Origin of the sequence: Streptomyces sp. NBC_00654 (assembly GCF_026341775.1) — a bacterium.
GTDB lineage: Bacteria > Actinomycetota > Actinomycetes > Streptomycetales > Streptomycetaceae > Streptomyces.
On record NZ_JAPEOB010000001.1, the window covers coordinates 4,135,716 to 4,193,386 of the forward strand.

The following is a 57,671-nucleotide window of genomic DNA, read 5'->3' on the forward strand; positions in this document are numbered from 1 at the left end:
AAGCCCTCGGTGAAGAGGCCCTCGCCGTACTGGCGGTCGAGGCCGACCGAACCCACCGTCACCGTGGCCCTGCCGCTCAGTCTGCGCACCCAGCCGGCCAGGTTGAGGTCACTGCCCTCGAACTCGGGCTGCCAGTAGCGGCGGGTCGAGGCGTGGAACGCGTCCACGCCGGCGTCGACCAACGGGGCCAGCAGCCGCTCCAGTTCGGCCGGGCTCTCCGCGGTGCGGGCGTCGTACCTGTTGACCTTCCACTGGGAGAGCCGGAAGAAGACCGGGAAGCCCGGGGCGACGGCCGCGCGGACGGCCTGCACGATCTCGGCGCCGAAGCGGGCACGGGAGGCCGGATCACCGCCGTACCGGTCGGTCCGGCGGTTGGTGCCGCTCCACAGGAAATCGTCGATCAGATAGCCGTGCGCGCCGTGCAGTTCGATGCCGTCGAACCCGAGCCGCTCGGCGGCCGCGGCGGCCTCCGCGAAGGTTGCCACCGTGTCGTCGATGTCCTGCTGGGTCATCGCCCTTCCGGCCGGTGAGCCGTCCAGCCCGAGCCCGGAAGGGCCCTCGGCGGGCGGCTCGGTCCCCGGACGCACGACCCCGGTGTGCCACAGCTGCGGAATGATCCTGCCCCCGGCCCGGTGCACCTGTCGCACCACGTCCGCCCAGCCCGCGAGGGCCCGCTCGCCGTAGAAGTGGGGCACGTCCTCGTACGCGCCGGCGGCGGCGCGGTCGACGTAGGTTCCCTCGGTGATGATCAGCCCGACCTGGTGGGCCGCCCGGAGGGCGTAGTACTCCGCGACGTCCGGGCCCGGCACACCTCCGGGGGACTTCATTCTGGTCATCGGGGCCATCACGATCCGGTTCGGGACCACGAGATCGCCCACGGTGAACGGCTCGTCCAGGCTGGCCATTGTTCCTCCCGAGTTTTCGCCACTGTTGACACAGATGTTCCGTGCGCGCCTGTTCCGCCACCCTGAAGCGTTTGCGGAACGGCCGGTGGTGCGGCCGCCATATGGTACCCGGGGGTGATCGAAGGATCGCGAGCCCAAGGAGACCTGACACATCGAAGGGTGGCTGTGGGGGGATGCCATTCCAGGCGGTGCGGAAATATTCACGGCCGCACACCGTTGAGCAACAATTATCGATTGTGCTGATCAAGATGTCCAGTCGACCGGGCAGGACTGTTCCGCGCCGCAGCTGTTCCTGGCTTGTATCGCATGAGGCGATTCAGGGCATCGATATAATCAGTTTGACCGTGTCAAAGAGATCGTTGATAGTGGTTCTGGTGATTCCGCGCCACCATGATCGAACGGGATGAATTCCCCATTCTGGACTGCAGATCGGGCGATCTTTTTCTCTCGCCGATCCGTGCCGCGCGGACAGGGCTGTTGAGCCAAGAAGGGGCGGAACCCAGGGTGAGCCAGAGTCGCCTTTCTGCAGAGATACCCCAAGAGCTGGAAGGCAAGCGGGCGGTCGTCACCGGAGGCAGCCGCGGCATCGGCGCGGCGATCGTGCGGAACCTGCTCGACGCCGGCGCCACCGTGGTCACCTCGGCCCGTAGTGCGACCGAACACACCCCGTCCGCGGCCAAGTTCGTGAAGGCCGACCTCAGTACGCCCGACGGTGTGCGCGGGTTCGCCGATGCCGCTCTGGAGAGCCTCGGCGGAGTCGATATCGTCATCAACAACGCGGGTGGATGCCGGACCTTCCAGAGCGCGCTGGACATCGAGCAGGACTGGCAGTACACGATGGACATCAACTTCCTGGCCGCCGTCCGGATCAACTCCGCGCTCGTGCCCGCCATGCGCGAGAGCGGGGGCGGGGTCATTCTGCATGTTTCGTCCATCGCCACCATTTCGTCCTACCCGATGATCCTGCACTACGCGGCCGCCAAGTCCGCGCTGGAGACGTACAGCAAGGGGCTCTCCACCGAACTGGCGCCGCAAGGAATCCGCGTGGTCGCCGTCTCCCTGGGGAACGTGGCGACACCGGGAGCCGACGAAGCGCGCGACAGGATCATCGACTATCTCGGCGGCGACAGCGGTGCGAGCGGCGGCAACGGCGAAAGCGGCGAATCCTCGTCGTGGGCCGACGAGATTCCCCTCGGCCGGATCGGCCGGGCGCAGGACGTCGCCGACGCCGTGAGTTTTCTCGTCTCCCGGCGCGCGGCCTGGATCACCGGCAGCAATCTCGTCATCGACGGCGGGCGCGTCGCCGCCCTGTGATCCGCGGCGGCGAACCGCTGCCGATATCCGCGGGCCGCGGCTCCGGCCCTTCCTCATCCATCGCCCGGCGGACCGGGTTTCCCCCGGACCTCCGTACAACGGCGGACCCGCCGGGCCCTCCCGCGCCATGCATTCAGTAACCCCATATCCGTAGGTAACGGCTTGCCAGGACTGGAAGGACTGACACGATGACCACGACAGGGGAAGAGGTGCGGGCCTATCCCTTCGGCCCGGCCGACCGGCTCAACGTGGACGCGAAGCTGGCCGAGATCTGCGGCGAACAGCCGGTGCTGCGGGTGAACCTGCCCTACGGCGGCGAGGCCTGGCTGGTCACGCGGCACGCGGATGCCAAGGTCGTGCTGGCCGATCCCCGGTTCAGCCGTGCCGCTGCCGTCGGCGAGGACATCCCGCGCACGGTCGCCGCCGGTCTGCCCAGTACCTCCATGATGAGCATGGACCCGCCGGAGCACAGCCGGCTGCGGCGCCGGGTGGCCAACGCGTTCACCGTGCGCCGCGTCGAGGCGCTGCGCCCGCGTGCCCAGCAGATCATGGACGGCCTGCTCGACAACATGATCGCCGCCGGACCGTCCGCCGACCTGACCAAGATGCTGACCTGGCCCCTGCCGATCACGATGATCTGCGAACTGCTCGGCGTGCCCGTCGCCGACCGCGACCGGTTCAACATCTGGGTGGACGGTCTGCTGATGCTGACCGATCCGGCCCAGTCCCTGCAGGCCCGCGAACACCTCAACGACTACCTCGCCGGTCTGATCAGGCTCCGCCGCGCCGACCCCACCGACGACCTCCTCGGCGAACTGGTCACCGACCCCGACGAGGAGGACCGCCTTGAGGAGAAGGAGCTGGTCAGCCTCGGGGTCAGTCTGCTGTCCGCCGGCCAGGAGGCCACCGCCAACCAGCTCGGCAACTTCGTCTACACGCTGCTGACCAACCCCGGCCTCTGGCAGCAGCTCGTCGCCGATCCCGCTCTCGTACCCGACGCGGTCGAGGAGCTCTCCCGGATCATCCCGATCAGCGCTTCCGCCGGCTTCACCCGTATCGCCCTCGCGGACGTGGAACTGAGCGGACAGACCGTCCGCGCCGGGGACGCGGTGGTCGCCGAGCTGGGCATCGCCAACCGGGACCCCCTGGTGTTCGAGCACCCCGGGGAGATCGACTTCCACCGCGGGAACAACCCGCACCTCACCTTCGGACACGGCGTGCATCACTGCCTCGGCGCACAACTGGCCAGGATGGAGCTGCGCGTACTCCTGGACTCCCTGGTCCGCCGCCTGCCCGGACTGCACCTCTCCGTCCCGGTCGACCAGGTGTCCTGGCGGACCGACCGCCTCATCCGCGGGGTGGCCGCGCTGCCCGTCAGCTGGTGAGGTCCGCACCGGCCGGCGCCGCCGCCCGACAGCACCGGCCGCCCATGTGCCCGCGCACGACTCGACGACATTCACCGGGACGCCGGGGGAGGGGCTGACCATGGCCGAAGCAGTGGAGGAGGTCACCGCGGCGGTGCGTGACCCGGGCAAAGGACTTGCCGAGGTCATGGCAGCCGTCCTGGAGGGCTACGGGGACCGGCCGGCCCTCGGTGAACGGGCGAGGGACCCTGCGACGGGGCGGCTGCTCCCGAGGTTCGACACCATCAGCTACCGCGAACTGTGGGCCCGTGTCCGCGCGGTCGCCGGCGCCTGGCACCACGACCCGCGGTCCGTGCCGGGCGCGGGCGACCGGATCTGCATCCTGGGCTTCACCAGCACCGACTACGCGACCATCGACCTCGCCTGCATCCATCTGGGCATCGTGTCCGTGCCCCTGCAGTCCAGTGCGCCGATGTCCCAGCTGAAGCCGATCATCGCGGAGACCGAGCCGCGCGTCCTCGCCGCGAGCATCGAGCGCGTGGACGCCGCCGTCGAAGCCGTCATCGGGGCGGCCTCGGTCGAGCGGGTCATCGTGTTCGGGTACGACCCACGGATCGCGGAGCAGCGCGAGACCTTCGAGTCCGCCCGGTGCCGCCTGGCCGAAGCCCGCGGCACGGTCGCCGTCGAGTCGCTGGACGAGGTGATCGAGCGCGGCAGGGATCTGCCGTCCGCCCCGCTGTTCGTCGCCGAGCCGGGCGACGACCCGCTGGCCCTGCTGATCTACACCTCCGGCAGCACCGGGACCCCCAAGGGGGCCATGTACACACAGCGGCTGGTCGGCACCGCGTGGTACGGCTTCAGCTACGGGGCCGCGGACGGCCCCCCCATCAGCCTCCTCTACATGCCGCAGAGCCATCTCGCCGGCCGCTATTCGCTGATGGGGTCGCTCGTCCGGGGCGGTATCGGCTGCTTCACCGCCAGGAGCGACCTGTCCACCCTGTTCGAGGACATCGCGCTGATCCGCCCCACCGAGCTGACCATGGTCCCGCGGCTGTGCGACATGCTCTTCCACCAGTACCAGAGCGAACTGGTCCGGCGGGCCGGCGAGCCGGGCGACGTCGAGACCGCGGTCAGGACGGACCTGCGCGAGAACTACCTGGGCGGACGCGTCGCCAAGGCCTTCTGCGGGACCGCCCCGCTCTCCGCCGAAGTGGCGGCCTTCGTCGAGTCCTGCCTGAACCTCCACCTGTACACCGGCTACGGATCCACCGAAGCCGGCGGGGTGCTCCTCGACACGGTGGTGCAGCGCCCGCCGGTGATCGACTACAAGCTGGCCGACGTCCCGGAACTGGGCTACTTCCGCACCGATTCGCCCCATCCGCGCGGCGAACTGCTGCTCAAGACGGACTCCATGATCTCCGGGTACTACAAGCGCCCCGAGGTCACCGCCCAGATCTTCGACGAGGACGGTTACTACCGGACCGGCGACGTCATGGCCGAGACGGGTCCCGACCGGCTGGTCTACATCGACCGCACCAAGGACACCCTCAAACTCTCGCAGGGCGAATTCGTGGCCGTCTCCCGCCTGGAGACCGTCTTCGGCGGCAGCCCCCTCGTCCAGCAGATCTTCGTGCACGGCAACAGCGAGCGCGCCTATCTGCTCGCGGTGGTGGTGCCCACGCCGGACGCGCTGGCCAGGGGAGCGGACGAGCCGGGGAAACTCAAGCGACTGCTCAGCGCGTCGCTCCAGGAGATCGCCAAGGGGGCCGAGCTCAACCCGTACGAGATCCCGCGTGACTTCCTGATCGAGACCGAACCCTTCAGCGCCGGGAACGGACTGCTCACCGAGAGCCACAAGATGCTGCGCCCCAGACTCAGGGAGCGCTACGGCGAGGTCCTGGAGCAGTTGTACGCCGACCTCGCGGACGGGCAGGCCGAGCAGTTGCGCGAGCTGCGGCGGGCCGCGCCGGACCGGCCGGTGCTGGACACGGTCAGCCGGGCCGCCCAGGCCCTGCTCGGCTGTCCGGACACCGACCTGGGCGCGGATGTGCACTTCACCGACCTGGGCGGGGATTCGCTGTCCGCGCTGTCCTTCTCCCAGCTCATGACGGAGATCTTCCACGTCGAGGTTCCCGTCGGGGTGGTCATCAGCCCGGCCAACGGTCTGGCCCGACTGGCCGCGTACATCGAGGAGGAACGGGAGTCCGGGGCGAAGCGGCCCACCTTCGCCTCCGTGCACGGCCGGAGCAGCGTTGACGTCCGTGCCGGTGACCTCACCCTGGACAGATTCCTCGACGCGCCGGCGCTCGCCGCCGCCCCGGGGCTGCCCCGCCCCGACGGCGCCGTACGGACCGTGCTGCTGACCGGGGCCAACGGCTACCTCGGCCGGTTCCTGTGCCTGGAATGGCTGGAGCGGCTGGCGGCCTCGGGCGGCAGACTGATCTGCGTCGTGCGCGGCAGCGGCGGGGACGTCGCGGCGAAGCGGCTGGAGGACGCCTTCGGCAGCGGCGAGGCCGAACTCCTCCGCCGGTACCGGGACCTGGCCGCCGGGACCCTGGAAGTGCTCGCGGGTGACATCGGCGATCCGCGCCTGGGCCTCGACGAGGACACCTGGAGCAGGCTGGCCGGCACCGTGGACCTGATCGTCCACCCGGCCGCGCTGGTCAATCATGTGCTGCCCTACTCCCAGCTGTTCGGACCCAACGTCGTCGGCACGGCCGAGGTGATCCGGCTGGCGCTCACCACCCGGATCAAGCCCGTCCACTACGTGTCCACCGTCGCCCTGGGGACCGGAGCCGGGGCCGCGGCACTGGACGAGGACGCCGACATCCGCGCCACCTGCCCGGTCCGGCGGATCGGGCAGGACTACGCGGGCGGATACGCGACCAGCAAGTGGGCGGGCGAGGTCCTGCTCCGGGAGGCGCACGACCTGTGCGGCCTGCCGGTGACCGTCTTCCGCTCGAACATGCTCCTCGCACACAGCAGATACCCGGGCCAGCTGAATGTGCCCGACATGTTCACCCGCCTCCTGTTCAGCCTGGTCGCCACCGGCATCGCCCCGCGCTCGTTCTACCGGGCCGGCGCCCGCGCCCACTACGACGGTCTGCCGGTCGACTTCACCGCCGAGGCCATCACCGCGCTGGGCGAGCGCGCCACCGAGGGCTACCGGACCTTCAACGTGCTGAACCCGCACGACGACGGCATCTCGCTGGACACCTTCGTCGACTGGCTCACCGAGGCCGGACACCCCGTGCGGCGCATCGAGGACTACGACGACTGGCTCATCCGCGTCTCGGCGGCGCTCCGCGCCCTGCCGGAGAAACAGCGTCAGCACTCGCTGCTGCCCCTGCTGCACGCCTTCGCGCAACCCGATGACGGCGTTCCCGGTGCGGCGATCGCCGCCGGGCGGTTCCACGCCGCGGTGCGGGCCGCCAAGATCGGCCCCGACAGGGACATCCCGCACCTGTCGGCCGCCCTCATCCGCAAGTACGTCACCGACCTGCGCCGGCTCGGCCTGCTCCACGCCCGCGGCTGAGGGCACACGTACCGGCACCCGGCATTCGACACCCGACACCCACAGCCGGCGGCAGCGCCACGGCTGTGGGTGTCGGCCGTCGCCCCGGCACGTCGCCGCTCCGCCGCCGCGGCCGATCGGCCCGCCCGCGGGGCGATGTGACAAAGGGTCATGGAGCGCGGAGTCGCGTTCGTCATCGGCGTCAGCGTCATGGTCAGCCCGCTTTCACATCATCGACTCCCATGGATTAGGTTAGCCTTGCCTTGCCTGGGTGTTGATGGGAGAGGGGGACCCATGCCTGCCGGCCGAACGACGCTTCGGCGGACACTCCGCCGCGGTGTGTCCGCCGAGCGGCCGGCCACCCCAGCGCTGTGGCGTCGTATCCACCACCGCCGACGCGCCGACCGCGCCGCCGGCGTCCATTCCGCAGGAGTCATCCGATGAGTCAGACCCTGTCGCCCGAACGTGTCCGCGCCGATGTCGCGGAGCTGCTCGACTGCGACCCCGCCGACATCGCCCCCGAGGAGAATCTGGTCGACCTCGGCCTGGACTCGGTGCGGATCATGATCCTGGTCGAACGCTGGCGTACCGCGGGGGCGACCGCTCTGGAGTTTCCCGACCTGGCCGAGCAGCCCGAACTCGGGCACTGGACGGCGCTGCTGACGGGGGGGACCGCATGAGCCGCGTCGACCACAGGCACCGCCATCTGGAGCGGATCGCGGAGGTCAGGGAGGGCCGCCACGCCGAGAAGGTGGGCTATCCGATCGGTATCCGGGAGACCGAGGTCGTACGGGTCGCCATGGTCGGCTCCGGTCTGCTGCGGGTGACCCTCGGCGGTGCGGGCACCGAGGGCTTCGAGGCCCACGCGCCGGACGAGCATGTGAAGCTGATCTTCCCGGATCCGGACGGCACGCTGCGGCTGCCCGAACGGAACGGCCTGATGCTGCGCTGGCCGCGGCCGGCGCTCGTCTCGCGGGAGTACACCGTGCGCCGCTACGACCCGGCCGCGGGCGAAATCGACATCGACATCGCCCCGCACGAGGGCGGGCTCGCCTCGGACTGGGCGCGAGAGGCCCGGCCGGGTGCCGTCATGCACATCGCGGGGCCGCCCGGCGGGATGATCGTCCCGTACGCCTACGACCGCTACCTGCTCGCGGGCGACATCACGGCGCTGCCCGCGATCGCCCGCCGGCTGGAGGAGCTGCCCAGGGCCGCGAAGGGCTGGGCGTTCATCGAGGTGGCCGACGCCGCGCAGGAGATCGAGCTGTCCGCGCCCGAGGGTGTCGAGGTGCGCTGGCTGCACCGCGGCGACCACCCCGCGGGGAGCGGGGACGCGCTGGAGCGGGCGGTGACCGCCGTGGCCGTGCCCGAGGGGGAGCGGGTGTACGTGTGGGCCGCAGGGGAGGCCGGGCAGATCAAGCCGCTGCGCCGCTGGGTCCGCGACGAACTGTGCCTGGACAAGGCCGACTCCGACATCACCGGGTACTGGAAGCGCGGCGTCGCCGACTTCGACGAGGACGATCACTGACAAACCGGCCGGACCGGGACGGGTGTGACACCGGTCCGTGGTTGTCCTGCCGAAAGGCCATCAACTAAGGTGAGCCTTACCTAACTAGCAAGGAGTAATTGCATGTCCATACGCAGATCGTTCGGCCTGGTCGGCGCGGTGTCGCTGGCCCTCGTCCTGGCCGGATGCGGGTCGTCGGAGGACGGGTCGGGTTCCTCGGACAAGGCCAGGACCCGGGTGTTCGCGGCGGACAACGGCAAGATCACGATCCCGGCCCAGCCGAAGCGCGTGGTGGCCACCGGCTACGCCGTGCCCGCCATGCTGGAGGCCCACGCGCCGCTCGTCGGGATCTCGTCGTGGAAGCGCGGCGAGCCGATGATGAGCAAGGAGGACCTGGCCACCTACAAGAAGCTCCCCAAGGTCGCGGGCGAGTCGGCGGCCGAGACCAACTACGAGGCCGTCGCCGAGGCCGAGCCCGACCTGATCATCATCGGTGTGCCCGCCCCGGTGCTCGGTGACATCGACATCAAGCGGCTGGAGTCCATAGCCCCGGTCGTGGCGATCGGCCCGACCGTGCCGTCCGCATGGCGCGAACTGTCGCACAAGCAGGCCGACGCAGCGGGCGCGCTCGAGCAGTTCGACGCCGTGAAGAGCACGTACGAGGCCAGGACCGCCGAGTTGGCCAAGAAGTACAAGGACGTGCTGCCCCAGCTCAAGCTGGGCCATGTCGGCTCGTACGGCGAGGTCGCCAAGGGCACCTTCCAGCGCGAGTTCGGCGGCTCGTGGGGCACCAACATCGCCGAGGACTTCGGCGCGAAGTACTACGGCAAGGTCAAGGAGTCCGGCCCCGGCTCGCGTTCGGTCAGCGAGTACCCGTCCATCGAGGAGCTCCCGGCCGCGTTCGGTGAGGCAGACGTCCTCACGTACTCGGTCAACGCCGACGGCACCGTGCCCGAGCCGGTGAAGTACGTCATGGACTCGAAGCTGTGGAAGAACCTGCCCGCCGTCAAGGCCGGCAAGACCTTCCCGCTCCGCTACACCGAGGCCGCGACCTACGGATCGGCCATGAAGACCCTGGACGCGATCGACGAGTCGCTCGCTCCGCTGCTGAACCGGTGACCGTCGCGGGCCGCGCGTCCGGTGCGGCGGGAACCCGGCGGGCCGTGCCGCGGATCGGCTGGCTGATCGGCGGACTGGTACTGCTCGTGGTGATCGCCGTGATCAGCATGGGCGTCGGGGCCCGCCCGGTCCCGCCCGCCGAGGTCGTACGGGCGCTGTTCGACTATCACGGCACCGACGACCATGTGATCGTGCGTGATGTCCGGGGACCGCGCGCACTGCTGGCCGTCGCGGTGGGTGCCGCGCTCGCGGTGGCGGGCGCGCTGATCCAGACGCTGGCCCGCAACCCGCTGGCGGAGCCCGGCATCCTCGGCGTCACCGCGGGCGCCGGGTTCGCCGTCACCGTGGGCTCGGCGCTCGGACTGGCCGCCGGACAGGCCGGCGAACTGGGCTTCGCCGTCATCGGCTCCGTGCTCGCGGCGCTGCTGGTCGCCGCGGTCGGGCGGCGCTCGCCGCTGCGTCTGGTGCTCACCGGAGTGGCCCTCACCGCGGTGCTGAGCGGTGTCGCCCTCGGGCTGCGGCTGATGCTCCCGGACGTCTTCGACATGTACCGCTTCTGGTCGGTCGGATCGCTGGCGGCCCGCGAACAGGCGCCGCTGGCCCTGCCGCTGACCGCCATCGCGGTGTCGCTGACCGGCGCACTGCTGCTGAGCCGGGCACTCAACGCCCTGACGCTGGGGGAGAGCGTGGCGCACACACTGGGGGCCGGCGTGGGCCGGGTGAGGGGCGCCGCACTGGTGCTCATCACCGTGCTCAGCGGGGCGGCGACAGCGGTCGCCGGGCCGATCCTGTTCGTGGGACTGATCGTGCCGCACCTGGTCCGCAGGCCGGCGTCGGGCTCGGTGCCCTGGCTGATCCTCTACTCGATGGTGCTGGGGCCGATCCTGCTGCTGGTCGCCGACATCGGCTCGCGGATCCTGCTGCCCACCGGCGAGGTACCGGTGGCCATCGTGACCGCCTTCCTCGGCGGGCCCATGCTGATCTGGGCCGTCCGCCGCTACGGGGCGGGGTCACTGTGAACAGGCTCGGACCGAAGGCCGAACGCCGCACCGCCGTGCTCGTCGTGGTGCTGGTGGCGATGATGCTGTGCCTGGGGATGCTCGGGCTCTGCTACGGGGCGTCCTGGTCGACGCCCGGCGAGGTGCTCGCCGCGCTGACCGGGGCGGACCCCTCCGTGGTGATCCTGGACTGGCGGCTGCCGCGGGTCCTGGCCGGGCTCGTCTTCGGCGCCGCGCTCGGCGTGGCGGGGGCGATCTTCCAGAACCTCACCCGCAACCCGATGGGCAGCCCCGACGTGATCGGCCTCGACGCCGGCGCCTACACCGGTGCCCTGGTCGCCATCACCGTGCTGTCGGGCACATCCGCCCAACTGGCCGCCGGCTCGGTGCTCGGCGGACTGCTGGTCGCGGCCGCGATCTACCTGCTCTCGTTCGAACGCGGCTTCTCCGGAATGCGGCTGGTCGTGATCGGCATCGCGGTCAACGCGATGGTGACCGCGATCAACTCATGGATCGTGCTGCGCGCCGAACTGGAGGTGGCGATCGCCGCCGTCGGCTGGAGCGCCGGCTCGCTCAACGGTGTGGGCTGGGGGGACCTGGGGATCCCGTTCACGGTGATCGCCGTACTGCTGGCCGTGATGACCGCGCGGGCCCACGCCATGCACCAGGCTTCGCTCGGCGACGCGATCGCGGTGACCACCGGGGTCGGGCTCGGCCGGCTGCGACTGCTGATGGTGCTGGTCGGTGTCGGCTGCACCGCCACGGTGACCGCGGTGGCCGGACCGATCGCCTTCATCGCCCTGGCCGCCCCGCAGATCGGCCGGAGACTCGCCGGCGCCGCCGGGGTGCCGCTGCTCCCGGCCGCGCTGACCGGGGCGGTTCTGCTCCAAGGCGCCGACCTGCTCGCCCAGATGCTGCTGGCGCCCGTCGCGCTGCCCGTCGGTGTGGTGAGTACCGCGATCGGCGGTTGCTATCTGATCTGGCTGCTGACCAAGGAGGTGAGGCGCGCGTGACCGCACGCCTGACCGCGCGGGACATCACCCTGCGCTACGGAGACCGCGTCGTGTCCACACGGCTGAGCCTCGACATCCCCGACGGCGCGTTCACCGCCATCGTGGGCCCCAACGCCTGCGGGAAGTCGACCCTGCTGCGGGCGCTGGTGCGGCTGCTGCGCCCCGACAGCGGGCAGGTGGAACTCGACGGCCGGGCGGTCGGCGGCTACGCGCCCAAGGCGCTGGCCAAGCAGCTCGGCTTCCTGCCGCAGGACCCGCTGGCCCCCGAGGACATCAAGGTCCGTCAGCTCGTGGCGCGGGGACGGTTCCCGCACCAGTCGCTGCTGGCGCTGTGGTCGCCGGAGGACGAGGAGGCCGTCACCGGGGCGATGGACGCCGCCGGTGTCGCTGACCTGGCGGGCCGGCCGGTGCAGGAGCTGTCCGGCGGCCAGCGGCAGCGGGTGTGGATGGCCATGGTGCTCGCCCAGCGGACGCCCTACCTGCTGCTCGACGAACCGACATCGTTCCTGGACATCACCCACCAGTACCAGTTGCTCGGCCTGCTGGCCAGGCTGCGCAACGAGGGCCGCACGGTGATCGCCGTCCTGCACGACATCAACCAGGCCTGCCGGTTCGCCGACCACCTGGTCGCCATGAAGGACGGCCGGGTGGTCGCCGAGGGCGACCCCGGGGACATCGTGGACGCCGCGCTGATCAAGGACGTGTTCGACCTGCCGAGCGTCATCGTCCCCGACCCGGTGACCGACACGCCCATGGTCGTTCCCACACTTCAAGGAGAGTAAGTTGAGCACCGCAAGCGTGCCCTCGGACGGCCTTCTCGCCCTGACCAGCGCCCAGTTGGGCATCTGGAACGCACAGCGGCTGGAGCCGGACTCGCCGTACTACGTGGTCGGCGACGTGGTGGAGATATCCGGCGGCGGGAGCGTCGACACTGCCGCTCTGGCCGAGGCGGTCAGAGCGACCACGCAGGAGGCCGAGACCCTGCGGCTCCGGGTGTACGACACCTCCGAGGGGCCACGCCAGGCGGTCAGCCAGGAACCGGTCGAGCCGCCCGAGGTGGTGGACGTCAGCGGCGCGGCCGACCCGGTGGCCGCCGCCCACGCCCTCGTCGAAGCCGAGCGGGCGCGGGCGGGGGAGGCCTGCCGGGGCATGGTGGACCGGCCGCTGTACGCACGTACCGTCATCCGGCTCTCCGACCGGGAGGTCTGGTACACCCAGCTCGGCCACCACCTGGTCTTCGACGGCTACACCGCCGCGATGCTCGCCCGCCGCACCGCCGCCCGCTACACCGCCCTGGTCCGGGGGACCGAGCCCGCGAAGTCCACCTTCGGCGGATTCGCCGCGCTCGTCGCCGCCGACCGCGCCTACCGGGACAGCGACCGGTTCACCGAGGACCGCGCGTACTGGGTCGAGCGGTTCACCCCGCTGCCCGACCTCGGTGACACCGACACCGCGGCCGGTCCGCCCGACCGCACCCTGACCGCCCGCGCCGTCGTCACGCCCGAGGAGACGGCCCGGCTGCGCGCGTTCGCCGACACACAGGGTGTCACCTGGGGCGAGGCACTGATCGCCGGGTACGCGGCCTTCCTGCACCGCATGCTGGGCCGCACCGACATCGTGTTCGCGCTGCCGCTGATGTGCCGGACCGGCTCGGCCGAGCTGCGTACCCCCGCCATGGCCGTCAATGTTCTCCCGCTGCGGGTGACCGTGCGCGGCGGCGACGGGCTCGGGGAGCTGAGCCTGCGGGTCGCCTCCGCCATGCGCGAGATGCGCGACCACCAGCGCTACCGGGGCGAGGACCTGCCGCGCGACCTCGGCGCGCCCGGCGCGGGTGCGCTGCTGCACGGACGCGGGATCAACCTCAAGGCCTTCGACCTGGCGCTCGACTTCGCCGGGGCCGGCGGGGTGATGCGCAACGTCGCGGGCGGTCCCCCCGAGGACATGGGCCTGAGCGTCCTGCCCACCCGTGACGGCGGGCTGCTGCTCGGCTTCGAGGCCGACGCCCGGTCCACCGGCCAGGCCGCGGTCGACAGCCTGCTGTCCGGGTTCAGGGCCCTGCTCTCCGGCCTGATGGACGGTCTGCCCGTCGGACGGATCGCCCTGACCGGCGGCACGGACGGGCCGCCGGCGGACTGGTCCCCGTCCGCGCTGCCCGGCACGCCGGTGGATGTGCCGACCGCGTTCGACGCGATGGCCGCCGCCGGTCCCGGACGCACGGCACTGGTGTGCGCGGGGGTCCGGCTGTCCGCCGCCGAACTGGCGGAGCGGGTGCACCGGCTGGCCCGTGCGCTGCGCGCCCGCGGCATCGGTCCCGACGACGTCGTGGCGCTGGCGCTGCCGCGCTCCGCCGATTCGGTGGTCGCCCTGCTGGCGGTGCTCGACGCGGGCGCCGCGTTCCTGCCCCTGGACGCCGCGTACCCGCCCGAACGGCTGCGCGAGCTGATCGACGACACCCGCCCCGCGCTGGTGCTGACCACCGGAGCGGTCGACGGGCTGCCGTGGGCCACCCTGCTCGGCGAGGCCGCCGGGCTCTCCGGTGAGCCGCTGACGGCCGGTGAACTGGCCGCGCCCCGGCACCCCGAGCACCTCGCCTACGTGATCCACACCTCCGGATCGACCGGGCGCCCCAAGGGCGTGCTCGGCCGGACCGGCGGGCTCGCCGTGCTGCTGCACCACCAGCGGTCCACGGTCGTCGCGGAGGCGGAGCGGGCCGCGGGCCGGCGACTGCGCGCCGCTCACACCTACTCCTTCGCCTTCGACTCCGCCTTCGACCACCTGGTGTGGCTGCTCTGCGGCCACGAACTTCACGTCTACGACAGCGAGACGGCCCGCGACGCCGACGCCCTGCTCGCCGCCTACGTCCGTGACGGCATCGACATCGTGGACACCACCCCGTCGATGGCCGCGCCGCTGGTCGACGGCGGCCTGCTGGAACTGCGCCCGGCGCTGCTGGTCCTCGGCGGGGAGGCCACCCCGCCCGCACTGTGGCGCAGGGTCGCCGACTCGGGCATCACGGCACGCAACATGTACGGGCCGACCGAGGCGACCGTGGACAGCACCACCGCACGGATCGACGGCGACGGGCCGACGATCGGCCACCCGCTCGCGGGCACCCGGATCTACGTCCTGGACAGCGCGCTGCAACCCGTACCGCACGGCACGGCCGGCGAACTGTACCTGGCCGGACCGCATCTGGCCCGCGGCTACCTCGGCAGGCCCGGGGCGACCGCCGAGCGCTTCGTCGCCGACCCGTTCGGCGCACCCGGCGAGCGGATGTACCGTACCGGCGACCTGGCCCGCTGGGTGCCCGGCCGCGGCCTGGACTACCGGGGCCGGGGCGACGGACAGGTCAAGATCCGCGGCCACCGGGTGGAGACCGGCGAGGTCGAGGCGGCACTCGCCGCCGTACCGGGCGTCACCGCCGCGGCCGTCGGCATCCGGTCCGCGCGGCTGGTCGGCTACGTCGTGTCCGCCTCGGTCACCGCGGACGAGGCGCGTGCCCACCTCGCCGGGCGGCTGCCCGAGCACATGGTGCCCGCGGCGGTGGTGGTACTGGGCGAACTGCCCGTCACACCCAACGGCAAGCTCGACCGCGCCGCCCTGCCCGCACCCGCCCTGCCCGGCGGCGGCCGGGAGCCGGGCACCGAGCGGGAGCGGCTGCTGTGCGCGGTCCTCGCCGAGGTGCTCGACGTCGAACGGGTCGGTGTGGACGACGACTTCTTCGCCCTCGGCGGGGACAGCATCACCGCGATCACCATCAGCAGCAGACTGCGGGCGGCGGGTCTCGGGCTGCGGCCGCGGGACCTGCTGGCGCGCCGCACCTTCGCCGCGCTGGCCGCCTCCGCCGAACTGCTGGAGGAGGTGTCCGAACCGGTGGACGACCCGACCGGGCCCGTTCCCGCCCCGCCGATCGTGCGCGGTCTGCTCGACCCGCACCCGGACGTGGACACCGTCGCCGGCTACGCGCAGTGGACCGCCCTCGGTGTCGGCGAACTCCGCCACCAGGACCTGGCCACGGGCGTACAGGCCGTGCTCGACCACCACGACGCGCTGCGGCTGCGGGTCGCCGACGGCCTGGAGGTACTGCCCCGCGGCACCGTGCGCGCCGTCGTCACCGAGGTCCGCGGCGAGGAAGTGAACGCCCTCGCGGGACGCCTCGCGGGCGAACTCGACCCCCGCTCGGGCGACCTGCTCCGGGCAGCCCTGCTCCGTACCGCCGAGGGCGCCCCCGACCGGCTGGTCATCGTCGTGCACCACCTCGCCATGGACGGCGTGTCCTGGCGCATCCTGCTGCCCGACCTGCACACGGCCTGCACGGGCGGCACTCTCGACCCGGTCGGGACGTCCTGGCGGCGGCACGCCACGCTCCTCGCCGAACAGGGGGCATCCGGCGCGCGCCGGGGCGAACTCGACCACTGGCGTACCGTGCTCGCCTCCGCCCCCCGGCTGGGCGCCCGGCCGCTGGACCCGGCCGAGGACACCGTCTCGACCGCCCACCGGTCGGTCACCGTGGCCTCGCCCGAGGTCACCGAGGCGCTGCTCACCACCCTGCCCGCGGCCTACCGCGCCGGAGTCGACGAAGTGCTGCTGGCCGCACTCGTCCTCGCCCTGCGCGGCTGGGGCCTGCCGGACGACGCCGTGACCGTGTCGATGGAGGGCCACGGCCGTGAACACCTCGACCTGTCCCGCACGATCGGCTGGTTCACCAGCGAATACCCGGTCCGTGTTCCCGCGTCCGACGACGTGGGGCAGACACTGCGCGCCGCCAAGGAGGCCAGGCGCGGCGTCCCCGACGGCGGCATCGGCTACGGAGTCCTGCGCCACCTCGACCCGGAGGCCGGCGCCGGACTCGCGGCCACCCCGCCACCGGACGTGACTCTGAACTACCTGGGCCGGTTCGCCCCGCTCCCCGGAACCGGATGGCACCTGCCGGAACACGACGCCTTCTCGGTGACCGAGCCCGGAGCCAAGGCCCTGGAACAGGTACTCGCCCTCAACTGCTTCGTCCACGAGGAGGGTGCCCCACGGCTCGCCGTCGAGTGGACGGCCGCGACCCGTGTGCTCGGCACCGATGCCGTGGCCGCCCTGCAGACCGCCTGGGCCGCGGCGCTGGACGCGCTGGCCGAGCACGCGCTGCACACCACCGGCGGACTCACCCCCTCGGACCTCCCGCTGGTCGGCCTCGACCAGACCGCGATCGACGCCCTCGAACGCACCGGCCGCATCACGGACGTGCTGCCCGCCACGCCCCTCCAGGTCGGACTGTCCTTCCACACCCTGCTCCGCGACGACCACGACACCGACGTCTACGTCGTCCAGGCCGTGACCACCCTGGTAGGCGAGCTGCGGCCGGACCGGATGGCCGAGGCCGCACGCGAACTGCTGCGCCGCCACCCCGCCCTGCGCGTGTACCTGGGCACGGCGGGGGACGAGGTCGTGCAGGTGATCCCCGCCGAAGTCGCCCTGGACTGGCGGGAGGCCGACACGTTCCCCGAAGCGGCCCGCGCCGATCTGGAGCGGCCGTTCGACCCCGCCCGGCCGCCGCTGATCCGCTTCCTGCTGTCGCGTGTCGGGCCCGCCGAGCACAAGCTGGCGATCACCAACCACCACGCCCTGCTCGACGGCTGGTCGATGCCGCTGGTCGGCCGTACCCTGCTCGCCGTCTACGCCGAGCTGAGCGGCGGCCCCGCCGCCCCCGCCTCCCCGCCGCTGTCGGAGTACTTCCGGTGGCTGGCGGGCCGGGACCGGGAGGCGTCCCTCGCCGCATGGCGGCACGCGCTGGCCGGAGTCGACGACGCGACCCGGCTGGCACCCGCGAGCACCGGGACCGCGGTGGAGCGGCCCGGCCGCGAAACCATCGGCCTGGGACGCGAGTTCAGTGACCGGCTGCGGGCGTTCGCCCGTGAGCAGGGCGTCACCCTGACGACCGTGCTCCAGACGGCGTGGGGTCTGCTGCTCGGCAGGCTCACCGGGCGCCGCGACGTCGTGTTCGGCTGCCCGGTGTCCGGGCGGCCCGCCGAGGTCGACGGTGTGGAGTCGATGATCGGCCAGCTCGGCACCACCATCCCGGTACGTGTCCGGCACACCCAGGACCGGAGCGTGCGGGACCTGATGGCGCAGGTGCACGCCGAGAGCGTCGCGCTGACCGAGCACCACCACGTCGGACTGCCCGGGATCCAGCGGGCGGTGGGCATCGGTGAACTGTTCGACACGATGCTGGTGATGGAGAACTTCCCGCAGTCCAGCCGCAAGCGCACTCCGCTCGCCCCCGGACTCGACCTGGCCGGCGTGGACATCACCGATGCCACCCACTACGCGCTCACCGTCATCGTGATCCCCGACGACGAGATCACGATCGGCCTCGGCTACCAGCCGGGCGCCTTCGCCGGGGACACCGTGCGCGACTACGGCCGCTGGCTGCACAACCTCCTGCGGGAGATCGTCGACGACCCGGCACGGCCCGCGCTCCGGCTGCCCGCGCTCGGCGCCGACGAGCGGCAGCGGATGCTGCGTACCGGCACCGAGACCGTCGCCGGCAGGAGCCGAGGCCACTGGTTGGAGGAGTTCGCGGCCCAGGTGCGCCGCAGGCCCGGCGCCGAGGCACTGGTCTGCCGCGACCGCAGCCTGGACTACGCCGAGCTGGACCGGCGGGCCAACCGGCTCGCCCACGCGCTGATCGAGCGCGGCGTACGGCCCCAGGACCCGGTCGCCGTCCTGCTCGGACGGGACATCGAGATGACCGTCGCGCTGTTCGGTGTGGCCAAGGCCGGCGCGGTCTACGTACCGATGGACACGAGTTACCCGCAGGATCGGCTCGCCTACATGTTCGACGACATCGCCCCGGCCGCGGCCGTGACGACCGGCGCCGAACTGCCCGTCGACCGCGGCATCCCGGTCCTGCGGCTGGACGACCCGGCCACCCTCGCCTCCGTACCGGACACCGACCCGGCCGAGGCACGGGCCAGGCTCACCGAGGACGCGCTCGCCTACGTCATCTACACCTCCGGAACCACCGGGCGGCCCAAGGGCGTCGGCGTGACCCACCGGGGCGTGCCCGACCTGATCGCGCTCCAGGAAGAGGTCGTCGGCGTCACCGAGCACGACCGCTATCTCCACTTCGCCTCGACCGGCTTCGACGTCGCGTTCTGGCAGACCATGGTGCCGCTGCTCTCCGGCGGTACGTCGGTGATCGCCCCCGAGGAGGTACGCGTCCCCGGCGACGAACTCCTCGACTACATCACCGAGCACCGGGTGACCGGAGTGAATCTGCTGCCGTCGTTCCTGGCCGCGATGCCCGACGACCGCACCGTCGACCCCGACGTGTTCTTCGTCGTCGGCGCCGAGCGCCTCGACCCCGAGCTGGCACGGCGCTGGGGCGAGGGGCGCCGGGCGCTGTTCAACGCCTACGGTCCGACCGAGGTCACGATCAACTCCACGACCTGGCACTACGACCCGGACGACACCGGCCCGCTGCCGATCGGCCGTCCCGACCCCAACGTCCGCGCCTACGTCCTCGACGGCGGGCTCCAGCCGGTCGGCGTCGGAGTGACGGGCGAGCTGTACCTCGCCGGCCCGAGCCTGGCCCGCGGCTACCTGGGCCGCCCCGCCCTGACCGCCGCCGCCTTCGTGGCCGACCCGTTCGGCCCGCCGGGAGAGCGGATGTACCGCACCGGCGACCTCGTGCGATGGCGGCCCGACGGACAGCTGGTGTTCCTCGGCCGCGCCGACCACCAGGTCAAGATCCGCGGCTTCCGGGTCGAACTGGGTGAGGTCGAGTCCACGCTGACCGGCCACCCCGACGTACGCGCCTGCGCCGTGATCGTGCGGGAAGGCAGGCTCACCGGCTATGTCATCCCCACCGACGGCGCCGACCTGGACACCGCCCGGCTGCGCGCGTACCTGGCACGGGAACTGCCCGACCACATGGTGCCGACGGCGCTCGTACCGATCGGCCGGCTGCCGCTGAGCCCCAGCGGCAAGCTCGACGCCGCCGCGCTGCCGGCCCCCGAGACCCTGGCCACCGCACGGCGCGAACCCGCCACCGAGGCCGAGGCGGTGCTGCTCGCCGTGCTCCGGGACGTCATGGGCCGCGACGACATCGGCCCCGACGACGACTTCTTCGCCATCGGCGGAGACAGCATCGTCTCGCTGCAAGTCGTCTCGCGCGCCCGGCGCCAGGGGATCGGACTGACCGCGCGGGACGTCTTCGAAGGAGAGACGGTCGCCGGAATCGCCGCACGGGCCCGCGCCCTCGACGGCGGAGAGGCACCCGCCGTCGGGGACGCGCCGCTGACCCCGGTCATGCGGGACCTGCTGCGCCGGGCGGGCACCGCCGCCGACGGCTTCTGCCAGTGGGTGGAGATCTGCGTCCCGCCGGGCGGCGACGAGGAGGCCTGGCGGACCGTGCTCGACGCGGTCCTGGCCCGGCACGACGTCCTGCGGGCCCATCTCGCCGACGACGTGCTGCGCATCCCGCCGGCCGGGGCGGTGACCGGAGCCCAGGTACTGACCCGGACAGGGGCAACGGACGACCTGCGCGCCGCGGCCGACGCCGGGATCGCCGAGGCCCGGCAGTCGATGGACCCGCGCACCGGCCCGCTGCTGCGCGCCGTCTGGGTGGACGCGGGGCCGGACCGCCCCGGGCGCCTCGTCCTGATCGCTCACCACCTGGTCGTCGACGGTGTGTCCTGGCGCGTCCTGCTGGACGACCTGGAGCACGCGTACTCCGGCGGGACCCTGGCCCGGCACGGACAGTCGTTCCTCGGCTGGGCGCGTTCGCTCCGCGACGCCGACCGGCGCGCCGAACTGCCGCACTGGCGGCGGATGACGGCCACGCCGGCACTCACCCGCCCGCTCGACCCGGCCCGCGACACCGTGGCCACCGCGACGCACCACGAGATACGGCTCGACACCGGGTCGACCCGTGCCCTGATCACCACACTGCCCACCGCCTACCGCACCACCCCGGACGCCGTGCTTCTCACGGCGCTCGCCCAGGCGGTACGGGCCTGGCGCGGAACCCCCGAACTGCTGGTCGCCCTGGAGAGCCACGGCCGGCCGCGCCAGGTCGACCTGTCCCAGACCGTCGGCTGGTTCACCGCCGTTCACCCCGTGCGGCTCGACGCGGGCGACGACGTGAAGGCGGTCAGGGAGAGGCTGCGGGCCCAGCGCGACGGCCTCGGCCACGGCATCCTCACCTCGGCGGGCCTGCTGGACCCCGTGGAACCGGAGGTGGCCTGGAACTATCTCGGCCAGTACCCCGGTGCCCCGGCCCTGGAGACGCCGTGGCAGGCGCCCCCGGACGCCGGACCGCTCGGCTCCGACGGGGCTGACGCCATGCCGCTGCCGTACGGCCTGATGGTCAACGCCCTGGTACGCGAGGACATGCTCGGCGTCCGGTTCACCTGGCCGTCCGCGCTGTTCACCGCCGCCGAGATCGAGGAACTGGCAGAGGCCCTGCGGGCCGCGCTCCTGCGCACCGCCGCCGCGCCGGAGATCGGGGCGCTCGACCCCGACAGCCCGGTCGCCGGGATGCAGCCGCTCACCCCGCTCCAGGAGGTGATGCTGCGGCACTCGCGCACCGAGCGCCCCGACCCGTACACCGTGCAGTCGACGTTCTCCCTCGCCGGAGCGCTCGACATCGAGGCCCTGCGGGCCGCCGGCGCCGATCTGCTGGCCCGGCACTCGAACCTGGGCGCCGCCTTCCCCGCCGACCTGGCGGTGATCCCCGTGTCGCCCCGGCCGGACTTCCGCGTGGCCGACGGACCGGCCGAGGAGGTGCTGGCCGCCGACCTGGCCGAACCGTTCGACCTCGCCCGCGGCCCGCTCCTGCGCCTGACCGTGATCCGGTGCGGCCCCGGGCGCGCCGACCTGGTCATGACCAGCCATCATGTGCTCTCCGACGGCTGGTCGGCCCCGCGCATCCTCACCGAACTCTTCGCCCTGTACACGGCGAGGGCCCGCGGCGAGGCCCCGGATCTGCCCGAACCCGTACCGTTCGCGGACTACCTGAGCTGGTGCGCCGACCACGAACCGGACCTCGGCGCCTGGGCGGCCGGACTGGACGGTCTGCCCGAGGGCGACTACCTGGGCGGCGGCGAACCCGGTCCGGCCTGGCAGGAACCCGAGCTCATCGAGTTCGACGCGGCACTGGTGGACGGCCTCACGCGCCTCGCCGCACGCCGCGGGCTCACCCGGAACACCCTTGTGCAGGGCGCGTGGGCGGTGCTGCTCGCCCGGCGCTCCGGCCTCACGGACGTCTGCTTCGGCGCCATGGTCGCCTGCCGTCCTCCGGAGCTGGAGGGCATCGAGGAGATCATCGGACTGCTGGCCAACACCGTGCCCGTCCGGGCGCGGCTCGAAGGCACCCTCGCCGACACGCTCGCCGGTCTCCAGAGCGGGCAGCGGGCGCTGGTCGAGCACCACCACGTCGCCCTGTCCGACCTGGAACGGCTGACCGGGCGGCGCAGGCTGTTCGACAGCCTGGTGGTGTTCGAGAACTACCCGGTCGACCCGGACCGTCTGCGCGAACCCGCCCCCGGGCTCACCGTCGTCGGAACCCGCTTCCGCGAATCCACCCACCATCCGGTGACCCTGACGGTCATGCCGGACGGCGACGGCTGGACCGGCGTGCTGGCCCACCGGGCCGGGGTGGGCATCGACGGGCTCGCCGAGGAACTGCTCGGCCTGCTCCGCACCCTGGACACCCACCTCGACACCGACGTGCTCGACCTTCTGGAGGGCCGATGAGCGCGAACGCCGCACCGCCGGAGGGGAAGTCCTCGCCGCCGGGCGAGCGGGTGGACGGACAGCTTCTGCGGATCGCGTTCATCCTGGTGCTCGGCACCTTCATGGCGACCCTGGACGCCACGATCGTCAGCGTCGGCATCGACAGCCTGACCGAGGAGTTCGGCGCTTCCGTCGCCGAGATCCAGTGGGTCACCACCGCCTACCTGCTGGCCGTCGTCGCCGCCGTGCCCGCGTCCGGCTGGCTGGCCGACAGGTTCGGGGGCCGGCGGACATGGCTCGCCGCCGTGGGGGTGTTCCTGCTCGGCTCGGTGCTGTGCGCGATGGCCTGGTCGGTGACCAGCCTGATCGTGTTCCGGGTCATCCAGGGCCTCGGCGGCGGGCTGCTGCCCGCGACCGGCCAGGCACTGCTGGCCCGCGTCGCGGGGCCCCACCGCACCGGACGGGTGATCAGCGTCGTCGCGGTCGTCCCGCTGCTGTCCCCGGTGTTCGGCCCGCTGGCCGGCGGCTCCATCCTCGGCGTGGCGCCATGGCCGTGGCTGTTCCTGGTCAATCTGCCGATCGGCGCGGTCGCGGCGGTGCTCGCCCGCCGCTACGTTCCCGCGGTCCCGCCGTCGACGCGGCGGACCGCGTTCGACCTGCGGGGGGCGGCGCTGCTCTCGCCCGGCCTCGCCGTGCTGGTGTACGGGCTGACCGAGGTCGCCCACGGCCGCACGCTCCCGGCCGCGGTCGGTGTGACGGCGGGGCTGGCGATGCTGGCGGGCTTCACCGTGCACGGGCTGCGGACCCGCGGTACGCCACTGGTCGACCCCCGGCTGTTCACCCGGCCGCCCTTCGGCGCCGCCGCCCTCGCGCTGCTCGTACTGGGCGCGTCGGTGTTCGGCACGATGTTCCTGCTGCCGCTGTACTTCCAGACGGCCCGCGGGCTGACGGCGTGGGAGGCCGGGCTCCTGCTCGCTCCCCAGGGGCTGGGGGCGGCGGCCGGTTCCGTGCTGGTGACCCGCACCATCAGCAAAGTCGCGCCGCGGACCCTGGTGGTCACCGGCATCGTGCTGATCCTCGCGGGGACTGTTCCGTTCACCCGGCTCGGCCACGATCTTCCGGACCTCGTGATCGCCTCGTCGCTCGCGGTCCGGGGCATCGGGATGGCCATGGTCGGCGCGCCCGTGATGAACATCGTCTACAGCCGCATCGAACCCGAGCATCTCCCTCGCGCGTCCGGGGCGCTCAATCTGCTCAATACGGTGGGCGGTTCGGTCGGGACCGCCGCCCTCGCGGTGGTCCTGGAGAACCGGCTGTCCGCCCGGGGCCAGGACATCTCCTCGGCCTTCGCCGACACCTTCTGGTGGGTGCTCGGCTTCTGCCTGCTCGCCGCCGCGGGGGCGACGAGGCTGCCCCGTACCCAGGCAAGGAAGCCGTGACACATCCGATGCGGGCCACGGCCCGCCCCCGCCCCCGCCGCAGTCATGGGGGCGGGGGGCGGGGGCGGCCGGCGGCGGAGCTCCGGAGGCGGCGTCGGGCATGAGCCGCACAGGCCGTCACGCCTCGGGGCGGACGCGAGTTGGCCGAACAGTGCATAGACCAAATAGGTGACTGAGGCATCTAGTAGGGAGTGATCGGTAGGACTCTTCCCTTCTGCTCTTGCGAGGCTCGTCATGGCAGACACCGACACCGGCGCCGGCGTTCGGACCGGCACCATCGCCTTCCCCCAGGACCGCACCTGCCCGTACCACCCGCCGACGGGATACCGGCCGTCCCCCGGCGCGGAACAACGACCGCTGTCGTCCGCCACACTCTTCGACGGCCGGACCGTCTGGCTGGTCACCGGGCATGCCGAGGCCCGAGCACTCCTGGCCGACCCGCGGCTGTCCGCCGACCGGGAGAACCCCGCGTTTCCCATCCCCACCGAGCGGTTGGCGAAGATCGCCTCGCGCCGTGTCGAACTCCTCGGAGTCGACGACCCGGAACACCGCACGCAACGCCGGATGCTGGTACCGAGCTTCACTCTCAAGCGGACCGAGACCCTGCGCCCCCGGATCCAGGAGACCGTGGACCGGCTGCTGGACAGGATGATCGCGCAGGGACCCCCCGTCGACCTGGTGAACGCGTTCGCGCTGCCCGTTCCCTCGATGGTGATCTGTGCGCTGCTCGGTGTCCCGTACTCCGACCACGACTTCTTCGAATCCCGTTCGCGGAAGTTACTGCGCGGGCCCGGGGCCGTCGATGTCCAGGCTGCGCGGGACGACCTCGACGAGTACTTCCGGCAGCTCATCGAGCACAAACGGGCCGTCAGGGGTGACGGCCTGCTCGACGAGCTGATCGCCGGACCCCTCGACACCGGGGCGGTCGGCCGCGACCAGTTGGTCCGGCTCGCGCAGATCCTGCTCGTCGCGGGCCACGAGACGACCGCGAACATGATCTCGCTGGGCACCTTCACCCTGCTCCAGCACCCGGATCAGCTCGCGCGGTTGCGCAGCGAGGAGGAGCTGATGCCGTCCGCGGTGGAGGAGTTGCTGCGCTTCCTGTCGATCGCGGACACGCTGGCCCGGGTGGCGACCGAGGACATCGAGATCGGCGGGGTGACCATCAGGGCCGGCGAAGGCGTCGTCATGTCCGCGTCGACGGCCAACCGCGACGCCGCCGCCTACCCCGCACCGGACGAGCTCGACCTCGGCCGCCCGGCGCGCCACCACGTCGCCTTCGGCTTCGGGATCCATCAGTGCCTCGGTCAGAACCTGGCGCGGGCCGAGATCGAGATCGCTCTGCGCTCCCTCTTCGCCCGGCTGCCGGGACTGCGGCTCGCGGTGCCCGCCGACGACATTCCGTTCAAGCCGGGCGACACGATCCAGGGCATGCTCGAACTGCCCGTGGCCTGGTGACACGGCTCTCTCCGGAAAGGATTCAGCCATGACGCGGATCAGTATCGACACGGATGTGTGCATCGGCGCGGGACAGTGCGCGCTGACCGCCCCGAACCTGTTCACCCAGGACGACGACGGCTACGGCGAGCTGCTGCCGGGTTCGGAGGACGGCGACACCGTCGACCCTCTGGCGGGCGAGGCGGCACGGGTCTGCCCGGTGCAGGCGATCACGGTGGCGTAGGGCCCTGTCCGGCAGTGGGCATGTCCGGCAGGGCGCCGCCCGCCCGGAGGGCTTCGCGGGCCGGGCGGGATGTGCAGGATGCTCCACGCCGAGCCGGATGCGGCACGATCCCGCCGGGCCGGGCCGATCGACGTCCCGGCCCGGCGGAGTGCTCAGCAGGCGCCGAGGTCCTGCCAGACGCCCCACTCTCCGGTGGTGCCGGGCTCCTCGCCCGTCGTCCACCACTTGGCCTTCCAGCTGTGGCCGTTGTGCGACACCTGCTGGTTGCCGGTGTAGACCGTGCCGGGGGCCCAGGGCGCGGCCGTGCACTGGTTGCCGTTGCCGCCGGTGACGGTCAGGGAGTACGTGGCCGAGTGCGCGGCCGAGGGGCTCGCGCCGTTGACCGCTATCCCGTAGGTGCCGTTGACGGCCGCCGTGGTCGTGGTGAGGGTGAGGGTCGCGGTTCCTCCGGCCGTCACCGAGGCGGGGCTGAGCGAGGCGGTGACCCCGGCCGGCGTACCGCTGACCGTCAGGTTCACGGTCCGGGCGCTGCCCGCGGTCACGGCGGTCCTCACCGTGGTGCTGACGGAGCCGCCGGCCGTGACCGTCGCGGCGGCCGGGGCCGCCGTCAGCGAGAAGTCGTCGCTCGGCGCGGTGTTGCCGCTGGTGAAGGGAGCGAAGATGCGGGAGAAGTCCCAGGTGTTCTGCTCGATGCCGGAGCAGTTGTCCGCGGCGGCACCGCCGGGGCAGCTTCCGTTGTCACGCTGGAGCGCCCAGAAGGAAATCATGTTGATTCCCTTGGAGACCGCCCAGTCGTACACCTGCCTGGCGTTGGCGAGTGTGAAGGTCTCGGCCGGGCCGAAGTCGTCGACGCCGGGCATCTCGGTGACGCCGATCATGCCCCAGAGCTGGGCCGCGGTCTTGCCCGGGTAGAGCTTGGCGAGCTGGTCGTACAGTCCCTGGGCGGCGGTCCTGGTGTCCTGCGCCATGTCATGGACGGCGTTGTCGTAGTAGTCGAACGTCATCAGGTTGACGACATCGATCCGGGCGCCGTTGGTCACCGCGTTCTTGAGTACGGCGAGACCGCTGGGCGCCAGGCCCCGGGTCGTGGTCGGCAGGGTGTACGAGATCTCCAGCTTGCGCCCGGAGGCGGCGGCCCAGTCCTGGACCTTCTTGATCGCCTTGTTCCGCCGGTCGATACCGGCGGTGTTCTCCAGCGCGTCGACCTCGATGTCCATGTCGAGCCGGGGGATGTCGTAGGTCGTGACGACCTTCTGGTAGACGGCGGCGACCTGGTCGACGTCCGAACAGCTGTCGGCGATCTCGGTTCCGGTGGTGTCCGCCGTGTAGCCGCCGAAGGACGGGATGACGTCCCCGCCGCGCCCCTGGATCGTCTTGATGTCGGCGCCGAAGGATGCCGAGGCGATGGGCAGCGAGGTGTCGCCGTTCCAGTAGGTGGTGCAGGAACCCTTCGTCGCTGTCTGGAGGAAGGCCATCGTCAGGTGCTCGGCCCCGGACTGCGCGCTGAGGGCGGCGGGGCTCTCGCCCGTCCATGACTCGAAGTAGGGGGCGAAGACATGAGCGGGGAGCGGGGTCGCGGCCTGGGCGGGGGCACCCGAGACCGCGGTCAGGCCCAAGGCGGCCACTGCGGTGGCCGCCGCGGTGAGAGCGGCACGGAGGGAACGCATACGTCTCATGGCCATCCAAGATGTGAGGGAGCGTCAACTGGTGTATGACGCACTGGCGTTGCCTTAGGGAATAGCCCCGTGATCATGTGCGTGTCAATGGTCTGAACCAAACAAGGACTAGACCAATTTGCGGAGTGCTCCGCGCGCCGGAGAGCTGCTCGCGGTGTCGCGTGCGGCGGGGGTGCTGGTCAGGCGGACGCCCCGGCTTCCGGTTCCGCCCGAATGGGTGGTCATACCGCTCGGCGGCCGCTCGGCCCTCCCTGTGCGGGCGGATGTGCCTTCCGGGGCCCGTTAGAGGGTGTCACGAAAGCTATTGACCGCTCACCTCGTGTTGCGTTACAACTTATAACGAACGTACGCCCTTGTAGCTCGACCGGTGCCGCGTCTGCCGGACGAGCCGAAGCCCGCCCGATACGCGGCGCCGCCGCACCGGCCTCCCACGCTCAACGCGCCACGCTCACCCAGAAACTGACAAGGAGAACCCCATGTCCAGGATCCGCCGCACCGGCGTCCGCGCCGCACTGTTCACCGTTCCGCTCGTCGTCGCCGGTGTCCTCGGTGCCGCCGTGCCCGCCGGAGCCACCCCTCATCCCGGCAGGTCCCTCACCTGCCGTGGCGAGGGCGTCGACCCCGAGGCCCTCGTCCGGTCCAGGACCGAGACCGTGATCCAGGCTCCGCTGAGCACCCTATGGAGGCTCCAGACCGATGTGGAGCGCTGGCCGTCCTGGCAAGCCCCGGTCACGACCTCGGAGCGCCTCGATCACGGCCCCTTCCGGAAGGGCTCGGCGTTCCGATGGACGACCCCGATACCCCCCAATCCCTCGACCCCCGCCACGAGCCTGGACATCACCTCCACCGTCAAGCAGCTCAAGCGCAACTCCTGCATCCGCTGGACCGGGCCCGCGACTGCCGAGGGGCTGCACATCGACGGCGTCCATGTGTGGAACTTCACCGAGGTCAAGGGCGGTGTCCTCGTGCGCACCGAGGAGACCCACACCGGAGAGCAGGTCGAAGCGGACGTCCCCACCGCCACCAGGATCCTCCGCGAGGGCCTTGAAGGATGGCTGCGTGAGTTGAAGGAGACCGCCGAAGCCCCCACCGGTCACCAGCAGAGCTGAACCGGCACCGGAGCCGCGCCGCCGGCGTCCTGATCCTGTGCGAGGAGGAAGGCGGCGCGACGTCAGGCCCGGCGGGCCAGGAAACGGATCTGCCGGCCCGGCTCGTGCTGTGACTCGACGCCTTCGAAACCGGCCCGGCTCAGACGTCCGGGCAAGGTCGCCGGATCGAGCACCACCATGGTGTCGCCGATGTGCAGCAGCCGGAATCCGAGGCTGGGCAGGCTGTCCACCCCGCGGAACACCCCACCCGGCCGCAGCACTCGGCGGGCTTCGGCGAACAGGGCATTCTGCAGGTCGGCGGAGGGCACGTGGTGCAGCATGGTGAAGCAGACGACGGCGGAGAACCGGCCATCGGGGAAGGGGAGTTGGGCGCCGCTGCCATGGACGATCTCGACCCGGTCGGTGAACTCGGCGCGCAGCAGGGCCACCGACGCCTCGTCGATCTCCACGGCGGTCAGTTTCGTCGTACGGGGCAGTAAGGCCCTGGTGGTGGCACCGAAGCCGGGCCCGATCTCCAGGACGTCGTCCCCGAGGTCGACATCGGCCAGCATCTCGGGCATGCGCTCGGCCACCCCGGCGGCCCATCCCGGAGAGCTGCAGAGCCTGCGGTGCAGAAAGTTCATAGGCATGGCACGACCCTAGAAAGGTTGGGTGCCGGCGGCGAGACGCAGCCGGGCCAGATGATGTCGCACAGAGGCCACCGACTGTCGCCGGACCGAGGCCGCCGCCGTTCGGCCCGGATCCTCGTCCAGAGGTTCGTCACGACGAAGTGGCGGACTGTTCCACCTGGGTGTTCGTCTCCGGTGGCACGGGGAAGCGGCTCAGCAGTTCCTCCATCCAGGCGGTCGGATGGGTGGCCGAAGCCGCGCCACCGGGCAGGGCGCGTGCTTGGCGGATGCCCTCGATCAGCGCCTCGGTGGCGGCCTCGGCGGTGTAGCGGTCGGCTACCCACTGGCGGCCCGCCCGCCGGACCTGATCCTGGCCGGGCAGATCGAGCAGTTCCAGGGCCTTGTCCGCCAACTGGGAGTTGAGGTAGTGAGCCTTTTCCAACCTCATGTTGAGGCGTGGTGGAGGACGAGGACTGCCTTCACGATGTCGGTGATCCGGTTGGTGCTGCAGCGGAGCTTCCGCAGGAGGCGCCAACCTTTCAGCACGGCCATGGCCTGCTCGCCGACGCAGCGGATCTTGGCGTGACTGCTGTTGTGCCGTCGCTTCCAGCGCTTGAGCCGTCGGCCCCGGAAGGGGACTCGAATGTGCCGGCCGGCGCCTTGGTAGGCCTTGTCCGCCCAGCACTTCAGTCCTGCGGCCGCGAGCGCGTCGACGATGCCATGGCTTCGGGCCGCGGTCAGGTCGTGAGTGGCTCCAGGCAGAGCCGGGGAAGCCCAGAGCAGTCGGCCGAATGGGTCGGTGAGGACCTGGACGTTCATGCCGTGCCGCTTGTGTTTTCCCGAGTAGTAGGGGGTGTCGGCGGCGATCCGGTCGATCGGCAGCAGAGTGCCGTCCAGGATCACGAACGCTTTCGTCCGGGCCGTCTCCATCGCCTGGGCCAGGGTCGGAGCGCGAACGGCCAGGACTTCGATGGCCCCGTGTATGTACCGGTAGACGGTAGCGATGCCGATTCCGAAGCCGGCGGCAAGCTGGGCGTAGGTGTCGCCGCACCGCAGGTGGGCCAGGGCGAGCAGGGCCTGGCGGCCGGCGGGCAGGCGTCGCCACCGGGTACCGATCTCCCGTCGCCGGACTGCAAGCTGCTCGGCCAGGTGCTGCAAGGTACTGCTGGAAAGATCGATCGACGACGGGTAGGCAAGCACGCGAAGCTCCTGGCGGACACGGGTGATCTTGGTCGAGAACCCGTCTACCAGGAGCTTCGTCGTTCCGTACAGCCCGCACCAACCAACACCACAGCCCCACGGTCAGGTTGAAAAGGACTCAGTGCCCTTGCCAAGGCCGGCTTCGGTGCCATGCTCGCCGCCACCGCCCTCGCCGACGCCCCCATGGCCGGTCTCATCGACCGGCACCGGGCCGCCACGACCGGACTGACCAAGGAGATCTTCGCCGTTTCCGACCGCCTCGGCGTCACCCTGGAGGCGTTCGACGCCTTCGATCCCCGCCCCCTGCGGCCGGGGACGGACCCGGCGGAACGCGATGCCGCCTTCGACCGTCTGACGTCGTGGCTGCGTACGCAGACGAAGGACCGCAGCGGCATCTGGCGCGACCTCGCCGTAGGCCACCGGCCCGTCGAGGTCACTACCCACTACACCGACGTCTTCGACCACGCGGCCCGCGAGGGGCTGCCCACCACCCTCCTGCGTACCGTCATGGACGGTCTGCTCGAACTGGAGGGCTCACCGCACAAGATGTCGGAGTCGCGGCTGGAGGAACTGGACCGCCTCGCCGAGCCCGCGATACCCGGGCACCTGCCGGAGGCGGAGCAGGCCGAGGCGGTACGGCGCTGGCTCGACGAGCATCGCGAGGAGATGACCGCCGACCTCACCGCGTACACCTCCCAGGGCAGCGCCAGCGACGACCCGGACGAACTCGACGCGTGCCTCGGGTGGCTGCGGGACTGGCTCGACCGGCGCCTGGGCACACCGCGCGCCGAGGAGATCCTTGACCGCGCGAGCGCCGGGGACATCCTCGTCCGCCGCTACCCGGCCCGTGACGCGACCGCCGCGGACACCCGGCCGGTCCTGCTCCTCGGCCACTACGACACTGTCTGGCCGACCGGCACCCTCGACAACCGGCCCTTCCGACGGGACGGCGACCACATCAGCGGGCCGGGCGTCTTCGACATGAAGGCCGGTCTGGTACAGGCGGTGTGGGCGCTGCGCGCCCTCGACGCCCTGGACCTGCCCCGGCCGGCCTGCACCCTGATGCTGAACGGCGATGAGGAGACCGGCAGCCTCGGCTCCCGAGAGGCCGTCGTCGCCGAATCCCGCGACAGCCGGCTCGCCATGGTCTTCGAGGCAGCCGCCGACGGTGCGCTCAAAACAGCCCGCAAGGGCGTGGGCCTGTTCACCGTCACGGTCACGGGCGAGGAGGCCCACGCCGGGCTCGATCCGACCGCCGGAGCGAGCGCGGTGGACGAACTGGCCCACCAGATCCTGCGCCTGGCCGATCTGCGCGACGCCGATGCCGGAACCTCGCTCAACGTGGGCGTGGTGGAGGGCGGCACCCGCAGCAACGTCACCGCAGGACGAGCCGTCGGCCATATCGACGTGCGCGTCGCCTCCGCGGCCGAGCGGAAACGCATCACCGAGGCCCTTGCCGCACTGCGTCCGGTGGGCCCGCGGACGCGCGTGGAGGTCGGCGGGAACTGGAACCGCCCCGTCTTCGAGCGGACCGAACAAGTCGCCGCGTACGCCGAACTGGCCCGCCGTTGCGCGGCACTGCTGGGGGAGGACCTGCGCGAGACGTCCGTCGGAGGGGCCAGCGACGGGAACTTCGTGGTGGCCGCGGGAACCCCCGTCCTGGACGGCATCGGCGCGGTGGGCTCGGGCGCCCACGCCCGCTCGGAGAACACCTCGGTGTCCGGCATGGTCGCACGGTCCGCGCTGACCGCCACGGTGCTGACCTCGCTGGCCGGATGACCCCGGGGACCCGTTCCGTCCGGAACGGGTCCCCTCGACCGCCCAGCAGGGGCCTCGGAGCAGTGGGCTTCACTGTGCTGCTACCCGAGTGATGGCCGGCGCAGGGTGAAGACGCCACTTCGGCCGGGCGATTCTCGAACGCCCGCGCCGTCAACGGGCCCACCAGTGCCTCCGGGACCGGTCACACCCAGATCATGGTCAACAGGGGAAACAGCCATGCCGGACCCGGGGGCCGGGAGCCCTCATTGAGGAGCCGCGGCAAGAGACGAGCAGCGCGGAAACGGTGGTCCCAGCAACTGCAGTGCCTGGCGTGATGGTTGGGGAGCAACGCCGTTGCCGAGCGCGGTGAGCGGGGCCGGTCGTCCGACTCCCGGAGTGGCGGTGACCCACCCGGAGCCCCAGGCCGACGAGGGGAGTGATGATCGCGCGAGCCGGAACGTGGCTGTCTACCCGTGCTCGTCCGCACCGCCGGCCAGGGGGGAGCGGTCGAGGAGGCGTACGGCGAAGTCGATGGCGCGGTCCGTTCGTGCGCGGTCCCCGGAGACGAGGAGATCGAGCTGCAGGCCCCGTACCTGTGCGAGGACAAGGGTGGACAGAGCGGAGGCGTCCTCGGGTGACCAGCCGTCCGCGACAAGTCTTTTGGCGATGATCGCGATCCAGTCGTGGACGATCGACCGGGAGAGTTCCTCGTCCTCCCCGGACCCTTCCCCACGATGGCCGACGAATTCGAAAAGCAGGAGGAACTGGCGCTGCTCCTGCGGTTCGCACAGCCGACGCCACAGCGCCTTGACGAGTTCGGCCGTCGAGTGTGCCTCATGGAGTTCCGCGTCCGAGGTCAGCCATGCGGCCAGATCCGTGCGGACCTTCTCCGCGACGGCCAGGAGCAGCGCGTCCTTCGAGGAGAAGTGGCGTAGGAGTGTCGCGTGGGTGACGCCGAGAGCCTGCGCCACGGGGCGCAGGGACAGGCCGCTGATGCCGTGTTCGAGGATGTAGTCGGTCGCCGCGGCCAGCAGCTCGGGCCGCCGGTGCTGGAACCGGAGGGTGCGACCGTCGACGTGGGAAGAACTCATCGCCGCCTTGCCCTGTTCTGTGCTGATGGAGATTTAACAGTACCACTCGGTTGCCCTAACCGAGTGGTACTGCTACTTTCTCGGCATCGCAGCCGGTTCCCTCCGGCCCCAGGACGAGCCCCAGCAGTGGCGCCGGCCTGCCCGTTCCCTCCATCCCCTTGCGGATCCCCCGTTCCGCCCGAAGGACGGCAATGACCGATCAGAAGCGCATGACCCTGGCCGACCTCGGCCTGTTCACCGGTGTGCCGCAGCACGAGCACTTCTGCCGGATGAAGGACCTCCTCGACACCCGCGAGATGGCCCCCTCCGCTCACCCCCAACTCTGGCCGCGCGGTGAGGCGACCCCGCTGCCGGAGAGCTTCGAGTACGACGGCACGTCACGGGTGACCGAGGAGTTCCTGGCCCGCACCGACACGTCCGCGCTCCTCGTGCTCGTCGACGGGGCCATCAGGCACGAGAGCTACTTCCTGACTGGTGGCCCGGACGTGCCGTGGCTGTCCATGTCGGTTTCCAAGAGCTTCGTCTCCGCGCTCGTCGGTATAGCGGTCGCCGAGGGGCACATCACCGGCATCGACGAGCCCATCAGCTCCTACGTGCCGGTGAGGCCCGGTTCCGCGTACGACGGTGTGTCCATCAAGGACGTGCTCCAGATGTCCTCCGGCGCCCGGTGGAACGAGGACTACAACGACCCGGCCTCCGACATCTTCCAGCTCACCGCCGCGACGTCGGGCATCGGCGGCACGCTCGACGACTTCGTCGCCCGCATGGTGCGCGAGAGCGCGCCCGGCACCGTCTGCCGCTACAACTCCGGTGAGACGCAGATACTCGGCGCGTTGGTGTCCCGGGCCACCGGCCGCCCGGTCGCCGACTACATGCACGAGAAGCTGTGCGAGCCGCTCGGCATGACATCGGCGGGTCACTGGCTGCTGGACCCCGCCGGGACGGAACTCGCCTTCGGCGGGCTCAACCTGACCGCCCGCGACTTCGCCAGGCTCGGAGAGCTGTACCGCAACGGGGGCGTGTGGCAGGGCCGGCAGATCGTGCCCGCACAGTGGGTGCGCGACTCGGTCACCGCGACCGCGCCGCACCTGCAGCCCGGCCGCCCCCTCGTCGGCGGCCAGCAAGCCGATGGAGTCGGCTACGGCTACCAGTGGTGGCTCCCGGCGGGAGACCGCGGCGAGTTCAGCGCGGTCGGCGTCTACAACCAGTTCGTCTACGTCGATCCGGTCGGCCGGACCACCATCGTGAAGCTCTCCGCCAGCCGCCTGTACGGGACGTCCACGGACGAAGCCATCAGCGGCGAGGAGGAGACCATCGCCTTCCTGCGCGCGATCGCCCGCCACAACCACTGACCCCTGCTTCGCGTCCACCGGAACGACGTGAAGGCGTACACCGGATGGTCCCTCGCAACAGCCCTGGTCCTTCACCTCGGGCCACGGTCCACGGCTCGGGTCCTACGGGCCGTGGGACAACGCGAACATCAGCGAACCAGTGGGGTTGACCGGAGGGGGTGCCGGCGGGGGAGGCCCCCCGAACATCAGCACCGCGATCGTGACGGCCATCGCTGCCCGAGCCGGGCCGGCGCACGGTGGCACGTTGTTCCGGTCCCCGGACAGGGCCAAAAGACGGTCAGCAGGGCGCTCGGCGTCCGGCGCAGCCGGGATTCCGGCGGACGGTGCCGCCGTCGGCCGGACTGGAGCGGGAGCCGGAGCGCGGCCAGCACCCGCGGCGCCGGCGGAATCGGACGTCTGCTGGACGACGGCCGCGCGTGCTCGTGACGGCGTCGGGCGTGCCTGTTGATCTTGCCGGTTCGCCTCGTGCGCGGCCCCGGTTGAGCTGTCGCCGCATTTCAGAGGCACACCGGGCTGCTCTGCCAACGGCAGAACACCGGCCCGATCGGGCTCGACGATCACTACAGTCCAGTCTCATGACGACGATGACAACGCGCACGGTCGAGTATTCGGCCGACGGCCTGACCATGATCGGGCACCTCGCGCTCCCGGCCGGTGGCGACCGCCGGCCCGCGGTGCTGGTCGGACCGGAGGGCCTGGGGCTCAGCGACGTCGAGCGCCGCCGGGCCGATGCGCTCGCCGAGCTGGGATACGTAGCGCTGGCCTTCGACCTCCACGGCGGGCGCTACTTGAGCGACCCCGAGGAGATGCTGGCCCATTGCATGCCGCTGCTCGCCGACCCCGGCCGGATGCGGGGCATCGGCCACGCGGCGCTCGACGTGTTGCGCGCGGAACCGCGGACCGACCCCGACCGGATCGCCGCCATCGGCTACGGCACCGGGGGCGCCATCGGGCTGGAGCTCGGGCGCGACGGCGCCAACCTGCGGGCGATCGGGACAGTCAACGCGGTGACCACCGGCCGACCGGGCGAGGCGGCCCACATCCGCTGCCCGGTGTGGGCCGGAGTCGGTTCGGAAGACCCGATCATGCCGCCCGCGCAACGGGACGCGTTCACCGCCGAGATGCAGGCCGCGGGCGTCGACTGGCGCCTCGTGGTCTACGGCGGCGCCCTGCACGCCTTCCACCACCCGCCGGTCGACCACACCGTGCTCCCCGGCGTCGGCTACCACCCACAGCACGCGCAGCGAGCCTGGCGCGACATCGTCGGCCTGCTCGCCGAGTGCCTTCCTGTGACGGAGTGATCTGGGTCGGCAACCGCGAGACGACCGACCGACAGCATCATGTGGGACGACAGGGACTCAACGTCTCATCCGGCCTTGCAGCTCGGTGGGCCGGGCCAACGCTCGGGGCCGAGATCTGATGAGACGGGTCGGTTCCGGAGCAGTACACCGTGCCGCGGTGAGTACACGGTGTCGCGGTGGCGGAGGCCGCCAGGAAGGACCGCCTGGCGGCGGACCGGGCACTAGTCTTCTGAGTCAGGAATTCTGTTCAGATGTTTAGACTTGGTCCGCTGAAGGGCGCCCTTGTCGTGGGCGGCCTCCGCCACGGCGGTGAGTATCCCGACGCAGACGATCCGGGCGCGCGGCGCTGACCGCGGCCCGTCAGCCGGGCACCGGGTCGTGGAGGCCTCGCCGCCGGGCGGCTCCCGGCCGGCACCGCAGCAGACGCCCCAGCACCAGCCGGCCCCCGCGCAGCGCCCCATGCCGGTGCAGCGCCTTGACGGCGTAGGTGGAGCAGCTCGGCGTGTAGGGACAGCACGCCGGCAGCCGCGGGCTGACCGCGGTCCGGTAGTGGCGGATCACGTCGTACAGCCTGCCTGCCGCCCGGCCGCCCGGACGGGGCGCCGCCGGGTCCGCTCCAGCGGATCTCGAGAATGCGGATCCCCGGCTCAGGACAACGAAGAGAAAGAGGGCGACCCACGCGTCGGGGCAGCACGTACGGTTCCAGAAGCAGCTGTCGCCGCACGCGTCGGCGCAGTTTTCCTTGCGGCTGCTCTTCCTGGTTCCCTTGCGTTGCCCCGCCACCTGAACTGCCCCTTCGTCGGCTTCACCATGATCCTACGGACGTACGGGGACGGGTTCCGAAGGGCCCTGGCGATCCCGGTGGCCCTTCATTCGGCGGGCACCGGGGCTCGCCGCGACGCCCAGGCCAACCAGCGCGACGACGTGCTCACGCGTCTCCGAACCACACCACTGGTTGAACGCACTCGGTGAACGGGTAACAGGTGCCGTGCGCCTGCGGGCAACAGTCAGCGGACTCGGTATTCGCCGCACGGATGTGTGAAAGGTGTGCATCATTCGGGGACGGGGCCCCGTGCTGGGCGATTGGGCTGATAGCGCCCGGCCGATTTCAGTAGCATTTGATTCTGTATTGGGTTGCGTGACGGGGGGAATGCTGTGCTCGAGATCGATGGGCTGCTCGACCAGATCGTGCCGGCGGCTGAAGCGGCCGTCGTCGCCTACGGTGTGGGTGTGCTGACCGTGGCACGGGACGAGACGGCCGGGGCGACCGTACGGCTGGGGCAACGGCTGCTCGCCAGGGTCATGAACCGCGGTGCCAATGCCGAAGCCGTTGAAGCCTCCGTCACCGGCCTGGCGGAGGCGGGCGAGGACCGGGATGTGTTCGGGCTGCGGCGCATGGAGTTGAGGATCGCTCTGCGGGACGCGCTCAGAGAGCATCCGGGCCTCGCCGAAGAGCTTGCGGCGCTGCTGCCGGAAGGTCCCGCCGCTCAGGCCGGGGGTGAGCGCAGCGTCGCAGTGGCCGGAAACAGCTCCGGGATCATTTCCACCGGCGACGGTGCGCACAACACGCTGCACCGGTGAACGGCAGTACCGACCCGCGGCAGCCTGACCGCACCGGACCCGGACCCGTCCGGCCGGACGGCGACAGGTCGGTCCATGTGCGCGACAACTACGGCGTCATCAGCACCGGCGACAACGCACACGTGTTCATCGAAGCCCCGGCTCCGCCCGCCGAGAACTCGGTGGCCGGGAAGGCCAATCTGCTCGCGGACAGGGTCAGCGACTTCCTGAAGCGCGAGGAGGAGCAACTGCGGTTGTGGGATCCGGTCCCGCTGCCGTTGCGCTGTCGGCCGGTGCCACGGACGTTGGCCGACGGCCGGAACAGCGGTCCCGGTCCCTGGGCCGGGGCGGAGGCTGTGCTTCCACTGGATCTGGAGGGTCCATTGGAGGATCTCGCGGTCGTTTACGAGGGGACGAGGCCCGGCAGGCTTCTGGTGCTGGGCCGGGCGGGTTCGGGGAAGACCATTCTGATCCGGCGTTTCGCGAAGGCCCGGCTGGAGGCCCGCACGCCGACCGGCGAGGCTCCGGTACCGGTGATCTTCAGCCTGGGCTCGTGGAATCCGGCCACCACCCCCTTGCGGGACTGGCTGATCGACCGATTGGAGCGGGACTATCCCTTTCTGGCCGGGGCCAGCCCCGACGGGTCGACGACGTGGGCCGAAGCGCTGATCGGCGCCGACCGCGTTCTGGCGATCCTGGACGGATTCGACGAGATCGCCGACGGCCTGCACAAGGACGCGCTGCGGGATCTCACGACCACCACCGTGCCGTTGCTGATGACGAGCCGCCGCCCCGAACTCGAAGACGCCGTGAAGACACCCATGTTCTTCGCCGGTATCGAACTGACCGACCTCACCCTCGACGACTCCGTCGACTACCTGATGCCGACGTCCGTCACAGCCCGCCGCACCGATGCGGGCACCACCGCCCCGACCGGGTGGGAGTACGTCCTGAACAGGCTGCGCCTCCACCCCGACGAACCGGCCTGCGCCAACCTTTCCGCAGTGCTGACCACTCCACTGATGGTCACGCTCGCCCGCACCGTCTACTCCTCCGGCCGCGATCCGGCGCGGCTGCTGACGGACAAGGAGCTCAGCACCCGCGAAGCCCTTGAGGACCACCTCCTGGACAACTTCGTCCCCACCGCGTACGCCCGCTTCCTCAGCCACCGGCCTGACACGGAACGTCGGCCCTGGCGCTCCGAACGCGCACAGCACTGGCTCGGATACCTCGCCACACACCTGAAGCAACTCGACACCCACGACATCGAGTGGTGGCGGCTGGGAACGGCCATGAGTCTTCCTTCGCGCATGCTCGTCTCCGGGATCACGACCGGGCTCGCGACAGGTACCGTGCTCGGACTCGCCCCCGGGTTTGCGACACTTCGAGAAACAGCCTTCAATCTGCTGCTGCATGTGCTGGGAATCGGACTGGCCTTCGGTCTTGTACACGGAGTCATGTCGAAACTCAGGGTCGGCGGCGCATTCGAACCGTCGCGCATGCGCATACGCATCCGCGGCGGCTCGAAGAGGGTGAAAGAGAATCTTCTCCCCAGAATCTTCGGTGGACTCGCGGGTGGCCTGGTGTTCGGGGTCGTGTACGGCTTCGGACTCGCGGTCTACTTCACCGCTCTGGGCCATCCCTGGTTCGTGGCTTTACTGATCTTCGGGGAATGGTCCCTGGTCGGGCTCGGGATCGGGCTGGGAGCCGGGCTCACACTCGGGCTCATGACCGGGGTCGAGGCGCTCATCGAGACGAAATCCTCGGTCAGCCCGTCGGACCTGCTGAACACGAACCGTACGACCGTGCTCGCCCAGGTTCTCGCGATGGGCCTGACGGTCGGTCTCGGGTACGGCACCGTCGTCGCGACCATCAACAATCTCACCCTTGGGGTGGCGAGTGGGATCGTGACGGGGGTCATGGTCGCCATCGGGGCCTGCACGTTGACCGCCTGGGGCCGGTGGGTCGTCCTGGTCCGCATATGGCTGCCCCTGACCGGGCGGCTTCCGCGGGCAGTGAACGCCTTTCTGGACGACGCCTACGAGCGAGGTGTGCTGCGTCGGGCCGGCGCGGTCTATCAGTTTCGCCACGCGCGGCTCCGGGATCGCCTGGCCGAGGCCCACGGGCAACACAAAATGCCGACGACAGCGACAGGAGACCGCTGATGAACGACGGGGACCGAACAGCACGCGGCACGAGGCGGTTTGGGGCCGGGACCGCGCTGGGCATCGCGGCGGCGCTGGCGGCCGCTGCCGGAATCCTGGGGGTGCCGGGATCCCCGACCGCTTCCGCGGAACCGGTCGGGCTCACACTGCGCTACGCCTGTGCGTTCTCAGGACTTGGTAGCCAGCCCGTGACGATGCGGCTCGATTCAGACATCCCGGACTCGATCCGGGTCGGCAGGGCCAGCCCACGATCCGCCTTGAACGGAGTGGCGACAGTGAGTGCGGGCATCACGCGGCTGGCCGCCGCGGTCGGCGCGAAGACCGTTGAGGGCTCCCTGGACGGGACCGCCACCGTGACCGCACCGCAGGGCAGTATTCCCCTGGCCGTGCCCATGACGATCCCACGGACCGCTGTACCGGCCTCCGGTTCGTTCGACGTCACCGCCAAGGGCACCGCGCCCTCCCTCACGTTCACCCGACCGGGCAACGCGGAGGTCAGTGTCGGCAACCTCACCTTGAGCCTCACCCCGAAGCGTGCCAACGGCAGCACGACCCCCGTGGGCCGGCTCCACGCATCCTGCACACTGGCACCCGGGCAGAACACGGTCCTGCAGTCGCTCGCCATCACCGAGCCGGTGCAGGCAACCGCGACGGCGACGGGCGGGACCTCCTCCGGAGGGACCGGAGACGGGAGCGGTTCCGGAGGGACCGGAGGGGGAACCGGCTCCGGATCGGGTCCCGGAACCACTGCCGGTACGGCCGCGGGCACGCGGCCCGGAACCGGGTCCGGGTCCGGTCGTCCGGCGTCGGCTTCGCCGGACACCTCGGCCACGCAGAAGGCGCCGGCACCCAGCTCGACCGGGTCCGCGCCCCGCACTCCGAGCCCGTCGCAAGGAGCACCGGCCATGGATACGCCACAGGACGATGCGACCAACGCCGCCACCGACAGCGCGGCCGATGATCTGAACCCCAGGAATCCATTCGTGCTGGCGACGGGAGTCCTCGTCGTGGCGGGCGCCGCCGCCCTTGTCGCATTCGGACCGTGGCTGAGGAAGCGGCACTCCGACGGCCCGGACAGCTGAGCGGGGCCGGGCAGAATCATGGCTCACGGGCCGGCCGGCGAGACCCCGACGCCGGCCGGAACCCGAGCACCGTGCACCGCGCGTGCGTGGCCTCATCGACAGCTGGGACGCATGGGCCACCGCCGTCGGCCCGACCTGTGATGTCCGGAGTGGAAGTGCGCGACTCAATGTTCCGCGAGCCCTGGGGCGGGCACCAACTCCTGCGGCACGAAGCCCTCTTCGGCCAGTCGCTGCCACAGTTCGGGCGGGACAGCACAGCGGGCCCCCGCCGCGTTCGCCGTGACCTCCGCGGCCGACCGGCAGCCCACGATCACCGACCCGACGGCCGGATGCAGCGACGGGAACTGGATGGCCGCCGCGGAGAGCGGAACGTCGAACTCCGCACATAGTCGTCTGCATCGCCGCGCGCGGAGCAGTTCCCGCTCCGGGACCGGGCGGTAGTTGAACATCGCACCGGGGGAGGGGCCCGCGAGCAGACCGGTGTTGAAGACCCCGCCGACGACGACCGAGGTGCCGGTCCTCGCGCACAGGGGCAGCAGCGCTCCGAGCGCGTCATGGTCAAGGAGCGAGAACCGCCCCGCGATGAGCACGACGTCCACGTCGAACTCCGCCACGTACGCGGCGAGCGGCGCACTGTGGTTCATGCCGAACCCGATCGCCCGTACCAGTCCCTCGTCCCGGAGCCGGCGCAGCGCCGGGTAGGCCGTGCGCCGGACCTCGTCCGGGAAGTCGTCCGCGTCGTGCAGATAGAGAATGTCGACGGACGACCGCCCCAGGCGGTCCAGGCTCGACTCCAAGGACCTGCGGATACCGGCCTCCGTCCAGTCCGGGACCACCTCGCCGGGCGTCCCGTCGGGCCGCGGCCGCAGCAGCCAGCCCGTCTTCGTGGAGATCAGCGGCGCGGTGACACCTGCCGGTGCCAGGAGGCGGCCGAGCCTGTCCTCGGCCTGGCCGTGCCCGTAGCGCGGTGCCGTGTCGAAGTACGTGATCCCTTCGCGGGCCGCGGCCTTCAGCGTGGCCGCGGCGTCCGCCTCCGTCACCTCCTCGAAGAGGCCGCCCAGCGGTGCGGTGCCGATCCCCAGGCGGGGCAGCTCGAAGGACAGCCGGCCGGTCATCACGCCACCTCCCCGACCGGGGCGTCGCAGGTGGGCCGGCCACCGCGCAGGATCATCGTCAGAGTCAGCCGGACCTGCGTGCCTCCGGGCAGCTCCACACGGCAGTACGGACCACCGACGTCCTGTGCGGGACCGTCGTCGACCTGCGCGGTGTGCATGACGTGCTCGGCGAACGAGCCCGCCTGCACCACCAGCGAGCGCGCGGTGCCACCGAGGTTGACCAGTTCCACGACGGTGCGGTCGGGGCGGATGTCGGAGACGAGTGCCGCGACGTCCGCGGGAAGCCCGGGCCGCTGCCCGGCGGCGTCGTGGTAGCGCAGATGCATATGGGCGAGACCCCCGTTGTAGAGGACCTGGGGGGAGCCGGTGGTCAGTTGCAACAGCGCCTCGGTGACGACGGGGTTGAGGTCCTGCCAGTGGTGTATGCCAAGAACGTCCGGGCCGACGGCCGGGTCCACCGGGTCGTTCTCGATGGCCTCGACGCGTTCGGCACAGGAGTCGAGAGCGCTGCGCAGCATGCGCTCGGGGAAACCCGGGTTGCGGCCCTGCAGGAACTCGTACCACGGCTCCTCGTGTCCGGCCTCATCCTTGATCCGCTGGGTGTGCACCGTCGTCCAGTCCCACCTCGCGCCCGCCCGCAGCCGCTCGATGCGCTCCTGGTCCTGCGACTCGCGGCTGAAGTGCCACAGGGACACCGGCAGTTGGCCCGGCATCACGGTGAAGTCGAACCAGCCGGAGTCGTTGTGCCGCTGCGGCACCATCAGTGTCCGGTCGGCGTCCATCGCGCGCAGGTGCGGATCCCAGCGTTTGCCCAGGGTGCCGCGTCCCCCGGCGCCGCGCTGCTCGCCCTGGCGCAGTACGGCGTCGAGCGGGTTGCGGGCCAGGTCGAGGAAGGCCGCGTCGCCGGTCAGCAGGGCCGCGTTCGAGGCCCCGACGAGGGTGGCGCTGCCCACGGGGGAGAGGCCGTGCGGCCATGACCAGCCGTAGTGCGCGCCGTACCACCGGCCGCCCAGATACTCGCCGACCGTACCGCTCAGGCCCGCGTTGTCGGGGACGACGTCCCGTCCGTCGAGCCGTTCGCGCCAGGCGCCGACGTACTCGGCCACCCAGTCCGCGTACCGCTGCTCACCGCTGAGGAGGAAGGCGTTGGTGGCCAGTCCGGTCGCGGCCAGGTTGACGATCGTGTCACCGCGGCCCATCCGGTCCCACATCGCGCGGCCGTAGGAGCGGGCGCGCTCGGGGTCGGCCACGAGCTGATCGAAGGACGTGACGTCGTCCATCCCGTCGAGCGGCAGACCGTACGGGTGCAGGGCGAGGCTCCACGGGAAGTACGGCTCCTCGTCGCTGAATCCCGGGCGCGGACCCGCCGATCCGTTGTGCGGTGCGCGCACGACCCGGTGCTCGGGGTCGTAGTTCGGCCCGCCGGGCAGATAGAGGCCGGCGAAGCGGCGGGCCAGTTCGCGCAGTTGGGGGTCGCCGGGATCGGCCAGGCACAGACCGTAGAAGAGCAGCATGCCCTCGCCCTGGTGGAACCAGTCGTAGCCGCGCTCCGAACCGCCCTGGAGCATGCCCATCTCGGTGAGCTGCGCGGATACGCCGCTCCAGTGACGGCGCGCCGCCGGCAGGAGATCCGCGCTGCCGCCGAGGAGGTACAGCGTCGGCCAGTTGAAGAACGGCTCGTAGAAGTCGTCCACGCCATCGCGGCCGTCCGGGCCCACGCCGAGCCTGTCCCGGAAGACGAGGCGGCCGTCGCCCTCGGTGTAGCGGTCGGCGAAGAGGCGCCAGGCCTTGTCCTGACGGGCGAGCAACTCCCGCTGGAGTGTGGCCCATCGGGGCGCCTCGGCGATGCGGCGGGTCGCCCGGAGCCGGGGGCCGGGCACGGTGACGGGCGTCATCGACGCGCTCCTTCCCCTGTGTTCGAGCCGCTGGTCCATTGGTTCCTGAACATCGAGAACACATGCCCCTCGCAATCGCCCATCGATAGCCGATGGTTAGACTCACCGGCGCGAGCCACTGTGTCAATACTCCGGGACGGCACCTCAGGAGGATCCCGACCATGATCGACTGCCATGTGCACCTGTGGGACCCGTCGGCGGGGTTCCCCTGGATCCGCCCCGGGAGCGCACACCACAGGGCGTTCGGCATCGACGACCTGGCGGCCTCGGGGCCTGCCCCCGCCGTGACCGGGGCGATCCTGATCGAGGCGTCCCGCGGCGACGCCGGTGAGACGCTCGCCCTGCGCGAGTGGAGCCTTCGCCGCCCCGACCTCGTCGCGGGGTACGTGGCGAATCTGCACGTGCACGGCGACGGTGGCCCCCACCGCTTCCGCGCCCTGCTGAACGATCTCGGCGACAGTCGGCCGAACGGCATGCGCCTGGGCGGTGCGAGCTGGGCGGACACCCCGGAATCGGCCCGTGCGCTCGTCCCGGAACTGGCCGCGGCCGGGATGGTGCTGGAGCTCAATCTGGGTGCCGGGGCGCTGCGGGCGGCGGCCGGAACGGCCACCCGGTACCCCGGGCTCACCGTGGTCGTCGACCACCTCGGGAACCCGCCGAACCTCCGTGCGGACCCGGGAGAGTGGTATCGGGACCTGGAGCGGGCCGCTGCGGCGCCCAACGTGGTCGTCAAGGTCTCCGGCCTGCTCACCCAGCAGCACGGCGTGCCGCCCGACCGGACCGCCGACCTGGTCCGGCGTGCGGTGGACGCGCTCGGCCCCGACCGCATCCTCATCGGCTCCGACTGGCCGATCTGCCTGCCCCGCGGCAGCCGCGCCGATTCGCTCGAACTCTCCGTGCGCGGTCTCGACCGGCTGTCGGACGACCAGCGCGAGACGGCACTGCACACGAACGCCGTCCGTGTGTACGGGCTCCGGGGTCGGCAGCCGTAGCGTCACCCTGATTCGATTCCTACGATGATGATCGATAGACGATGAAGTCAGGCCCGGACCGGCGGCGATCGACACGCACGACGTGACGTCCGCCGGATACGGCGGGACCGGAACCGCCGCCCTCGACGGTGTACGCGGCGTTCGACCACTACGGGACTCGAAGGCAGGTGGATCGGACTGACAAGCGCATACGCGCGCCATCCGTTCAACGGCCGGGCCACGCGGCTGGACGGTGCGGAACCCGACAATTCTCGGGATTTTCGACACTTGCGCCCCACCGAGATTCCATCGATAGGCGATGACCGCGTACCATGGCGCAACTGGCTCGCCTCATCGCAGGATTGGGAATTCATGGCATCGAATGCGTCGGCTGGATTCGTCTCCACGCTGGCCACCAACAAGGACCGGTTCCGCAAGACTCTGATCTCCGACCAGGTCTACGACCTGCTCCGCCAGGCCGTCGTCGGGGGCGACCTCGCGCCGAACGAGCGCGTGGTCGAGTCGGAGATCGCCCGACGCCTGGGGGTGAGCCAGGCCCCGGTGCGGGAGGCGGTCAAGCGGCTGGCCCGCGAGGGCCTGCTCATGCACGTCCCGCGTCGCGGCCACTTCGTCGTCGAGATCTCCGCGCAGGACGCCGAGTACGCCCGGCAGGTACGCGAACCGCTGGAGCGACTCGCCGCCCAGCTCGCCACCGAACACCTCACCGACGACCACCTCCGCGAGCTCGACGCGCTGGTCGAGCGGATGCGGGACGCCGTCGCCGCGAGTGATGTGAGCCGATTCCGTGATGCCGACATCGAGTTCCACACGGTGGTCAGCCAGATCGCGGGCAATCCGTTCCTGGCCCGGATGTGGGAGGTCATCGAGCCGAGCCTGCGGACCCTGCGGGCCATCTCCGACCCCCTCTTCGAGGGCGACTGGAGCGCCATGGCCGAGGAGCACGGCCGGCTCGTCGGCCTGTTGCGGTCCGGGGACGCCGATCTGGCGGCCGCGGCGTTCGCCGACCACGCGGCCGGCCGCGGGCCCGTGCCGGACGCGCGCGAGGTGAAGAGGAAGCCGCGCAAAGCCGCGGCCAAGAAGTGAGCACCGCCCCAGCACCACAGGCCCGAGCCGGATTCCGGCTCGGGCCTTCTCACGGGGAAGCGGTCGGGGCTGACGAGCTGGTGCGTGGCTCAACGCTGTCCCGTCATCCCTGACGGGCGCGCGACGAGAGTCACGGTACCTCGCGGCGTTGTCGGAACGTCCGCATACATCCCGTATGCGGACGTCCCTCCGCCGTGCGACGCACCGCATCCGACGCCGCGCGCCGATCCGCCGGGGGCGACGGGACAGCCGTCAGCGGCGCGCGCCCGCCGTCCATTTCGGCGCCCCGTACTGGTAGGCGCCGAGGCTGGGCGTCGCATCCGTCGAGCCGTCGTTGATGCCCGGCAGCGCGATCGCCTGGTGGCGCGCGGGAGAATCGGCGGTCAGCCGGTAGTCGTTCCCGGCCGGGTCGGCGAAGAGCGGATCGGTCTCGCCGGGCAGGTTGTTCGAGAGGACGAGCCCGCCGTCGGTGGCACCGGCCAGACCGCGAATGGTGCCGATGTTGTTGTAGATCTTCGTGCCGGTCGACTGCCCCGGTTCCTTGACGTAGAACAGCGTCATTCCACCCGTGTTGTTGTACACGCCGTTGTTGTGCGAGCCGGTGCCCAGACCGTTGAGCATCACCGTGCCCTCCCGGTTGCCCCAGCCCACGTTGTTCGCGATCACCAGGTCGCTCTGGCCGTTGTCGGCGTAGACACCCGAGATCCCGAACGTGGTGAGAGTCGTGGCCGGCTCCGGATCGTGCAGCACGTTGTGATCGATGGACGTCCCCATCATCGAGGCGCTGCAGCAGGTGTAGATCGCGGCGACGTCGAGACTGAGCCGGGCGTACCCGGAGATGTCGTTGTACGCGATCAGGTCCTTGCCCGGGGTGAGGCCCTCCACGGTGTTCCACTGGAGGTTGATGCCGCTGCGGCCGACCCGGCTGATCGTGTTGTGGGTGACCGTCTGGCTGTTGCCCTGGACGGCGATGCCCGCCGCGTACGTCCCCATGTAGTCCACGTCGTGGATCACGTTGTCCGTGGCGGTGTTGTTCTGCCCGCGCAGCGCGATCCCGTTGCCCGCGCTCAGCGACAGATCGCTGTTCACGATCCTGTTGTACGTGCCGTCCAGGACGATGCCCGTGTCTCCGACGCCCCGCGTCACCGTGCTGCCGCAGTCCGTCGTGCCGCGCGTGATGTCGGTGTAGTGCGACAGATACGTACCGGTGATGCCGTCCAGCGTCACGCCGGTGCTGGTCGGTCCGGTCCTGATGGTGGAGGCGAACAGTCCGACGCCCGCCACCGTGGTGTGGCTCGCGGCCGTCAGATCGAAGGCCAGGGACCGGGCCTTCGCCTCGATGGTGTGCGCGGCGGGGCTGTCCTCGCTGTAGAGGTACAGGCGCTTCGCGGCCGGGTCGTAGAACCACTCCCCGGGGCGGGCGAGTTCGCCGATCTTCCCGGCGAGGGCGTACCGCGTCTCCTTCGGTACGACCTTGTGCACGCACGGCGGCGCGGCGTCCAGCGTCACCGAGCCGGCGGCGGAACTCTTCACCGTGCCGGTCGCCGAGACGTACCAGTAGCCGGTCAGGGCCCGCGCGCCGTCCCAGTACCCGGCGGGCCGGGTCAACGCCTCGTCCCTGATCGTCGCCTCCGCGCTGCCCGCGCCCGCGTACTGCAGCGTGGGGTCGAGCAGATCGAGCCCCGGGTAGGGCCACTGCGCCTCGACGTTCGCCTTCTTGTCGGTGAAGACCTGCACGGTGGTCACGTCGGATCCCAGGTCGACGGAGGTGCTGTAGACGTGTCCGGCGGCCACGGCGTCACTGAACGCCGAGTCCTGGGCGTACGGATCACTTTTGGCGATCTCCGCGACGTCCGCGCCGGTGACGGGCGCGAAGCCGCGCACCGGCGCGGTCCCGCTCAGCGTCACCTTCGCCCCGGGCGCCGCCCGGTAGGTGATCGGCAGCCCGGCGGTGCCCGACCGGGCCGGCACGACCGTCTCGGCGTACGTACCGGATTGGATCAGACAGGTGTCCCCGGGCTCCATGACGTCGGCGCACCGCTGGATGTGCTGGAACGCACGATCCGTACGGGTGCCCTTGTCGGAGTCCCGGCCCGAGGGAGCGACGTAATACACCTCTCCGGCCCGGGACTTGTGCGGAAGCGCGGCGGCCGGAACGGCGGCCGCCACCACGGACAGCGACGCGAGCAGGGCGGCTGCGGACCACGACCCCTTACCGGGACGTGGCCACCATTTCCTCGACACTGGACGGTCCTTTCTTCTCTGGCGGAATGCGGTCCGCCCGCTCATCCCTTCACCGCGCCCACCGTCAGACCGCTGATGATGTGGCGCTGCATGTAGATGAAGAAGATGATCACGGGCGCGATGGCGAGCAGAAGGTTGGGGAACACCTTCGTCAGGTCGGTGGAGTACTGGCTGATGCCGGCGTAGATCGCCGTCGTCACCGTGTAGTGCCCGGACGAGGGGCTGAGCAGGATCTGCGGCGAGATGAAGTCGTTCCAGATCCCGATCGAGTTGAGGATCAGAACGGTGACGACCGCCGGACGCATCAGCGGGAAGATGATGGTCCAGAAGGTCCGGTAGCGGCCCGCGCCGTCGATCGTCGCCGCATGGTCGATGTCCACCGGAATCGTGCGGATGAAGCCCACGAACAGGAAGATGCTGACCGGCAGCGTGGAGGCCACATCGTGTGCGACCAGACCGGTCACGGTGTTGGCGAGACCGATCTCGCGCAGTACGTAGATCACCGGAATGATCACGGCGGCGCCGGGGATGAACGTGCCGGCCAGGAAGTACAGCAGCACCAGCTGCGTCCGCTTCTTGAGGCTGCGGGCTATCGCGTACGCCGCCGGTCCCGCAAGCGCGATGCAGAGCACGTCCACCGTGATGACGAGGAACAGCGTGAAACCGTAACCGCCGATGACGTTGTACTGCGGATTGCTGATGGCGGCAGACATGTGCTCGAAGGTCATCCCGCTCAAGGGGATCGAGAACGGGCTGTCGAGGATGTCCTGCTGCGACTTGAAGGCGTTCACGACGAGCAGGTACACGGGCACGATCATGACGACGAACAGCAGGCCCAGGAGCGCCCAGCGCAGGGGGGAGCGGGACTCCCGCCGTTCCGTCCGTGAGACCTCCGGTGCGGAAGCCGGTGCGGTCCGCGGTCTGTCGCGGACCTTTGGTTCAGTGACGACCACCATCGGCTCCTAACCGGTCGCAGCTTGGTCCTGGCGGTTGCGCAGCGCGGTCACGACGAGGGCGAGCGCGGCGGAGACGACCATCAGGAACACCGCCTGAGCCGTCGCGTAACCGACCTTGGTGCCCTCGAAGGACCGGGCGAGAATGAGATAGGTGAAGGTCTGCGTGGAGCCGGCCGGCCCTCCGCCGGTGAGGCTGACCACGATGTCGTACGCCCTCAGCAGGCCGACCAGGTTCAGTACGGTCGCCACGGTGATCACGGGCGCGATCATCGGGACCACGATGCGCAGATTGATCTGCCGCCTGCTGGCGCCGTCCATCGCCGCGGCTTCCAGGAGCTCCGCCGGGACGGTCTGCAGGGCGGCCACGAACAGCACGACGTTGAAGCCGAAGCCGGCCCACACGATGACACCGATCAACGTGTACAGCGCGAACTTCTCGTCGAAGAGAAAGCCGATCGGCTCCATGCCGAACGTGGCGAGGGTGTTGTTGACCGCCCCGTTCGTGCCGAGGATCGCCGCCCAGAGATAGCCGAGGATCAACGCGCTGATCACGTGCGGGAAGTAGGCGACGGCGCGGAAGAACGAGTTCGTACGCGATCGGCCCTTGAGGATCAGCGCGTACATCAGGCCCGCGCCGACCATCGAAGCGGTGCCGATCGCGGTGATCATCGCGGTCACGTACCAGGCGTCCGTCGAACTCGGGTCGTCGAAGAGGTGCTGGTAGTTCTCCCACCCGATGACCTTCGCCGTGGAGAAACCGTCCCAGTCCGTGAAGCTGAGGTAGATCGCCACACCCACGGGCACGACCGTCAGCACGGTGTACAGGAGCACGGCCGGGCCCATCATGCCGAACGTGACGGCCGCCTCGCGGACGTGGGCCCGCCTGCGGCCGGAGCCGGGTGCCGCCGAGGCGGCGCAGGAGCGCGGCTCCCGCCGCGTCAGTTCTGCGAGTTCCACCACTTGTCCAATCCGCCCGCGGCGTCCTTCGCGGAGGTGCCTGTGTACAGGGACTGGATCTGCTTGTTGAGCTCGTCGCTGAACCCGGCGACCGGCTGGTTCTCGCCGGACTTGACGAGTACCGACGGAGTCCCGTCGAGGATCTTCTGCACCGAGGTGCCGAGGCTGGACATCGGGTAGCCGAATCCCGTGCGCAGATTGCCGTCGGCGGCGAGCTGGCTCTTGATCGCTTCCTCGTCGGTGACCAGCCACTTCACGAGGTCGATGGCCTCGGCCTGGTGGCGCGACTGTTTGACCACGGTGTAGGGGTTCGAGATGTTGCCGAACTGGCCGGACGGGTAGGCGCCGTCGGTCGGCATCGTGAAGACACCGATCTCGTCGCTCTTCTTCGCCGCGTCCGCCGCGGGCACGAAGAAGGAACCCATCATGTACATCGCCGACTTGCCGTTGAGGAAGGCGGTCTGCCCGTCGGCGTACGTCAGACCCAGCGCGCTCTTGTCGAGGTAGCCCTTGTCGATCCACTGCTCGTAGCGCTTCAGGTACGGCACATAGCCGCTGTCGGCGAAGGAGACCTCGCCGTCGTTGCGCTGCTTGATCCACCGCGGGTTCCCGGTGAGCACACCCGCGTCGGCCATCATCGAGAACTGCCCGCCCGTCACCCACTGGCCGGCGGTCTGCAACGGCTTGTAGCCCGCGGACTTCAGGCTGTCCATGGCGGCGGTGAACTGACTCAGCGTCCGGATCTTCGACGCGTTCACGCCGGCCTTCGCGAAGGCCGCCTTGTTGTAGAAGACCAGCGACTGGATCTGCTCGCCGACGCCGACCATGTACGTCCTGCCGCCGACGGCGTACTGGCCGGCCAGCGGTGTGTCCTTCGTCCAGGCCTGGTCGGACAGGTCCGTGAAGAGTTTGACCGTGTCGGGGGCCGGGATGATCTGCTGGGCGATGTCGGGCGGGTCGCCGGCGGCGAGGTCCTGGGTGAGCTTGGCGTTGGCCGAGATCGTCCCGGTCAGCTCCAGCTTCACCTTCACTCCGGGGTGGCTCTTCTCGTACGTCGCGAAGAGGCCTTTCCAGTACTGCTCTGTCAGGTTCGGCGAGATGTTGACGATGACACGGAGAGTCGTGCCCTCCGCGGCCCCGTCGGAACCGCTTCCCCCGCAGCCGACCGCGGAGGCCAGCACGAGCGGAGCCAGCGCGACCGCGGAGGCTCGGTGCCACATGGTTCTCATCGGACACGCTCCATTGCGTAGTCGTGAATAATCGATAGCTGAGGTGCAGTTGCAGGTGTTCGTGCGAGTTCGGCAGGAAGGGGAGGGGCGCCGCGGTCCGAACGGTGCGGACGGGGCCCGGTAGGCGCCCATGGCAATCGCCTATCGATTGCTGATGCTATGGGTGGCACCCCGCATGTTCAAGGGTGCTGCCGAAACCGCTTGCTCCCGATCGCCCGCTGCCGGTGCACGGCGACACGGTCCGCTGGTCAGGGGTCGGGGAAGCGTCTGGACCGGACGGGTCGAGCGCCCCCAACTGTCCGGCAGCGGCGGGCATCCGCGGTCCCGCGGATCCCGGGCCGGGGCCTCGGTGGGGATCGCGCTCTCCGTCGTGGAACGCCCGCGCCCATGCCGGGGCGAGCGGCCGCGGTGCAGTGGACATGGAGGACTCCTGACGGATTGACAGCACTAATCGATTGGCTGTTATCTACCATCGATAGACGATGATGTCACTGGCGTTGCGTGCGGGGAGCGCGCGGAGAGGCACGTGAATGAACCAGAGCAGGGAACAAGGAACGTCGTCGGCGGGGGAGACCCCGGCCTACGAGTCGATGCGGTCGCCGGTCCACACCTCGTCCTTCCGGCGGCCGACCCGGCGGATGGTGGAGGCGCTGGAGGATGTGAGCGCGGCGACGGCCTGCGCGAAGCTGCACCAGATGGGCATCACCAGGACTTTCATCGACGGGCCCGTGCCGCTGCACCGGGAACCGGACGTCAAGGTCACCGGCGGTGCGGTCACCCTGCAGTTCCTGCCGCAGCGCGAGGACGTCTTCAACGGCGCCGCACAGGAGGACATCGAGCGCAAGACCCCGCTGTGGGGGGTACTGGAGTCGATCACACCCGGCGACGTGCTGGTGATCTCGGCGCAGGCGAGCCACTTCACCGGCTGTCTCGGCGACATGCTGGTGCGTTACTTCAAGCTGCGCGGCGGCGCCGGGATCGTCGTGGACGGGCGGGTACGGGACGCGGCGCGGATCCGTGCCCTCGGCGTCCCGGTCTGGTGCACCGGAGTCACCCCGCACTACGCTTCGCAGACGGAGCTCTTCCCCTCCGCGTTCAACGTGCCGGTGGGTGTCGGCGGCACCCTGGTGACGCCGGGCGACCTGATCGTGGCCGACGAGGACGGAGCCGTGGTCGTACCGCAGGACCGCGCGGTCCCGCTGGCGGAGGACTCGCTCCTGCACCAGGACCGTGAGGCCTTCGCGCGCCGCCGCCTCGACGAGGGCGGCCTGCTCTCCGACTACTATCCGCTCACCGGTGAAGGGCTGGACGAGTATCTGGCGAGCAGGCCCGCGACCTGACCGCTCGTGGGCACCGTACGGGGACGGCTCCGTCCCCGTACAGGACGCGCCGGCGGCGTTCCGGCTTCAACGAAGTCCGTAGTAGAGGGAGTTGTGCGTGGTGTCCGGAAGATAGAGCACATCGTGGCCGTCCGAGTCCCGCCGCACCGCGAGCCGGTCCGCGCTCACGCCCGGCGCGGCGGACTGCGCGCTCCAGGCCCCGTCCGCCGACTGCGTCGCGGCGAAGACCCGGTCGGTGCCGGAAGCGGTCACGTAGTAGATCCGCTTGGTGTCCGTCCCGTCCCACGTGATGCCGAGGGCGGCCGAGGTCTGGCCGCCGGCGTACACGGTCTTGCTGACCCAGTCGCTGCCGCTCGGATAGGAGTAGTACACACGGAAGTTGCCGCCGCTGTCGGCCGAGCGGTAGCGGTAGGCGACCTTCGGGACGGAGCCGTCGAGGGTGAGCTTGGCGCTCTGGACCGCGGGACCGGTGTACGCGTTGTCGATGCTCCACTCCTCGCCCGCGGTGAGCTGCTGAATCACGTCGGAGGTGTCGGGCGTCACCGGGACGGTGAGCGCCGCCCCCGTGCTGTCGGCGAAGCCGCCGGTCGCCGGGTCGTAGCGCAGGTAGGACAGCTTGTGGCGGAACCCGGTCGCCGGCGCCTTGGCCCACTCGTACAACAGGTGCAAACGTCCCTCGCCGTCCACCGTCAGGTCGTCGGGATACACGGAGCGGTTCGGCGCGCCGGCGAAGGTGGCGACCACACTCCAGCGCGCCGCCGAGTTGTCCCAGCGATAGAGCTTGCCGGGGCGCTGGTCGGCACCGGCGCCGACACGGGCTGCCAGGTACAGATCGCCGTTGGGGGCCGTGGCGACGATCGGGTAGGTGATGCCCTGGCCCTGGTCGGGCAGTTCGGCCGCGTGGTCGGTGACGTCCCCGCCCGGGGCCTCGGTACGGAAGTAGCGCCAGGCGTCGGCGTGCATGGAGGCGAACACGTGCAGACGGCCACTGCCGTCCCGCGCCACGGACGGCTGGTTGTGGCCGTTGTCGTCGGGGAACTCGGCCCGCGCCCCGCTCCGGTCGCGCAGCGGCAGAAGGCTCCAGACCCCGTCCGGGTCGCGCCGCGCGATGGCGGGCCGGTGCGTGGCGGCCGTCGAGCCCGGCTCGTTGAAGGCGAAGTACGTGTACTGGCCCCGGCCCTTGTACGTGGCGACCGGCGTCCACCAGGCGGCCTGGTTCGACGAGTCCATCGCGTACGGGACCTTCTCCAGCACCGTCGCCGCGGCTGCCGTGCTCTGCCCGGTGTCGGCACGGGCGGCTGTGACGGGTGAGAGCAGGGCGGCCAGGGCCGCGGCCGAGGCGGTGTACGTGCGTGCCGTGGGACGTCGCAAGGTGAGCTCCTTCGCGGGTGCGTGCTCGGGCGTGGAGATGACGCGGACGGCAGCGGCCCGAGGGCCGGCCGGCGCGGTCGTCGTACGGGGTACGGAGCAGGGCCCGGCGAGGGTCGTTCGACATTCACCGGGCCCGGACAACGGCGCTGCCTCTCAGCGCTTGATGAGTGCGGCGGCCTCCTCGCCGGCCTGCTTCATCGCGTCCTTCGGCTTCGACGTGCCCACGAGGACGGCCTGCACCTGCTTGGCGACGGCCTCCTCGATCTGGGCGTTCTGCGCGAACTGCCAGAACGGGTTGCCGGTCGCCGTCCTGGTGATCTTCTCGGTCCACTCCGTGGTGAAGGTGTCCTGGGCGACCTTCGGGTCGGCCAGACCCGCCGTGGTGGACGGCGGCAGTGCGCGCGCGGTGAAGTACTCGGACGTGGTGGCCCGGTCGCTGGTGGTGTGCAGCGCGAACTCGGTTGCCGCGTCCTGGCCCTTGCCCTTCACGATCGCGATCACGCCGCCCCACAGCAGTGCCTGCGGTGTGTCCCCGGCCTTCAGCACCGGACGCTCCATGGGCTGCATGGCATCGGCCAGCGTCTTGTCCTTGGACTGGGCGGAGGTCACGCCCTTGCCGATGATGGCGTCGTCGTAGAAAGCCGCCTTGCCCTGCCCGAACAGGGCGCGCGCGTCGAAGCGGTCCACGTCGGCGGCGATCAGCTTCTCGTCGTGCAGCTTCTTGTACCAGGTGACCGCGTCGACCGAGGCGTCGTCGCCGATCGTGACCTTCCCGCCGTCGAGCAGCGTGCAGCCGAAGGTCTGCATCCACGGGAAGATGTCCTTGAGCTGCGCGACCTTGGTGGCCGCGGCATACGGTACGACACCGCCGCCGAGCCCCTTCAGCTCCCGCAGGGCGGCCTCGAACTCCTCGATGGTGGTGGGGTGCTTCTTGATCCCGGCCTTCTCCAGAAGCCGGGAGTTGGCGATCACACCGATCGATCCGGTGTTCCACGGCAGGCCGTACTGCTTGCCGTCGTACTTTCCGCTGTTCAGCGCCACGTCCGTGTAGCCGCCCTTGCCCGCCGCCGATCCCAGGTCGGCGAGCTTGCCCATCTGCGCCACCGCGGCCAGCCAGGCGAGGTCGAGGTGCACCGCACCCGTCGTCTCCCCGCCGCCGAGCTTGAGGGTGAGCTGGCTCAGGTACTCGTTGTACGGGTACGAGACCGCTCGGATCTTGGACTTCTCGGCCTTCTCCCACGCCGTGATGATCTTCTCGATCGAGGGCTTGGCCGCTTCCTCGTTGAGCGACCAGGAGGTGAAGTCGAAGTTCTTGGACTTCGGGTCGCCGCCGTTGGAGGTGCTGCCGGCGCCGGACGGGGCGCACGCGCCGAGCACACCGGCGCCGGCCACACCGAGCGCGCCGATGCCGAACATACGCAGCGCGCCGCGCCGGCTGATGCCAGAGGTGGTCATGATCTCTCCATGAGGGAGTGGGCGGAAGGGGAAGTACGTGGGGGAGGGGGCGGGCCGATGCCGCGGGTTCAGCTCTTGACCGAGCCGGCGGTCATGCCGCCGACGAGGTAGCGCTGCAGGAACATGAAGGCGACGACCACCGGGATGGACACGATGAGCGAGGCCGCCATCAACTGGGGCCAGGCGGTCTGGAACTCGCCGATGTAGGTGGAGACGAGGCCGGGAGGCAGGGTCTGCTTCTCCTTGTCGGCCAGGGTCAGCGCGAAGATGAAGTCGTTCCAGCCGCGCACGAAGGCGAACAGCCCGGCGGCGATCATCCCGGGCGCGGCCAGCGGCGCCACGATGGAGTGCAGCGTGCGCCACCGGGACGCACCGTCGATGGACGCCGCCTCCAGCAGGGCGTCCGGGATGGTGTCGAAGATGCCCTTCAGCATCCAGACGCACAGCGGCATGGTGAACGTGGTGAAGGAGAGCACCAGGGCCGTGTACGTGTTGAGCATGCCGAAGCTGGAGAACACGGTGTACAGCGTCACCAGCAGGAGGGCCTGGGGGAACATCTGGGAGGCCAGCACCAGATGCATCAGCGACCGGCGCCCGCGGTAGCGGAACTTGGAGAACGAGTAGCCCATGTATGTGGCCACGACCACGCTCAGCACGGCGGTGATCGAGGCCACGATGAGCGAGTTGACCATGTATGTGATCAGCTGGTCGTTCTCGGCGAGGGCCGTGAAGTTGCTGAGGGTGAGGTCGGTGGGTATCAGCTTCGGCGGGAACTGGAAGGTCGACTCGGGGGTGCTCAGCGCGGTGACGAGCAGCCAGTAGACCGGCAGCAGGCCGAAGGCGCCGATGACGACGACCGCGCTCCAGGCGGCGATCCGCGAGCGCAGCAGGTCCTTGCGCATACGGCGCCGTGTGGTGCGCTCGGCCCGCGTGGCGGACGGCCGCGGACGGCCGGCGGCGGACAGCGGGGTGGAGGTGGTGGAGGTCATCAGGCGTCGCCCTTCCGCTCGGTGATCCTGAGGTGGATGGCGACGAGGAGGAGCAGGAGCAGCATCCACAGCCCGCCCAGCGCGGTCGCCCGGCCGATGTCGAAGCCCTTGAAGGCGGTCTGGTACACGGCGGTCGCGAACGTCTCGGTCGTGCCGGCCGGTCCACCGCCGGTGAGGACGTAGATGGTGTCGAAGTGCTGGAAGTTCCAGATGAACTCCAGCAGCAGAACGATCGAGGCGACACCGCGGACCTGCGGCCAGGTGACGGCGAAGAAGCGCCGGATCGAGCCCGCCCCGTCCATCGAGGCCGCCTCGTGCAGCTCCCTGGGCACGGTCTGCAGACCGGCCAGGAGCATCACCATCATCCAGGGGAAACTCGCCCAGGTCTTGGTGACGATGACGGCGATCATCGCGGTGCCGGGCCGGCCGAGCCAGGCGACGGACTCGTCGATGATCCCGGTCTCCATGAGGACACCGTTCAGCACCCCGTAGTTCGCGTTGAAGATCCACATCCACAGGAAGGAGACCACCACGCCCGGGATCACCCAGGGAAACAGGAACAGGCCGCGCAGGAAGCCGCTGCCCTTGAGGCCGGTGTTCAGCGCGAGCGCGAGCGCGAAGCCGAACACGAAGGGGACGAGCGTCGCGCCGACGGTGAAGACCAGCGTCTGCTTGAGGATCGTGAGGAAGTCGCCGTCCAGCCAGTACGTGAAGTTGTCCAGGCCCACGAACTCCCGGCCCGGCAGCCGCAGATCCTGCTTGAAGAAACCGGTGAACAGCGCGGACAGCAGCGGGTAGAAGATGATCGCCGCGAACAGGGCGAGTCCCGGTGCGGTCAGCAGCAGGGCGAACGCACCGTTGGAGAGCCGTCCGCCGGTCCGCTCGCGGGGCGGGGGCGCCTTCTGGGGAGGTGCGGCCGTACTCATGGGTGTGTCCTCTCGAACGGGGCGGGAGCGCCGGGGCCCTGCGTGAACGCCATCCATGCTCCAATGAATGCAAGTTGCAGCATGCGGGATCGTTCTCCATATCGTGCGATGGCGTCAACCCTTGTGGGTGGTGACTCGCCGGTTCTGCGCAGGGCCGGCGAACTCGCCCCACCTGCTCTGAACGTGCACTTCGGCTCGCGACAGCCAGGTCGATGGCCGTGACCGAAACTTACAACGGATCCCACTGGCTGAACAGTGGTTGCACAATATGGATGTGATGTACGTTCATGGCGGCTCCGCTAGGGCGGGGAGTATCCGAGCTTCACCACCAAGGAGGCCGCACCGTGCGGGAAGAAGAGGTCCATTACGACATCGCCGTGATCGGTGGCGGATTGGCGGGGACCTGCGCGGCCATCGCCGCGGCCCGCCTCGGCCGACGCGTCGCACTGGTCAACAACCGGCCCGTCCTGGGCGGCAACGCCAGCAGCGAGATCCGCGTCTGGGTCTGCGGCGCCACCGCGCACGGCGTGCACCGCTGGGCCCGCGAGACCGGAATCATGGGCGAGCTGTACACCGAGAACCAGTACCGCAACCCCGAGGGCAACCCCTACTACTGGGACCAGGTCGTCCTCGAC

Annotated in this window: 41 protein-coding genes and 1 pseudogene (2 of these 42 cut by a window edge); 25 read left to right on the plus strand and 17 right to left on the minus strand. The window is 70.7% G+C overall.

The genetic code is table 11. The features are described from left to right. A protein-coding gene (locus OHA98_RS17585; protein WP_266926876.1) for an NADH:flavin oxidoreductase crosses the window boundary here: on the minus strand, positions 1-905 show its 5' portion. Its footprint begins 184 nt before the window's first position; the window shows 905 of its 1,089 coding nt (coding positions 1-905); its start codon is at positions 903-905; its stop codon lies off the left edge, out of view. Positions 906-1,295: 390 nt separating this feature from the next. Here OHA98_RS17585 and OHA98_RS17590 point away from each other — a divergent pair, with 390 nt between their 5' ends. The 13 genes from OHA98_RS17590 (at position 1,296) to OHA98_RS17650 (ending at position 25,582) form a co-directional block, all read left to right on the plus strand. Next, positions 1,296-2,219, plus strand: coding sequence for an SDR family oxidoreductase (locus tag OHA98_RS17590; protein ID WP_266926878.1), 924 nt, complete (start codon positions 1,296-1,298; stop codon positions 2,217-2,219). A gap of 188 nt (positions 2,220-2,407) precedes the next feature. Beyond that, positions 2,408-3,604 carry a cytochrome P450 gene (locus tag OHA98_RS17595; protein ID WP_266926880.1) on the plus strand — a complete coding sequence of 399 codons (1,197 nt, stop codon included), beginning with the start codon at positions 2,408-2,410 and terminating at the stop codon, positions 3,602-3,604. Between the two features lie 100 nt (positions 3,605-3,704). After that, complete coding sequence (gene car, locus OHA98_RS17600) at positions 3,705-7,118, plus strand: carboxylic acid reductase (RefSeq protein ID WP_266926881.1); 3,414 nt, start codon at positions 3,705-3,707, stop codon at positions 7,116-7,118. A 419-nt stretch (positions 7,119-7,537) separates the two neighbouring features. Continuing rightward, on the plus strand, positions 7,538-7,777 hold the full coding sequence (locus OHA98_RS17605) for a phosphopantetheine-binding protein (RefSeq protein ID WP_266926883.1): 240 nt from the start codon (positions 7,538-7,540) through the stop codon (positions 7,775-7,777). Then, on the plus strand, positions 7,774-8,625 hold the full coding sequence (locus OHA98_RS17610) for a siderophore-interacting protein (RefSeq protein WP_266926884.1): 852 nt from the start codon (positions 7,774-7,776) through the stop codon (positions 8,623-8,625). Before OHA98_RS17605 ends, OHA98_RS17610 begins: the two co-directional genes overlap by 4 nt. A 102-nt stretch (positions 8,626-8,727) precedes the next feature. After that, on the plus strand, positions 8,728-9,723 hold the full coding sequence (locus tag OHA98_RS17615) for an ABC transporter substrate-binding protein (protein WP_266926885.1): 996 nt from the start codon (positions 8,728-8,730) through the stop codon (positions 9,721-9,723). Then, positions 9,720-10,742 (plus strand): iron chelate uptake ABC transporter family permease subunit, encoded by a 1,023-nt coding sequence (locus tag OHA98_RS17620; RefSeq protein ID WP_266926886.1) that lies wholly within the window; start codon positions 9,720-9,722, stop codon positions 10,740-10,742. Before OHA98_RS17615 ends, OHA98_RS17620 begins: the two co-directional genes overlap by 4 nt. 59 nt (positions 10,743-10,801) lie before the next feature. Next, entirely contained in the window at positions 10,802-11,734 is a 933-nt protein-coding gene (locus OHA98_RS17625) for an iron chelate uptake ABC transporter family permease subunit (RefSeq protein WP_266927940.1), read from the plus strand. Further along, positions 11,731-12,516, plus strand: coding sequence for an ABC transporter ATP-binding protein (locus OHA98_RS17630; protein WP_266926887.1), 786 nt, complete (start codon positions 11,731-11,733; stop codon positions 12,514-12,516). The genes OHA98_RS17625 and OHA98_RS17630 overlap by 4 nt, the downstream gene beginning before the upstream one ends. 1 nt (position 12,517) lies before the next feature. After that, positions 12,518-22,483, plus strand: coding sequence for a non-ribosomal peptide synthetase (locus OHA98_RS17635; RefSeq protein ID WP_266926888.1), 9,966 nt, complete (start codon positions 12,518-12,520; stop codon positions 22,481-22,483). Then, complete coding sequence (locus OHA98_RS17640; protein WP_266926889.1) at positions 22,480-23,901, plus strand: MDR family MFS transporter; 1,422 nt, start codon at positions 22,480-22,482, stop codon at positions 23,899-23,901. Before OHA98_RS17635 ends, OHA98_RS17640 begins: the two co-directional genes overlap by 4 nt. Positions 23,902-24,135: 234 nt before the next feature. Next, entirely contained in the window at positions 24,136-25,359 is a 1,224-nt protein-coding gene (locus OHA98_RS17645) for a cytochrome P450 (RefSeq protein WP_266926890.1), read from the plus strand. Positions 25,360-25,387: 28 nt separating this feature from the next. Further along, the gene (locus tag OHA98_RS17650; protein WP_266926892.1) at positions 25,388-25,582 is read left to right on the plus strand and encodes a ferredoxin; all 195 of its coding nucleotides are present in this window, start codon (positions 25,388-25,390) and stop codon (positions 25,580-25,582) included. A 152-nt stretch (positions 25,583-25,734) separates the two neighbouring features. On the opposite strand, the gene OHA98_RS17655 is transcribed toward OHA98_RS17650, so the two are convergent. Next, a complete protein-coding gene (locus OHA98_RS17655; RefSeq protein WP_266926893.1) occupies positions 25,735-27,258 on the minus strand; it encodes a chitinase in 1,524 nt (507 codons plus the stop codon). Positions 27,259-27,734: 476 nt separating this feature from the next. Between OHA98_RS17655 and OHA98_RS17660 the strand changes: the two genes are divergently transcribed. Beyond that, positions 27,735-28,367, plus strand: coding sequence for an SRPBCC family protein (locus OHA98_RS17660; RefSeq protein ID WP_266926894.1), 633 nt, complete (start codon positions 27,735-27,737; stop codon positions 28,365-28,367). A 62-nt stretch (positions 28,368-28,429) separates the two neighbouring features. Here the strand turns inward: OHA98_RS17660 and OHA98_RS17665 are convergent, their stop codons facing one another. The 3 genes from OHA98_RS17665 to OHA98_RS17675 form a co-directional block, all read right to left on the minus strand. Then, entirely contained in the window at positions 28,430-28,996 is a 567-nt protein-coding gene (locus OHA98_RS17665; protein WP_266926895.1) for a class I SAM-dependent methyltransferase, read from the minus strand. A 130-nt stretch (positions 28,997-29,126) separates the two neighbouring features. Beyond that, positions 29,127-29,423 (minus strand): hypothetical protein, encoded by a 297-nt coding sequence (locus OHA98_RS17670; RefSeq protein ID WP_266926896.1) that lies wholly within the window; start codon positions 29,421-29,423, stop codon positions 29,127-29,129. Next, entirely contained in the window at positions 29,420-30,175 is a 756-nt protein-coding gene (locus tag OHA98_RS17675) for a transposase family protein (RefSeq protein ID WP_266926897.1), read from the minus strand. Before OHA98_RS17675 ends, OHA98_RS17670 begins: the two co-directional genes overlap by 4 nt. 150 nt (positions 30,176-30,325) lie before the next feature. On the opposite strand from OHA98_RS17675, the gene OHA98_RS17680 reads away from it, so the two are divergent. After that, the gene (locus tag OHA98_RS17680; protein ID WP_266926898.1) at positions 30,326-31,954 is read left to right on the plus strand and encodes a M20 family metallopeptidase; all 1,629 of its coding nucleotides are present in this window, start codon (positions 30,326-30,328) and stop codon (positions 31,952-31,954) included. A gap of 446 nt (positions 31,955-32,400) precedes the next feature. On the opposite strand, the gene OHA98_RS17685 is transcribed toward OHA98_RS17680, so the two are convergent. After that, positions 32,401-33,024: a TetR/AcrR family transcriptional regulator gene (locus OHA98_RS17685; protein ID WP_266926899.1), complete on the minus strand. Its 624-nt coding sequence runs from the start codon at positions 33,022-33,024 to the stop codon at positions 32,401-32,403. A gap of 191 nt (positions 33,025-33,215) precedes the next feature. On the opposite strand from OHA98_RS17685, the gene OHA98_RS17690 reads away from it, so the two are divergent. Together OHA98_RS17690 and OHA98_RS17695 are read left to right on the plus strand one after the other, a co-directional pair. Then, positions 33,216-34,376, plus strand: coding sequence for a serine hydrolase (locus OHA98_RS17690; RefSeq protein WP_266926900.1), 1,161 nt, complete (start codon positions 33,216-33,218; stop codon positions 34,374-34,376). Positions 34,377-34,951: 575 nt separating this feature from the next. Further along, complete coding sequence (locus OHA98_RS17695) at positions 34,952-35,677, plus strand: dienelactone hydrolase family protein (RefSeq protein WP_266926901.1); 726 nt, start codon at positions 34,952-34,954, stop codon at positions 35,675-35,677. Between the two features lie 360 nt (positions 35,678-36,037). On the opposite strand, the gene yidD is transcribed toward OHA98_RS17695, so the two are convergent. Beyond that, complete coding sequence (yidD, locus tag OHA98_RS17700) at positions 36,038-36,238, minus strand: membrane protein insertion efficiency factor YidD (protein ID WP_266926902.1); 201 nt, start codon at positions 36,236-36,238, stop codon at positions 36,038-36,040. Positions 36,239-36,832: 594 nt separating this feature from the next. Between yidD and OHA98_RS17705 the strand changes: the two genes are divergently transcribed. The 4 genes and pseudogenes from OHA98_RS17705 (at position 36,833) to OHA98_RS17715 (ending at position 40,484) form a co-directional block, all read left to right on the plus strand. Next, entirely contained in the window at positions 36,833-37,258 is a 426-nt protein-coding gene (locus OHA98_RS17705) for a hypothetical protein (RefSeq protein ID WP_266926904.1), read from the plus strand. After that, the gene (locus tag OHA98_RS17710) at positions 37,255-39,402 is read left to right on the plus strand and encodes an NACHT domain-containing NTPase (RefSeq protein WP_266926906.1); all 2,148 of its coding nucleotides are present in this window, start codon (positions 37,255-37,257) and stop codon (positions 39,400-39,402) included. Before OHA98_RS17705 ends, OHA98_RS17710 begins: the two co-directional genes overlap by 4 nt. Then, a pseudogene (locus OHA98_RS42910) lies at positions 39,402-40,001 on the plus strand (DUF6801 domain-containing protein); the annotation flags it as partial. The gene OHA98_RS17710 and the pseudogene OHA98_RS42910, both read left to right, overlap by 1 nt. A 306-nt stretch (positions 40,002-40,307) precedes the next feature. Next, on the plus strand, positions 40,308-40,484 hold the full coding sequence (locus OHA98_RS17715) for a hypothetical protein (protein ID WP_266926907.1): 177 nt from the start codon (positions 40,308-40,310) through the stop codon (positions 40,482-40,484). Positions 40,485-40,648: 164 nt separating this feature from the next. Here the strand turns inward: OHA98_RS17715 and OHA98_RS17720 are convergent, their stop codons facing one another. Both OHA98_RS17720 and OHA98_RS17725 read right to left on the minus strand, forming a co-directional pair. Further along, positions 40,649-41,599, minus strand: coding sequence for an aldo/keto reductase (locus OHA98_RS17720; protein WP_266926909.1), 951 nt, complete (start codon positions 41,597-41,599; stop codon positions 40,649-40,651). Continuing rightward, the gene (locus OHA98_RS17725) at positions 41,599-43,494 is read right to left on the minus strand and encodes a hypothetical protein (protein ID WP_266926911.1); all 1,896 of its coding nucleotides are present in this window, start codon (positions 43,492-43,494) and stop codon (positions 41,599-41,601) included. The genes OHA98_RS17720 and OHA98_RS17725 overlap by 1 nt, the downstream gene beginning before the upstream one ends. 161 nt (positions 43,495-43,655) lie before the next feature. Here OHA98_RS17725 and OHA98_RS17730 point away from each other — a divergent pair, with 161 nt between their 5' ends. Both OHA98_RS17730 and OHA98_RS17735 read left to right on the plus strand, forming a co-directional pair. Next, positions 43,656-44,486: an amidohydrolase gene (locus tag OHA98_RS17730; RefSeq protein ID WP_266926913.1), complete on the plus strand. Its 831-nt coding sequence runs from the start codon at positions 43,656-43,658 to the stop codon at positions 44,484-44,486. A gap of 351 nt (positions 44,487-44,837) precedes the next feature. Then, entirely contained in the window at positions 44,838-45,569 is a 732-nt protein-coding gene (locus OHA98_RS17735; RefSeq protein ID WP_266926915.1) for a GntR family transcriptional regulator, read from the plus strand. Positions 45,570-45,821: 252 nt separating this feature from the next. Here the strand turns inward: OHA98_RS17735 and OHA98_RS17740 are convergent, their stop codons facing one another. The 4 genes from OHA98_RS17740 to OHA98_RS17755 are packed head-to-tail and all read right to left on the minus strand — an operon-like array spanning position 45,822 to position 50,955. Further along, positions 45,822-47,813, minus strand: a complete 1,992-nt coding sequence (locus OHA98_RS17740; protein WP_266926917.1) for a right-handed parallel beta-helix repeat-containing protein — start codon at positions 47,811-47,813, stop codon at positions 45,822-45,824. Between the two features lie 41 nt (positions 47,814-47,854). Next, positions 47,855-48,769, minus strand: coding sequence for a carbohydrate ABC transporter permease (locus tag OHA98_RS17745; protein ID WP_266926919.1), 915 nt, complete (start codon positions 48,767-48,769; stop codon positions 47,855-47,857). Positions 48,770-48,775: 6 nt separating this feature from the next. Next, positions 48,776-49,729 carry a carbohydrate ABC transporter permease gene (locus OHA98_RS17750; RefSeq protein WP_266926921.1) on the minus strand — a complete coding sequence of 318 codons (954 nt, stop codon included), beginning with the start codon at positions 49,727-49,729 and terminating at the stop codon, positions 48,776-48,778. Beyond that, positions 49,708-50,955 (minus strand): ABC transporter substrate-binding protein, encoded by a 1,248-nt coding sequence (locus OHA98_RS17755; protein WP_266926922.1) that lies wholly within the window; start codon positions 50,953-50,955, stop codon positions 49,708-49,710. Before OHA98_RS17755 ends, OHA98_RS17750 begins: the two co-directional genes overlap by 22 nt. Before the next feature lie 530 nt (positions 50,956-51,485). Between OHA98_RS17755 and OHA98_RS17760 the strand changes: the two genes are divergently transcribed. Continuing rightward, a complete protein-coding gene (locus OHA98_RS17760; protein ID WP_266926924.1) occupies positions 51,486-52,295 on the plus strand; it encodes a ribonuclease activity regulator RraA in 810 nt (269 codons plus the stop codon). Positions 52,296-52,361: 66 nt separating this feature from the next. Here OHA98_RS17760 and OHA98_RS17765 read toward each other — a convergent pair whose 3' ends face one another. The 4 genes from OHA98_RS17765 to OHA98_RS17780 all read right to left on the minus strand — a co-directional run bounded on the left by OHA98_RS17765 (position 52,362) and on the right by OHA98_RS17780 (position 57,036). Beyond that, entirely contained in the window at positions 52,362-53,666 is a 1,305-nt protein-coding gene (locus OHA98_RS17765; protein WP_266926926.1) for a BNR-4 repeat-containing protein, read from the minus strand. Positions 53,667-53,819: 153 nt separating this feature from the next. After that, positions 53,820-55,121, minus strand: a complete 1,302-nt coding sequence (locus tag OHA98_RS17770) for an extracellular solute-binding protein (protein WP_266926927.1) — start codon at positions 55,119-55,121, stop codon at positions 53,820-53,822. A gap of 68 nt (positions 55,122-55,189) precedes the next feature. Next, on the minus strand, positions 55,190-56,110 hold the full coding sequence (locus OHA98_RS17775) for a carbohydrate ABC transporter permease (RefSeq protein WP_266926929.1): 921 nt from the start codon (positions 56,108-56,110) through the stop codon (positions 55,190-55,192). Further along, positions 56,110-57,036, minus strand: a complete 927-nt coding sequence (locus OHA98_RS17780; RefSeq protein ID WP_266926931.1) for a carbohydrate ABC transporter permease — start codon at positions 57,034-57,036, stop codon at positions 56,110-56,112. Before OHA98_RS17780 ends, OHA98_RS17775 begins: the two co-directional genes overlap by 1 nt. Positions 57,037-57,380: 344 nt before the next feature. Here OHA98_RS17780 and OHA98_RS17785 point away from each other — a divergent pair, with 344 nt between their 5' ends. Beyond that, positions 57,381-57,671, plus strand: the 5' portion of a protein-coding gene (locus OHA98_RS17785) for an FAD-dependent oxidoreductase (RefSeq protein ID WP_266926933.1). The gene runs 1,998 nt beyond the window's last position; the window shows 291 of its 2,289 coding nt (coding positions 1-291); the start codon lies at positions 57,381-57,383; its stop codon lies off the right edge, out of view.

What these genes read in the sequence shown, in the direction of transcription:
- OHA98_RS17730 (WP_266926913.1), top strand. Translation starts at nt 43,656, where the DNA reads ATGATCGACTGCCATGTGCACCTGTGGGACCCGTCGGCGGGGTTCCCC.
- OHA98_RS17780 (WP_266926931.1), bottom strand. Translation starts at nt 57,036, where the DNA reads ATGAGTACGGCCGCACCTCCCCAGAAGGCGCCCCCGCCCCGCGAGCGG.
- OHA98_RS17650 (WP_266926892.1), top strand. Translation starts at nt 25,388, where the DNA reads ATGACGCGGATCAGTATCGACACGGATGTGTGCATCGGCGCGGGACAG.
- OHA98_RS17660 (WP_266926894.1), top strand. Translation starts at nt 27,735, where the DNA reads ATGTCCAGGATCCGCCGCACCGGCGTCCGCGCCGCACTGTTCACCGTT.
- OHA98_RS17690 (WP_266926900.1), top strand. Translation starts at nt 33,216, where the DNA reads ATGACCGATCAGAAGCGCATGACCCTGGCCGACCTCGGCCTGTTCACC.
- OHA98_RS17605 (WP_266926883.1), top strand. Translation starts at nt 7,538, where the DNA reads ATGAGTCAGACCCTGTCGCCCGAACGTGTCCGCGCCGATGTCGCGGAG.
- OHA98_RS17645 (WP_266926890.1), top strand. Translation starts at nt 24,136, where the DNA reads ATGGCAGACACCGACACCGGCGCCGGCGTTCGGACCGGCACCATCGCC.
- OHA98_RS17655 (WP_266926893.1), bottom strand. Translation starts at nt 27,258, where the DNA reads ATGAGACGTATGCGTTCCCTCCGTGCCGCTCTCACCGCGGCGGCCACC.
- OHA98_RS17720 (WP_266926909.1), bottom strand. Translation starts at nt 41,599, where the DNA reads ATGACCGGCCGGCTGTCCTTCGAGCTGCCCCGCCTGGGGATCGGCACC.
- OHA98_RS17615 (WP_266926885.1), top strand. Translation starts at nt 8,728, where the DNA reads ATGTCCATACGCAGATCGTTCGGCCTGGTCGGCGCGGTGTCGCTGGCC.
- OHA98_RS17625 (WP_266927940.1), top strand. Translation starts at nt 10,802, where the DNA reads ATGATGCTGTGCCTGGGGATGCTCGGGCTCTGCTACGGGGCGTCCTGG.
- OHA98_RS17685 (WP_266926899.1), bottom strand. Translation starts at nt 33,024, where the DNA reads ATGAGTTCTTCCCACGTCGACGGTCGCACCCTCCGGTTCCAGCACCGG.
- OHA98_RS17640 (WP_266926889.1), top strand. Translation starts at nt 22,480, where the DNA reads ATGAGCGCGAACGCCGCACCGCCGGAGGGGAAGTCCTCGCCGCCGGGC.
- OHA98_RS17725 (WP_266926911.1), bottom strand. Translation starts at nt 43,494, where the DNA reads ATGACGCCCGTCACCGTGCCCGGCCCCCGGCTCCGGGCGACCCGCCGC.
- OHA98_RS17590 (WP_266926878.1), top strand. Translation starts at nt 1,296, where the DNA reads ATGATCGAACGGGATGAATTCCCCATTCTGGACTGCAGATCGGGCGAT.
- OHA98_RS17670 (WP_266926896.1), bottom strand. Translation starts at nt 29,423, where the DNA reads ATGAGGTTGGAAAAGGCTCACTACCTCAACTCCCAGTTGGCGGACAAG.
- OHA98_RS17680 (WP_266926898.1), top strand. Translation starts at nt 30,326, where the DNA reads ATGCTCGCCGCCACCGCCCTCGCCGACGCCCCCATGGCCGGTCTCATC.
- OHA98_RS17595 (WP_266926880.1), top strand. Translation starts at nt 2,408, where the DNA reads ATGACCACGACAGGGGAAGAGGTGCGGGCCTATCCCTTCGGCCCGGCC.
- OHA98_RS17735 (WP_266926915.1), top strand. Translation starts at nt 44,838, where the DNA reads ATGGCATCGAATGCGTCGGCTGGATTCGTCTCCACGCTGGCCACCAAC.
- OHA98_RS17695 (WP_266926901.1), top strand. Translation starts at nt 34,952, where the DNA reads ATGACGACGATGACAACGCGCACGGTCGAGTATTCGGCCGACGGCCTG.
- OHA98_RS17610 (WP_266926884.1), top strand. Translation starts at nt 7,774, where the DNA reads ATGAGCCGCGTCGACCACAGGCACCGCCATCTGGAGCGGATCGCGGAG.
- OHA98_RS17755 (WP_266926922.1), bottom strand. Translation starts at nt 50,955, where the DNA reads ATGAGAACCATGTGGCACCGAGCCTCCGCGGTCGCGCTGGCTCCGCTC.
- OHA98_RS17770 (WP_266926927.1), bottom strand. Translation starts at nt 55,121, where the DNA reads ATGACCACCTCTGGCATCAGCCGGCGCGGCGCGCTGCGTATGTTCGGC.
- OHA98_RS17760 (WP_266926924.1), top strand. Translation starts at nt 51,486, where the DNA reads ATGAACCAGAGCAGGGAACAAGGAACGTCGTCGGCGGGGGAGACCCCG.
- OHA98_RS17715 (WP_266926907.1), top strand. Translation starts at nt 40,308, where the DNA reads ATGGATACGCCACAGGACGATGCGACCAACGCCGCCACCGACAGCGCG.
- OHA98_RS17745 (WP_266926919.1), bottom strand. Translation starts at nt 48,769, where the DNA reads ATGGTGGTCGTCACTGAACCAAAGGTCCGCGACAGACCGCGGACCGCA.
- OHA98_RS17665 (WP_266926895.1), bottom strand. Translation starts at nt 28,996, where the DNA reads ATGCCTATGAACTTTCTGCACCGCAGGCTCTGCAGCTCTCCGGGATGG.
- car (WP_266926881.1), top strand. Translation starts at nt 3,705, where the DNA reads ATGGCCGAAGCAGTGGAGGAGGTCACCGCGGCGGTGCGTGACCCGGGC.
- OHA98_RS17775 (WP_266926929.1), bottom strand. Translation starts at nt 56,110, where the DNA reads ATGACCTCCACCACCTCCACCCCGCTGTCCGCCGCCGGCCGTCCGCGG.